The 47,561-nt window shown below is 37.6% G+C and carries 47 protein-coding genes (1 of these 47 only partly in view); 30 read left to right on the top strand and 17 right to left on the bottom strand.

From position 1 onward, the window contains the following. Nucleotides 1–183 precede the first annotated feature (183 nt). Nucleotides 184–852, bottom strand: coding sequence for a GntR family transcriptional regulator (locus H4J69_RS10820; protein ID WP_070375969.1), 669 nt, complete (start codon nucleotides 850–852; stop codon nucleotides 184–186). Nucleotides 853–1,255: 403 nt separating this feature from the next. Here H4J69_RS10820 and H4J69_RS10815 point away from each other — a divergent pair, with 403 nt between their 5' ends. From H4J69_RS10815 to H4J69_RS10805, 3 genes are all read left to right on the top strand, one after another. Next, complete coding sequence (locus tag H4J69_RS10815) at nucleotides 1,256–1,393, top strand: hypothetical protein (protein ID WP_182216521.1); 138 nt, start codon at nucleotides 1,256–1,258, stop codon at nucleotides 1,391–1,393. A 317-nt stretch (nucleotides 1,394–1,710) separates the two neighbouring features. After that, complete coding sequence (locus H4J69_RS10810) at nucleotides 1,711–2,523, top strand: PEP-CTERM sorting domain-containing protein (RefSeq protein WP_182216520.1); 813 nt, start codon at nucleotides 1,711–1,713, stop codon at nucleotides 2,521–2,523. Next, the gene (locus H4J69_RS10805; RefSeq protein ID WP_182216518.1) at nucleotides 2,523–2,990 is read left to right on the top strand and encodes a hypothetical protein; all 468 of its coding nucleotides are present in this window, start codon (nucleotides 2,523–2,525) and stop codon (nucleotides 2,988–2,990) included. The genes H4J69_RS10810 and H4J69_RS10805 overlap by 1 nt, the downstream gene beginning before the upstream one ends. Before the next feature lie 144 nt (nucleotides 2,991–3,134). On the opposite strand, the gene H4J69_RS10800 is transcribed toward H4J69_RS10805, so the two are convergent. Continuing rightward, entirely contained in the window at nucleotides 3,135–4,067 is a 933-nt protein-coding gene (locus tag H4J69_RS10800; protein WP_259364637.1) for a PA2778 family cysteine peptidase, read from the bottom strand. 52 nt (nucleotides 4,068–4,119) lie between these two features. Next, on the bottom strand, nucleotides 4,120–4,497 hold the full coding sequence (locus tag H4J69_RS10795; protein ID WP_182216513.1) for a PA2779 family protein: 378 nt from the start codon (nucleotides 4,495–4,497) through the stop codon (nucleotides 4,120–4,122). Nucleotides 4,498–4,779: 282 nt separating this feature from the next. On the opposite strand from H4J69_RS10795, the gene H4J69_RS10790 reads away from it, so the two are divergent. From H4J69_RS10790 to H4J69_RS10775, 4 genes are read left to right on the top strand one after another with little or no spacing between them, the layout of a single operon-like run. Continuing rightward, nucleotides 4,780–5,517, top strand: a complete 738-nt coding sequence (locus H4J69_RS10790; protein ID WP_182216512.1) for a DUF1538 domain-containing protein — start codon at nucleotides 4,780–4,782, stop codon at nucleotides 5,515–5,517. Beyond that, the gene (locus tag H4J69_RS10785) at nucleotides 5,517–6,383 is read left to right on the top strand and encodes a DUF1538 domain-containing protein (RefSeq protein ID WP_182216510.1); all 867 of its coding nucleotides are present in this window, start codon (nucleotides 5,517–5,519) and stop codon (nucleotides 6,381–6,383) included. The genes H4J69_RS10790 and H4J69_RS10785 overlap by 1 nt, the downstream gene beginning before the upstream one ends. Nucleotides 6,384–6,387: 4 nt before the next feature. Further along, nucleotides 6,388–6,738, top strand: coding sequence for a P-II family nitrogen regulator (locus H4J69_RS10780; protein ID WP_070375962.1), 351 nt, complete (start codon nucleotides 6,388–6,390; stop codon nucleotides 6,736–6,738). Beyond that, complete coding sequence (locus H4J69_RS10775) at nucleotides 6,735–7,130, top strand: CBS domain-containing protein (protein ID WP_182216508.1); 396 nt, start codon at nucleotides 6,735–6,737, stop codon at nucleotides 7,128–7,130. Before H4J69_RS10780 ends, H4J69_RS10775 begins: the two co-directional genes overlap by 4 nt. 30 nt (nucleotides 7,131–7,160) lie before the next feature. Here H4J69_RS10775 and H4J69_RS10770 read toward each other — a convergent pair whose 3' ends face one another. Together H4J69_RS10770 and H4J69_RS10765 are read right to left on the bottom strand one after the other, a co-directional pair. Then, complete coding sequence (locus H4J69_RS10770) at nucleotides 7,161–7,529, bottom strand: hypothetical protein (RefSeq protein ID WP_182216507.1); 369 nt, start codon at nucleotides 7,527–7,529, stop codon at nucleotides 7,161–7,163. Between the two features lie 174 nt (nucleotides 7,530–7,703). Beyond that, nucleotides 7,704–8,597 carry a hydrogen peroxide-inducible genes activator gene (locus tag H4J69_RS10765; RefSeq protein WP_182216505.1) on the bottom strand — a complete coding sequence of 298 codons (894 nt, stop codon included), beginning with the start codon at nucleotides 8,595–8,597 and terminating at the stop codon, nucleotides 7,704–7,706. A 247-nt stretch (nucleotides 8,598–8,844) separates the two neighbouring features. Between H4J69_RS10765 and H4J69_RS10760 the strand changes: the two genes are divergently transcribed. The 4 genes from H4J69_RS10760 to H4J69_RS10745 all read left to right on the top strand — a co-directional run bounded on the left by H4J69_RS10760 (nucleotide 8,845) and on the right by H4J69_RS10745 (nucleotide 12,100). Continuing rightward, nucleotides 8,845–9,123: a peptidylprolyl isomerase gene (locus H4J69_RS10760; protein ID WP_070375959.1), complete on the top strand. Its 279-nt coding sequence runs from the start codon at nucleotides 8,845–8,847 to the stop codon at nucleotides 9,121–9,123. Nucleotides 9,124–9,163: 40 nt separating this feature from the next. Then, nucleotides 9,164–9,523, top strand: a complete 360-nt coding sequence (locus H4J69_RS10755) for a hypothetical protein (RefSeq protein WP_182216504.1) — start codon at nucleotides 9,164–9,166, stop codon at nucleotides 9,521–9,523. Nucleotides 9,524–9,866: 343 nt separating this feature from the next. Further along, nucleotides 9,867–10,226: a hypothetical protein gene (locus H4J69_RS10750; protein ID WP_182244219.1), complete on the top strand. Its 360-nt coding sequence runs from the start codon at nucleotides 9,867–9,869 to the stop codon at nucleotides 10,224–10,226. Then, a complete protein-coding gene (locus tag H4J69_RS10745) occupies nucleotides 10,223–12,100 on the top strand; it encodes a M4 family metallopeptidase (RefSeq protein WP_182251966.1) in 1,878 nt (625 codons plus the stop codon). The genes H4J69_RS10750 and H4J69_RS10745 overlap by 4 nt, the downstream gene beginning before the upstream one ends. Before the next feature lie 57 nt (nucleotides 12,101–12,157). On the opposite strand, the gene msrQ is transcribed toward H4J69_RS10745, so the two are convergent. The 4 genes from msrQ to H4J69_RS10725 all read right to left on the bottom strand — a co-directional run bounded on the left by msrQ (nucleotide 12,158) and on the right by H4J69_RS10725 (nucleotide 14,990). Continuing rightward, complete coding sequence (gene msrQ / locus H4J69_RS10740) at nucleotides 12,158–12,751, bottom strand: protein-methionine-sulfoxide reductase heme-binding subunit MsrQ (RefSeq protein ID WP_070377183.1); 594 nt, start codon at nucleotides 12,749–12,751, stop codon at nucleotides 12,158–12,160. An 81-nt stretch (nucleotides 12,752–12,832) separates the two neighbouring features. Then, nucleotides 12,833–13,852: a protein-methionine-sulfoxide reductase catalytic subunit MsrP gene (gene msrP / locus H4J69_RS10735; RefSeq protein ID WP_182216501.1), complete on the bottom strand. Its 1,020-nt coding sequence runs from the start codon at nucleotides 13,850–13,852 to the stop codon at nucleotides 12,833–12,835. A gap of 102 nt (nucleotides 13,853–13,954) precedes the next feature. Next, a complete protein-coding gene (locus tag H4J69_RS10730; protein WP_182216499.1) occupies nucleotides 13,955–14,317 on the bottom strand; it encodes a glutaredoxin in 363 nt (120 codons plus the stop codon). 121 nt (nucleotides 14,318–14,438) lie between these two features. Then, nucleotides 14,439–14,990 carry a DUF2058 domain-containing protein gene (locus H4J69_RS10725; protein WP_182216498.1) on the bottom strand — a complete coding sequence of 184 codons (552 nt, stop codon included), beginning with the start codon at nucleotides 14,988–14,990 and terminating at the stop codon, nucleotides 14,439–14,441. A 182-nt stretch (nucleotides 14,991–15,172) separates the two neighbouring features. Between H4J69_RS10725 and H4J69_RS10720 the strand changes: the two genes are divergently transcribed. From H4J69_RS10720 to H4J69_RS10710, 3 genes are all read left to right on the top strand, one after another. Next, on the top strand, nucleotides 15,173–17,584 hold the full coding sequence (locus H4J69_RS10720) for a penicillin acylase family protein (protein WP_182230252.1): 2,412 nt from the start codon (nucleotides 15,173–15,175) through the stop codon (nucleotides 17,582–17,584). 52 nt (nucleotides 17,585–17,636) lie between these two features. Further along, nucleotides 17,637–18,029, top strand: coding sequence for an MAPEG family protein (locus tag H4J69_RS10715; RefSeq protein WP_070375942.1), 393 nt, complete (start codon nucleotides 17,637–17,639; stop codon nucleotides 18,027–18,029). A 200-nt stretch (nucleotides 18,030–18,229) separates the two neighbouring features. Next, a complete protein-coding gene (locus tag H4J69_RS10710; protein ID WP_146796287.1) occupies nucleotides 18,230–19,411 on the top strand; it encodes a chorismate mutase in 1,182 nt (393 codons plus the stop codon). A 128-nt stretch (nucleotides 19,412–19,539) separates the two neighbouring features. On the opposite strand, the gene H4J69_RS10705 is transcribed toward H4J69_RS10710, so the two are convergent. Together H4J69_RS10705 and H4J69_RS10700 are read right to left on the bottom strand one after the other, a co-directional pair. Further along, on the bottom strand, nucleotides 19,540–21,141 hold the full coding sequence (locus tag H4J69_RS10705) for a YdiU family protein (RefSeq protein WP_182230253.1): 1,602 nt from the start codon (nucleotides 21,139–21,141) through the stop codon (nucleotides 19,540–19,542). A gap of 154 nt (nucleotides 21,142–21,295) precedes the next feature. Continuing rightward, on the bottom strand, nucleotides 21,296–21,751 hold the full coding sequence (locus H4J69_RS10700) for a hypothetical protein (protein WP_182230254.1): 456 nt from the start codon (nucleotides 21,749–21,751) through the stop codon (nucleotides 21,296–21,298). A 483-nt stretch (nucleotides 21,752–22,234) separates the two neighbouring features. On the opposite strand from H4J69_RS10700, the gene H4J69_RS10695 reads away from it, so the two are divergent. The 4 genes from H4J69_RS10695 (at nucleotide 22,235) to H4J69_RS10680 (ending at nucleotide 26,512) form a co-directional block, all read left to right on the top strand. Continuing rightward, nucleotides 22,235–23,551 (top strand): leucine-rich repeat-containing protein kinase family protein, encoded by a 1,317-nt coding sequence (locus H4J69_RS10695; protein ID WP_182244217.1) that lies wholly within the window; start codon nucleotides 22,235–22,237, stop codon nucleotides 23,549–23,551. A 209-nt stretch (nucleotides 23,552–23,760) separates the two neighbouring features. Then, complete coding sequence (gene ettA / locus H4J69_RS10690; protein ID WP_070375937.1) at nucleotides 23,761–25,440, top strand: energy-dependent translational throttle protein EttA; 1,680 nt, start codon at nucleotides 23,761–23,763, stop codon at nucleotides 25,438–25,440. A gap of 157 nt (nucleotides 25,441–25,597) precedes the next feature. Beyond that, nucleotides 25,598–25,978, top strand: coding sequence for a PilZ domain-containing protein (locus H4J69_RS10685; protein WP_070375936.1), 381 nt, complete (start codon nucleotides 25,598–25,600; stop codon nucleotides 25,976–25,978). A gap of 36 nt (nucleotides 25,979–26,014) precedes the next feature. Beyond that, nucleotides 26,015–26,512: a glycine cleavage system protein R gene (locus H4J69_RS10680; RefSeq protein WP_182221844.1), complete on the top strand. Its 498-nt coding sequence runs from the start codon at nucleotides 26,015–26,017 to the stop codon at nucleotides 26,510–26,512. Nucleotides 26,513–26,861: 349 nt separating this feature from the next. Here the strand turns inward: H4J69_RS10680 and H4J69_RS10675 are convergent, their stop codons facing one another. The 4 genes from H4J69_RS10675 to H4J69_RS10660 form a co-directional block, all read right to left on the bottom strand. After that, the gene (locus H4J69_RS10675; protein ID WP_182216486.1) at nucleotides 26,862–27,827 is read right to left on the bottom strand and encodes a PstS family phosphate ABC transporter substrate-binding protein; all 966 of its coding nucleotides are present in this window, start codon (nucleotides 27,825–27,827) and stop codon (nucleotides 26,862–26,864) included. 464 nt (nucleotides 27,828–28,291) lie between these two features. Next, nucleotides 28,292–29,587, bottom strand: coding sequence for a phosphate regulon sensor histidine kinase PhoR (gene phoR / locus H4J69_RS10670; RefSeq protein ID WP_182216484.1), 1,296 nt, complete (start codon nucleotides 29,585–29,587; stop codon nucleotides 28,292–28,294). Nucleotides 29,588–29,635: 48 nt separating this feature from the next. After that, nucleotides 29,636–30,337, bottom strand: a complete 702-nt coding sequence (phoB, locus tag H4J69_RS10665) for a phosphate regulon transcriptional regulator PhoB (RefSeq protein WP_146796261.1) — start codon at nucleotides 30,335–30,337, stop codon at nucleotides 29,636–29,638. 197 nt (nucleotides 30,338–30,534) lie between these two features. Further along, complete coding sequence (locus H4J69_RS10660) at nucleotides 30,535–31,461, bottom strand: porin (RefSeq protein ID WP_182216483.1); 927 nt, start codon at nucleotides 31,459–31,461, stop codon at nucleotides 30,535–30,537. 318 nt (nucleotides 31,462–31,779) lie between these two features. On the opposite strand from H4J69_RS10660, the gene H4J69_RS10655 reads away from it, so the two are divergent. Together H4J69_RS10655 and rdgC are read left to right on the top strand one after the other, a co-directional pair. Continuing rightward, the gene (locus tag H4J69_RS10655) at nucleotides 31,780–33,525 is read left to right on the top strand and encodes a HAMP domain-containing sensor histidine kinase (protein WP_182216481.1); all 1,746 of its coding nucleotides are present in this window, start codon (nucleotides 31,780–31,782) and stop codon (nucleotides 33,523–33,525) included. 135 nt (nucleotides 33,526–33,660) lie between these two features. After that, entirely contained in the window at nucleotides 33,661–34,581 is a 921-nt protein-coding gene (gene rdgC / locus H4J69_RS10650) for a recombination-associated protein RdgC (protein ID WP_070375929.1), read from the top strand. Nucleotides 34,582–34,699: 118 nt separating this feature from the next. Here rdgC and hldE read toward each other — a convergent pair whose 3' ends face one another. Beyond that, the gene (gene hldE, locus H4J69_RS10645; RefSeq protein WP_182244216.1) at nucleotides 34,700–36,124 is read right to left on the bottom strand and encodes a bifunctional D-glycero-beta-D-manno-heptose-7-phosphate kinase/D-glycero-beta-D-manno-heptose 1-phosphate adenylyltransferase HldE; all 1,425 of its coding nucleotides are present in this window, start codon (nucleotides 36,122–36,124) and stop codon (nucleotides 34,700–34,702) included. Between the two features lie 84 nt (nucleotides 36,125–36,208). Between hldE and lpxL the strand changes: the two genes are divergently transcribed. Beyond that, entirely contained in the window at nucleotides 36,209–37,147 is a 939-nt protein-coding gene (lpxL, locus tag H4J69_RS10640) for an LpxL/LpxP family Kdo(2)-lipid IV(A) lauroyl/palmitoleoyl acyltransferase (RefSeq protein WP_182244215.1), read from the top strand. A gap of 116 nt (nucleotides 37,148–37,263) precedes the next feature. Continuing rightward, complete coding sequence (locus tag H4J69_RS10635; protein ID WP_182216477.1) at nucleotides 37,264–37,944, top strand: TcpQ domain-containing protein; 681 nt, start codon at nucleotides 37,264–37,266, stop codon at nucleotides 37,942–37,944. Nucleotides 37,945–37,975: 31 nt separating this feature from the next. Here the strand turns inward: H4J69_RS10635 and glnE are convergent, their stop codons facing one another. Beyond that, entirely contained in the window at nucleotides 37,976–40,849 is a 2,874-nt protein-coding gene (glnE, locus tag H4J69_RS10630; protein ID WP_182216475.1) for a bifunctional [glutamate--ammonia ligase]-adenylyl-L-tyrosine phosphorylase/[glutamate--ammonia-ligase] adenylyltransferase, read from the bottom strand. 185 nt (nucleotides 40,850–41,034) lie between these two features. On the opposite strand from glnE, the gene H4J69_RS10625 reads away from it, so the two are divergent. The 8 genes from H4J69_RS10625 to H4J69_RS10590 all read left to right on the top strand — a co-directional run. Beyond that, nucleotides 41,035–42,000, top strand: a complete 966-nt coding sequence (locus H4J69_RS10625) for a hypothetical protein (RefSeq protein ID WP_070375925.1) — start codon at nucleotides 41,035–41,037, stop codon at nucleotides 41,998–42,000. 22 nt (nucleotides 42,001–42,022) lie between these two features. Next, complete coding sequence (locus tag H4J69_RS10620) at nucleotides 42,023–42,925, top strand: DUF350 domain-containing protein (RefSeq protein WP_182216473.1); 903 nt, start codon at nucleotides 42,023–42,025, stop codon at nucleotides 42,923–42,925. 117 nt (nucleotides 42,926–43,042) lie between these two features. Then, on the top strand, nucleotides 43,043–44,749 hold the full coding sequence (locus tag H4J69_RS10615; protein ID WP_182216471.1) for a polyamine aminopropyltransferase: 1,707 nt from the start codon (nucleotides 43,043–43,045) through the stop codon (nucleotides 44,747–44,749). A gap of 135 nt (nucleotides 44,750–44,884) precedes the next feature. After that, nucleotides 44,885–45,298, top strand: coding sequence for a YjfI family protein (locus tag H4J69_RS10610; protein ID WP_070375922.1), 414 nt, complete (start codon nucleotides 44,885–44,887; stop codon nucleotides 45,296–45,298). Between the two features lie 23 nt (nucleotides 45,299–45,321). Beyond that, nucleotides 45,322–46,011: a PspA/IM30 family protein gene (locus tag H4J69_RS10605; protein WP_182216470.1), complete on the top strand. Its 690-nt coding sequence runs from the start codon at nucleotides 45,322–45,324 to the stop codon at nucleotides 46,009–46,011. 96 nt (nucleotides 46,012–46,107) lie between these two features. Further along, on the top strand, nucleotides 46,108–46,746 hold the full coding sequence (locus H4J69_RS10600) for a hypothetical protein (RefSeq protein WP_182216468.1): 639 nt from the start codon (nucleotides 46,108–46,110) through the stop codon (nucleotides 46,744–46,746). Between the two features lie 3 nt (nucleotides 46,747–46,749). Then, nucleotides 46,750–47,079, top strand: coding sequence for a hypothetical protein (locus tag H4J69_RS10595; RefSeq protein WP_182216467.1), 330 nt, complete (start codon nucleotides 46,750–46,752; stop codon nucleotides 47,077–47,079). Between the two features lie 31 nt (nucleotides 47,080–47,110). Beyond that, on the top strand, nucleotides 47,111–47,561 hold the 5' portion of the coding sequence (locus tag H4J69_RS10590) for a potassium channel family protein (RefSeq protein ID WP_182216465.1). It continues 20 nt past the right edge of the window; only the first 451 of its 471 coding nucleotides appear in the window; the start codon lies at nucleotides 47,111–47,113; the stop codon falls past the right edge of the window.

The following is a 47,561-nucleotide window of genomic DNA, read 5'->3' as shown; positions in this document are numbered from 1 at the left end:
AATGCTCAATGCTCAATGCTCAATGCTCAATGCTCAATATTATCAGGCTAAATTCTACGCAAAAATATTATAAGTGATTTAATACATCCCAAATAAACATAGTAGCCGTTATGTTTTACTATCCAACAATATAAAGTACAGACAAGACTTTGCCGCTACTTTATTGGTTAGGCTGAATTAACATTATCCTTCTGCGAGCTCTCTTGCACAAAGGAACGCTTTTATTTCATCACGAGAACCCAAAATATGCTGTTTTAACAAAGCAACAGACTTTTCAATATTACCTGCTTTACATAGAGCGAGTAATTCATTGTGTTCAGATTCTGCTTTTGAAATACCCCCTGCCCATAATAAATGCATGCGAATATAACGGTCTGCATTTTTATTCAAAGTGTTAACTAAGTCTTGTGTTTGCGGACGATTTGCCCCTGAGTATAAACAGTTATGGTAATCAGAGTTCAATTCGCTCCAGGTATTAGCCGCATTTTCTTTACCAAGCGCTTTGTCTAATTTCCCAAGAAGTTCTGTCGCTTCGTCAAGTTTTTCAACCGTAAGACGAGGGATTGATGACGCCAACAAGTCAGCTTCCAACATAGCACGCAGTTCAAATAATTCATCAACTTGACTAGCATTTAGCTCGGTAGCTGTAGCGCCTTTATGCGGTTCAAAAGCAACTAAACCTTCAGCTTCTAATTGTAGTAACGCTTCACGTACCGGAATTCGACTAACATTTAACTCTTCGGCTAATGCCGCTTGCCGTAAAGGTTGTCCTGCTTGAATTTCGCCACTGAGGATCTTCTCTCTAAGGGTTTCAACAACTAACTGAGTTCGGGTTTTATAAACAATGGTCATAAAGTACTTCTCTTGCAAGTGTGCTGACATTATAAGGGTTTATTAGCTAAAAAAAAGCGACTAACAAATATTAGCCGCTTATTGTTGTTATCAATGAAAGTTATAACTTCAAACCTACCGACTTAATAATCTAGTTAGTGACTCATAGGGCTGATTTTAATAACCAATGATTGGGGGAGGAGTTGATTTGCACTCCCAACAGTGATTACGATCATTTAATTAGCGCTAAACGTATGGCTTACCTTGTTTTTTTTATGAATACACTTCAACTTCTGTTGGTACCTTATTGTCAATTAAATGATGATTTCATAGACAATCGCTAAATCATTTTTACGCGATATTAAAGTATTTCACTTGCAACAAGATTGGCCTTTAAGTTGGCCTCTAATTAGGGATAAATTCTATGAATTATTATTATCAGCTCTTTAAAGTAGCACTTGCTGAAATCACCCATTTTAAAAGCCATTTACTTGTCTTTGAAAAGAGCTCAGCTAGCACTATTATGTGTCAATTTACCCATCCCCCTTTTAATGACAAATAAAATAAAGACTAGCCAGCTAGTTAAAAATTCTTTAAGTAACACAACTATTACAGGGCATTAATCGACGTATAAAGTTATTAACATCAACACCCTTTTATGACGAAAAAAACGATGGAGATTACAATACAACACTGGGACTTGGCATTTTTATGCGTTAAAATAACGCAATATTATATTAAATAATAACATCACCAATAAGATAGCGATAACCACAACTTGGTCGTATTATACAACGAACTACAATCCTTTTTTAATTGATTTTAAGCTCCATAGAGTAATTTTTTTCATATATAACTTGGCAAACACAAAGGCTTACCATGCAAAACCACCAAATAATAAAAAAAAGAATATTCACTTTACTGTTATTGGTTACTGCAATGGCAGTATTTATGCCAAAATCTGCAGCAACCACGATCATTTTAGACTTCACGACTATCGACTCTACTGATATGTATGGCGCTAAGACTAATGCTTTTGATGAATCTATCTATGGCTTTAGTAACATGGGATTAAATGACGTTATTAACAATATATCGTCGGCGATCAGCAATGACTTCTTTGGCTATAGCTATGCTGGTTTATCGGCTGGTAAAGAGCTAAATATTAATTTCGAAGTTGGCACAATAGGTTCAGGCCCAAGTAATGGCGATAATGAGTTCTCGTATTTTCAATTCGGTAACGTAACCAGTGGAGAGTCACATTTAGGCCATGCCTGCTCAGGATGTGCTTTAACATCGTATTGGCAAGGGAAGGTTATTGGTTCAATTTTCACCAATAATATAGCAACAGACTTAGCCCGCTATGCCACTAATAATAAAGAACTGATTAACCTGATAGCTGGTACAGCATCACATGAAATTGGCCATTCTCTTTTCTTATCACATCCAGGGGGAAAAGAACTTAACCCCGGTGAGTCGGATTATGGTTTGATGGCAACAGGTGCTTCACAACCGTCTATGCCAAACGAGCAACGAGTACTAGACCGTGCCTTCTCTAATAGAAATTTCGATACTTTAATAACGAGAGTAGGTCTTCGAGATGTTCAAATCGCCGCTATTCCAGAGCCAAGTACTATTTTGTTATTGTTAAGTGCCTTACTTATGCTTATTGTAAAAAGAAAAAAATATTAGTGGTGACTTTTATTTTATTAAAAAATAGTTCTATAGTACAAAAAAAAATAGTCTTTTATACTAAGCTACTTACGTGTTTACTTTTTTTATTTATGCTACTAAATTCGTTTGTCGCTCATGGCGATCAAATATTTTTAAGCTCGCAAGCGCTTGTTAAAGTTTCTGATGTTGCCGTAACAGGAAAGCTAATACATAAACAAAATATAACACTTACAAACAAACAAGTTATTCGTGTGGGTGCTATTTATATCGAACAGGTATTTAAAGGGCTATCACCGAGTCAACAGAGTCTTTTAATAGAACTCCCACCTTTCACAGCTAATGGAATGTTAAAGAGTACTGATGTTGTTTTAGAAATAGGTAATGAGGGTCTCTGGTTATTAAAAAAGCACACTAATGGTCTTTATCGAGTAGAACGGACAGACGCCTTATTACCAAAAGAAAAAGCAACCATACTATTTAAGTGACCCCCATTAGTACCCCCTACTTAGATTGGCACTAGCGTGAACTAATACTGAGCGGTACTAACACTAAGGGGGGAACTTGTTATTAATAGGTCTCCTTGACCGCATAGTATTAATTTTAAAAGGTTCATGAAAAAGCTAAACTCATTAATGCAGTGAAACAGATGACATCGAACATTGTGCAGTTTCTTTACTTTGATAAATAGCTTGTTGGCTATCAATAATGTTAGCGTCTTTCGGTGCGAGTCTTAAGGCTTGTTCAATCGTTTGTTTTGCCAATTGGTTACAGCCTATCGCATTTAATGCATAAGCATAATTATTGAGGTAAGCAGACTCTTGTGTTGCTAATTTATAGCCTTGTTGATACCAAAAATTTGCTTGTTTTACATCGTGGCTTAAAAAGTAATTACCCAATAAAAAATAAGGTAGCCAATAATCTGGCCATTGCTTGGTTGCTTGGGTAAGCGCTGTTATGCCCGCTGAGCTTTTCCCTACTGAAATTAAATCTTGGGCTGCGCGCGTATAAATGAATGGCTTCAAATACTGACTGGCTTTAGTCGGGGGGAGCGCAGCTAAAAGCCAATATTTACCTCTAGCCCATGTTCTTTCAAAAACACTAAACTCAGCAACTCTATTAGCAAGGTCACCCGAATGCAGGGTAATAAGTTGTTTTTTTAAGTCATAACCGGTAACCACAGCATAATGCCACATCGGATACCAAGGCGTTGAGACATTTTGCAAAACAACAACAGGTATATCTTCGCTAACTAACGACAATAACTGAGCTAAATTACCTTCTTGTGCGTAAGCAACAAAACCAGCTTGACGAGCAGAAGCAACCATCTCAATTTGAAAGCTACCTTTTAACTTTGGAACAAATAACTCAGCCGCTAAGCTTTGTTGATCTTTTTCCACCCCATAATAATTAAAAACTTCAGACAGCGTTGCAGGACCACAAAAAAAATCTTGCTGGGGGAAGAAAGGTACGTTGTTAATTTGATGTTTAGCCGTAATGTCAGGCGGTGAAGCCAAGAGTGCCTTGCTTTGCGGTGGCGTTGCACAGCCATTAGCTAAAAACAAAAAGCTGACCAAAAGGCCAGCTTTACAAAAGGTATAATTTAACACCTATAATTTAATTTATGGGTCTAATGAATGAATAAACATCAGTTATACCCATTACATCCAAAACAGCTAAAACCACTAGCACAGTGACTATAGTACCAACGACTCCGCTAGCAGCAGGCATATCGTTTAGGGTTGAATTAAAAGTATTGAGTTCTTGTTGTGTCATATTAGCCACTCGAGTTCGAGCATCGGCAACATTAACCCCCAAAGAAACTAACTTTTCTTGAACTTCTGCACCATCAAGTAAGCTTAAAACTTGTTGGGTGTTATACAAACTTTGCTGCTGTTGAATAACATTGCTTGAAGGGATAACTGCGCCAAAAGCATTTGAGATGCTAAACAACACAGTAAATATTGCACAGGATACTATTGATATTTTTTTCATGTTATTGCTCGCTTAATGATTAATAGTGATACTTGTAAAATAAAATAAGGCTAACGACTAAGCGTTAATTACTTTAGCCAGTCACAAACCGTTATATATCAAAGTATGACTCTAGCACAGATAATTGAAAACCCTAACAATGTTAGGCGACGTCTTGATTTTATATAAGGTTAATCCGTTGTGCTTAGCTTAAATTTAAATAAAACAATTAGTTTGATTCAGCACAAAGTAATACTTTTCACATTTTATATAATACCCTAAACCCACTAAAACACTATTCTTATGAATCAACAGCTTATCGTTTTTTTAAAAGCATTACTCGGTAGTTGCAAAGACTTACTGCCAATAATTTTAGTGATCGCTTTTTTTCAATTTGCTGTTCTTCAACAACCCATGCCAAATATTGGTGATATTTTAGTAGGTTTAGCATTAGTTGTGCTCGGCCTGACTTTTTTTATTTATGGCCTAGAAATGGGACTATTTCCCATTGGCGAATCTATGGCACAAGCCTTTGCAAAAAAAGGCAGCATTAGTTGGTTACTTACCTTCGCTTTTTGCCTGGGCTTTGGCACCACCGTTGCCGAGCCTTCATTAATTGCTGTAGCCAAAGAAGCAGCAAGTGTGGCCGCCTCTGGTGGCATTATAAAAGATACTTTAGCCGCACAAATTTCCTATGCAAATGGACTGCGTTTTACTGTTGCATTTGCCGTAGGGCTTGCCATTGTGATTGGTGTATTACGTATTATACGTGGCTGGCCAATTCAATACCTCATCTTGGGAGGCTATGTACTTGTAGTGATGATGACTATGATTGCTCCAAGCTGGATAATCGGTATTGCTTACGATTCAGGTGGCGTGACTACATCAACCATTACCGTTCCCTTAGTCACTGCACTGGGCGTTGGTTTAGCTTCTGCAATCAAAGGTAGAAACCCGATGACCGATGGTTTTGGCTTAATCGCTTTAGCTTCATTAACCCCGATGGTTTTTGTGATGATTTACGGCATGGTGATCAATTAATGGCTTTACTTTTTGAGTTTTTAATTACCTTAAAAAACACCATTATTGACGTACTGCCAATACTGTCAATTATTTTAGGTTTCCAACTATTAGTGATCCGCAAACCCATTCCACATATTAAACAAGTCGGCTTTGGTTTTATTTATGTATTAATTGGTTTAGCTTTATTTTTACTGGGTCTAGAAAAAGCCTTATTTCCATTAGGTAAAATGATGGCAACACAATTAACAGCGCCAGAATTTATCCATACTGGCGAACAGGTATTAACTCGCATTCATTGGTCAGATTACTTCTGGGTATATATTTTTGCAGCTGCAATAGGTTTTAGCACTACAATTGCTGAGCCGTCATTGATTGCTGTAGCAATAAAGGCAGAAGAAGTTTCTGGTGGAGCCATAAAGGCCAATAGTTTACGAATATCTGTGGCGATTGGTGTTGCTATCGGTATCGCCCTTGGTAGTTATCGTATCGTGGTTGGTCATCCTATTCATTACTATATTATCTCTGGTTATATCGTTGTCGTTATTCAAACATTTTTTTGTCCTAAGCTAATTGTGCCTCTGGCTTACGACTCTGGCGGTGTAACCACATCAACAGTCACAGTCCCTTTAGTTGCCGCTTTAGGCTTAGGTTTAGCCAGTACCATTCCGGGACGTAGTCCACTGATTGATGGTTTTGGCTTAATCGCTTTTGCCAGTTTATTTCCTATTATTGCTGTAATGGCTTATGCACAATTAACCCAAGCAAAAGCCCAACAAATCGAACGAAAAAGTGAAAACAGAAAACGAATTAATATTAATAAACGCAGCTTAAGAAAAAAACAAGAGCCCTCAAAAAGCTCAAGACAAGATAAATTAAACAGGTGATCACATGCAATTCAAACTAATTGTCGCATTTGTTGACGACGGTGTAACAGACGAAGTTATGAAAGGCGCCAGAATGGCTGGAGCCACTGGCGCAACGATAATAAATAATGCTAGAGGTGAAGGTATTAAACGCCAAAGAACCTTTTTTGGTATGCAACTTGAGACACAAAGAGACGTATTACTTTTTGTCGTTGAAGAACATTTATCAAGAAAAATTCTAGAACGGATCAGTAAAATCGCAGGGTTTGACCAAGATCCGGGTAAAGGTATTGCGATTCAACTAAATGTCGAAGATGCTGTTGGCGTAGCTCATCAAGTAGAACGCTTAAAAGGCAAAGTTGAGGAAGAACTATGATCCATAAATTAGTACAAGTTAAAGATGCAATGACCACTGATAACTATCAATTTGCTGATGGCATGATGACTGTTGCTGAAGGTATTAAATTAGCAAAAAAGCATAATGTTAATGCCTTAATTATCAATAAGCGTAATCCTCAAGATGAATACGGTTTAGTGATGCTTGCTGATATTGCGAAAGAGGTCTTAGCAAAAGACCGTTCGCCCGACCGGGTAAACTTATATGAAATAATGGCAAAACCTATCTTAAGTGTTAACCCAAATATGGATGTAAGATATTGCGCTCGGTTATTTGAACGCTTTAGCATTCACTTAGCCCCCGTTGTTGCAGACAATGAAATTGTTGGCATGGTTGATTACATTAATATGGTTTTTAGCCAGGTAGAATAGCAACCCTGTTATAAAGTCTAAGGTGATGCTTTAGGCTTTATTATGAGTAAAACATCTTGGCGTTTTAAAAGAAAAATAAGCGGTGATAAAAAACACGCCCATAACGATTAATGTGCCGGTGTCTCCCTGATAAGGTGTAATAACATTAAAGTAAAATAAAGCATTCTCTAATAAGCCAACACCCACACCGATAATAAATAAAATATAGCCACTAGACTGCCCTTTTGCTCCGATAAGTTTGGCCAACAAATAGCCTAACACAGGTATAAAAGACCAAATAAAGAAGACCACTATTGAAAATATAATGGCTGACAAAGCAAGACTTTGCTGTGATAGAACATTAATAACCGAGTAAAGTTTAACCAAACAATAGCCAATATATAAATACAAAAATAACATCTACAACTTCCTAAAATAACGATAACCCAACTATAATAACAAGCAGTATAAAAATTAACTTATGCTAGAACAAACAAAGACCACTTAACTATAATTAACTAGCAAATAATGCTTTAGCTATTGTTCAATAAATCGTTACCGTGAGCTGAGTTATCGATTAGTTAGTTTGATTAATTAAATTAATAAGTCAGTTATCACAGCTGACAATTGATTATATAAAACATTTCTCATTGACGTTTTTCGCCATAACACACCAATTTCTCGATAATAATCTTGATCTAATGGTGCAATGGTTAACCCCTCATTTTCCCCAATATTTTTCTTTACCGCCATCTCAGGCAAAAAAGTAAAACCTTGATGAAAAGCGGTCATCTGTACCAATGTTGACAAGCTTGACGCAGAAAAAGAATGAATACGCGATTTATCAGCAAGTTTACATGCCGACAAGGCATGCTCAGTAAGGCAATGTTCTGATGATAATAAGAAAATACTCTGTTCTGGTAAATGTTTATAACTGTCTGTTTGTTGAAAGGTCTCTACTAGCCTTTTATTACCTGCCATAAAAAACCTGTCTTTACCTACTAATCGACAATGAAAGTTATTTACTGCTATTGGCAACGCTAGAATCAACACATCTATTTCACCATTATTAAGCATATTCATTAAGTTTTCAGTAGTATCTTCACGTAAAAATAAGGCTAAATCAGGAAGTTTACTTTGGCAGGCGCGCACAAAATCGGTTAATAGGAATGGCGCAATCGTTGGAATACAACCAATACGTACGGTGCCGGTATACTCACTACCTTGTTGTTTTGCAAAGTTGACTAATTCGTTGGCCGAGACTAATAACTGTCGGGATTTTTCAACAACTTCAATGCCCTGAGTAGTAAATAAAAAAGATTTGTTGTCACGTTCAATTAATTGACAATTTAGCTGTTCTTCTAATTTTAGAATAGCGCTGCTTAAGGTTGACTGACTAACAAAGCATGCACTAGCTGCTCGATGAAAATTTTGTTCTTGGTAAAGCGCAATTAAATAGCGTAAATGTTTAAGATTCGGTAAAAACATAAGGCAAAGTCCAAAGGGTAATGACGATTAATTTATCACATCACAATTAAATAAAACGATTATGATTTAACAAACACCGAATAAGGACCCTAGGACAAAAGTATAAATTTATTGTTAACTTGTCATTTTAATCAATAAACCGAGTATAAAGTTGATGAATATTAATTCAATCCATCGATTTCTTTAATTTTTTCTAAAGATACGGTAAAGTTAGAGGATTAATTTACACCATCATATAGGAAGCAACATGTCACAAGCATCAGCACGTCATTTATTAGTAGATACAGAAGAGCAATGTTTAACGCTTAAAGCACAAATCGAAGATGGAGCAGATTTTGCGGTTGTAGCGCAGGAGCACTCAAACTGTCCTTCAAAAATGCAAGGTGGAGATTTAGGATCATTTGGCCGTGGTCAAATGGTACCAGAATTTGATGAAGTGGTTTTCACTGCTGATTTAAACACAGTTCAAGGACCAGTAAAAACGCAATTTGGTTATCATTTATTAGAAGTAACGGCTCGCTCTTAATAGTCAGTTTGCTTAAAAATCGATAAAGGAAAGGTTATCAATGGCAAAAATTATAATATTGATGCTTCTTTTATCGATTGCAAATCACTGCCAAGCTAATTCTATTGCAATTGACGCGGTAAAAGCAGATGAAAAAATAATTCATTACCTTGCTGATAAATCTATCACTAACTTTCAAATAACTTACCAGCAACTCGAGCTTGGTGATATTTGTGGATTTGTTGGTTGCCAGTGGCGAAAACTCGTTTCTGTCGTCGTAACGTCTAGAAGTGCTAATGCACCATCAACAACCATTGTCGCGCTTGTTGAAGGCATAGTACCTAATAACCAAGAACAACCTAAGGTTACCTTTGTAACGTTAAACAATAGCCTACCCAACACGCTAACCTTTATTAATTAACGAACGCGTTAATACCTTATTAATTTGTTAGATACTTTCATTATTTTCTCGAATCTTTATTTATTTTTCCTTATATAAATCATTGCCTATTTCACAAATATCACTTCGCATAAATTTTTTTAAACAATAGTTTATTGATATAGTTGTTAATTAAATATTAATAATAGATCAATTTGTTGCTAAAGATGTTAAATCAATGTTACGTTTGATTTGTCAGCAAAGACTGGCTAAAAAATCCTCAAGGCCATTGGAGGACAAATTAATCAAAGGAATGAGGGAGGAAAATAAAAATATCGCTTGGCTTTTAATGCAAGTATAAATTAAGTAAAATTAGGAACACTTAATGCAAAATAATAATAAGATTTCTCAACTTTCATTCCTTATTGGCGCAGCACTTACCGCTGCAACAATGAACGCAACAGCTGTTGAAATGAGCGCCAGTTCACTGCAACAAGAAACAAACACCGGAACACCGGTTATGGCACCAGCAAGCCCAAGTCCAGTGCTTGGAAATTACCCGCTGGTAATCAAAAACCCTGCAGAACAAGCCTTTCAAAACATCATTTCAAATCAAAGCTCATACGGCTCAGTTGGTAATGAAAAATTTAAAGTTCGACGCCAATGGACTGATGAATTAGGTAAAAGCCATACTCACTTTGATCAAACGATTAACGGTATTAAAGTGAGTATGGTACAAGTATGATTATGCATACTAATTCGCCAATAAATACTTTTAACGCAAGTAACAGTGCAAGTAGCGTTTATAAAGTTACGGGTAAATTAGCCACTAATTCATTACCTTCGTTTTCAGTAATGAACAACGCTAGTGCATTAAGCAATGACTCTGCACAAGCACTGGTTGCTGCTGAAAGTGTTGGAGACGTGTTAAATATTCCTGAGCTTGCTTACGTGTACCTACCACTTTCAGAAGAAACTAAACTCGCTTATAGACTAGAAGTATCATGGGATAATGGCGGTGAAGACTTTGGTCGTGATTTTATATACTTTGATGTGAATACTTCTGAAATCTTAGCGAGAGAGCCACAAGTACATTCTGCTAAAAATTGGCGGACATACACGCTTAATGGCGGTTCGGCAAACTCGGCTCCAGGTACTTTGTTATGTACTAACACACAAAGTTGTGGCAGTAACGCCGCAGCACAACGTGCACATGATGGCGCGTCAAAAGTGTATGACTATTATCAAAGTAAATTTGGTCGCGACAGCCTTGATAACAATGGAATGACACTCGTATCTAGTGTTGATTTAGGCGTAGTTAACGCTTATTGGACGGGCTCACAAATGATGTATGGTCAAGCATCTGGTGGCATGAACGACTTTACCAGTGACTTTGATATCATAGGTCATGAATTAACACACGGTGTCACAGATAAAACGGCAAACCTAATTTATGCCAATGCATCAGGCGCCTTAAACGAAGCTTGGTCAGATATTCTTGGTATCTCAGCCGAAGCTTACCGTAATGGCACAACAAGTTCTTCATGGTTATTGGGAGATGGTTTATATAACACTCAAGGTCAGGCCTTACGTTACATGGATAATCCAACTCAAGATAATTACTCAAAAGATTGGTACCCAGAGCGCATTCCTTTTGTAAGTAACCCAAGTAATAGTAATGACCAAGGTGGTGTTCACGGTAACTCAGGTATTGCTAATTTAGCTTATGTTTTGTTGGTAGACGGTGGTACTCATCCGCGCAACAAATCAACGGCACAAGTACCCAGTATAGGTATGGCAAAGGCCGAAAAGATTTTCTATCGTGCACTTGTTACCTACATGAATCAAAATACTAATTTTGCGGGTGCAAGAGCGGCAACAGCTCAAGCCGCACAAGATTTATATGGTGCTACCGAAAAAACAGCAGTAGAAACGGCTTGGTGTGCTGTAGGTGTTGGTGCTTGTCCGACAACAGGAACACCTCCAACGGGTAATGTATTAACCAATGGTGTTGCTGCCACGAACCTAAGTGCGTCAACAAATGCAGACGTTGTTTACACGATGGAAGTTCCATCGGGCGCAACAGATATCAGCTTTTTAACAACGGGTGGTTCTGGTGATGCTGATATGTATGTTAAGTTTGGTTCAGCACCTACCGATTCAAGCTATGACTGTCGTCCTTATAAAGGCGGAAATGTAGAGTCTTGTGCAGGTACATCAACGGGTGGAACATATTATGTTCGAGTCAAAGCCTATTCAGCATTTTCGGGAGTTAGCTTAACAGGTAGTTTTACAGAAGCTGCTACAGGAAATCCTGCGCTTAATGGTTCAGAGTCGAATGTTGCTGTATCAAAAGGACAGTGGAAGCGCTTTACTCAAGTTTTACCTGCAGGTTATGCCGATCTGACTATTAGCCTTTCAGGAGGGTCAGGTGATGCTGACTTATATATTCGCCGAGGAGCACAATCAACAGCTTCTGCCTATGATTGTCGACCTTATAAAAATGGTAACAATGAAAGCTGTAGCTTTACAACCCCTGCTGCAGGTACATGGTATATAGATATATTTGGCTATAGTACAGCTTCAGGTATGACGTTAACATTGCAAGCAAATCCATAAACTTACTTATAGTCATTACTTTATAAATAATAAGTTAAGACTAGCCAGTGCTTTTGGCTAGTCTTTTTTTATCCACTTATTTAGTTTTTTAAAACGAAGTGCTAAAAGAAGAAAAGTAATAAAAAGATAAATACTCGGTTCTATGATTTCAGACTTTACCGACCAATAAAAATGAATCCCAACAAGAACAACAGCTAAGTAAACCCAATTATGGAGCTTTTGCCAATTTTTACCCATTTTTTTTCTTAATAACGAAATTGATGTTATCGCAAGCGTTAACAAAATCAATAACCCCGCCATACCAATAGTAATATAAGGTCGTTCAAGTATTTCACTCACAAATAGTGACCAATCAAACTGCACTTCAAACACTAGAAAATTGGTTAAATGTAGGAAAGCATAAGTAAAGCTATATAAGCCTACTAATCGGCGAACTTTTAATAATATTGATATTTTAAAGCGCTTACTTAAAGGCGTTATCATTAAACTTAATAGCAATAAATTAAACGCACCAATACCGGTAAAATGAATAATGGCTTCAACTGGGTCAGCGCCTAGTTGATCAGTAAAAGCCAGATAATAAGCATTGGCTAATGGTAAAAAAGCCGCGAGGTGGACAAAAATTTTAAACAAAATAACTTTATACTTCATAGAGATGATACGACTCAAGTTATTACTACAGATTAGTGGGGCAATAAAGCCCCTACTCACGATTTTACCCTGTCGCTATTTTTAAAAGTTTTTCCGTAAATCAAGGTTTCTATATAGATCGGCAACTTCCTCACCGTAGCCATTAAAAGGCAAAGTATCGATACGGTTACGCGCAAACAATCCGCCAGAAGTTAATCTTCGTTCACTGGCTTGACTCCACCTTGGATGGTCAACGTCAGGATTAACATTGGCATAAAAGCCGTATTCGTTAGGGGCTAAAATATTCCATGTTGACGCAGGAGGATGTTCAACAAATTTTATTGCAACAATCGATTTAATACTTTTAAAACCATATTTCCATGGCACCACTAAACGGATTGGCGCACCATTTTGTGCTGGTAATGTTTTGCCATAGAGACCGACACTCATTAGGGTAAGTGGGTTCATCGCCTCATCAATACGTAACCCTTCCACATAAGGGTAATCAATACCGCCGCCCATTCGCCTACTTGCTTGTCCTGGCATTTGCTCTGGGTCGTGTAAGGTTTCAAAAGCAACATACTTAGCTCGAGAGTTCGGCTGTGCCTTTTTTAATAGTTTTGATAATTCAAAGCCAACCCATGGGATAACCATTGACCAAGCTTCTACACATCGCAGCCGATAAATACGCTCTTCAAGGGCAAAACTTTTCGTTAAATCATCTAAATCTAAAGTATAAGGCTTATCACACTCACCACTTATCGTGAGCTGCCAAGGTTTAATATTGAAGTTTTGCGCATTATTAACGGGATCGTTTTTACCTATACCAAATTCATAAAAATTATTATGGCTGGTTACCTTAGCTTCAGGTGTCAACACTTCAGTATTATTAGTAGCGTCAGTCGTGAACTTTAAGGGATAACGTTGAAAGGTATTTTCTGGTTCTGATGAAAAAAAATCTAAACCTTGGGCGTTTACAGTGCTAGATATAGTTGAAGATAATAAAGTACCGGCACCGAAGAAACCCATTTGCTTAATAAGCTGCCTACGCTTTAAGTAAACACTTTCGCTGGTAACTTGATGTTCTTTTAGTGCTGATTTTCCTGGAGATTTAATTAACATATGGCTACTTCTCAGGTTATTAATTAACTAACGATAAACCAATAGACCCGAGAAATAGAGAAATACTTCATTATTTATAAAATAATATTACTGTTCTATCAATTAGCGGGCAAATTGATGTAAATAATCAACCACAGCAGAAGATTCATATAACCAAGTAACCTTTTGGTTTTCATCCGTGATTTTCAAACAAGGTACCGTACGTTTTCCACCTTCTTTGATTAACTCTTCACGATAATTCTCATTTTGATTAATATTACGTAATTCGATATTTAAACCATCGCGTTTTATAGAACGACGAACTTTCACACAAAAAGGACAAGCGGGTAATTGATATAAGCTCAAGTGTTGTGTGCTTGTATCTATTTCAGCTTGCAATTGAGTTGTTCTTTTTGGGCCGCTCGGTGAAAAAACAAAATTTAACAATAAGATAATACGACCAATAATCCAGCGAACAATAAACATAAATCAACTTCTCTTTATTTAAAAAAAAACACTAGACTGTCTAAAAACAGCCACCCTAATTTTGCGCGAGTTTAACATAACTACTTGGTTAACACTGCTTTCATTTCGCGCAAATGGCTATCTACCACATCATATCGTCAGGAATTTGATAATCGGCATAAGGATCGTCAGCTTCAACTAAATCACTTTCCACTTTATCATTTTGTACTAAAATAACACTAGCATCTAAAGTCGCTACTTTTGCTGCGGTTTCAGCTGTCACTAAATAACTCTGTTCGGTTAACCCACAAACCGCTAATCGTCCATTAACTAAAGCTCTATGGGTAACCGCGTTAACAAATAACTTTTTAATTTTACTGTTAAAGGTGTAATTATATTCTGTTTCACCACTAACATTTTTTATTTGATGGTGTTCGAGTATTTGTTGGATGCGTAGCATTTTTTCTTTGTTGGCGAGTTGTTGCTTTTTTTCTTCATTGAGCGCGGTGTCTTTCGCCAATTTTTCTTTTTGAGCTTTAGCTAAGTCTTGCTTTACTTGTTCTTGTAAACTTTCGTCTTTTGCTACGCCACTGCGTTTTTGTTTATTTGATTTACGCTGGCTTGTATTTGCTTGTCGCGCTTTTTGCTTAGTCGTTAAGCCTGCTTTTAATAGCTGATCTTGTAAAGATGCCATACAAACTCCTTAATTAGGTTTATCAATAGTAATTGTTGCTATTCTATCGGGAAAAATAGCAATAAAAAAGTAGCTCAGCTTTTCTTTGTACATAAACCGATAATAATCTTCTATCATTAAATGTTAACTTTATAAATAATAAGGTAATCTAGCACGTCTAAATATCCTAAATACACCACATTATGAATAGATTTAAACATATATTAATTGGTTTCTTGCTGATCTTATTTTTAGTTGTTACAAGTTTAGGTACTTGGATTTACAGCCAAATTGATAGCGCGTTACCGGTACTTGAAGGAAAGCGAACATTACTTGGCTTGAGTGATACGGCCATTGTTGAGCGCGATAGTCAGGGTATTGTCACCATAAAAGCGAAGAAACGTAACGATGTTGCAGTCGCCACAGGGTTTATACATGCCCAAGAACGTTTTTTTCAGATGGACCTACTGCGCCGTAATTCAGCAGGCGAACTCGCCAGCTTATTTGGCGAAAAAGCCTTGCCACATGATAAAGAGATCCGCCGTCATCGTTTTCGTGAGCGTGCTAGAGCGATAGTTGCACAACTTCCTGAAAAAGATTTAGCCTTATTAAAAGCCTATACCCGTGGTGTGAATCAGGGCATAAATAATTTAAGTTCACCTCCTTTTGAATATTTATTACTTCAACAAGCTCCCGTTTCTTGGCAAGAAGAAGACACCATATTAACCGTATTAAGTATGTACATGGACTTGCAATATGCGGCAGGTGACCGTGAAAGAACCTTAGGAAATATAAAAAACACCTTAGGTGAAGATGTCTTTAAATTTTTGAATCCTAAAGGCAGTATCTGGGATGCAGCCATTGATGGTAGTCAATATCCATCAAGTAAAATGCCAACACGTGCATGGCCTTCAGCCTCATCTGAACAAGATGCTTTAGCTGCTAATACGGTGCAAAATTTAGTAACAGATGTACCTGAGCAAAGGTATCAAGGTGAGGAGTTCCCAGGTTCAAACAACTGGGCGGTATCGGGGGAAATAAGTAAAACAGGAAGTGCTATTGTTGCTAACGATATGCATTTAGGAATACGCGTACCAAACACTTGGTTTCGGGCAACCTTTGAATATCAAAGCGATAACAATAAAGCCATCAAAGTAACAGGACTGACCCTCCCGGGAACACCTAATATCATTGCTGGCAGTAACGGTAATATTGCATGGGGGTTTACTAATAGTTACGGCGATTGGAGCGATATAATTATTTTAGATACCAATGCAGATAAGAGCCAATACTTAACACCTGCAGGCTATCAAGACTTTACTGAGCATAAACATGTTATTGCGGTAAAAGGTCAAGACGCGCAGGAAATCATAGTCAAAGAAACAATTTGGGGGCCAGTTATAGGAACGAACAACAGCCAACAATTATTAGCTTATCGCTGGGTTGCTCATGATGTACAAGCCGTAAATCTGCACCAAACTCAACTCGAATTAGCCACTAGCGTTGATGAGGCATTTAACATTGCTAACCATGCAGGTATTCCGGCACAAAATCTAGTTGTCGGAGATAAAGCGGGAAATATTGGCTGGACAATCATGGGGCCTATTCCAAAAAAGTCTTCCTCGTTTGGCGAAACGCCTACACATTGGGGTGACGGTATCAATCATTGGCAGGGATATTTAAAAGCGGATCTGTATCCTAAAATTAAAAATCCGCAAAATAATCGTTTATGGACCGCAAATGCTCGTGTGGTTGGCGGGGAAATGTTAGAAAAATTAGGCAACGGCGGTTATGCACTTGGTGCAAGGGCACAACAAATCAGAGAGGGATTGCTTGCAAAAGAGATATTTTCAGAACAAAACTTACTTGATATTGCGCTGGATGACCGCGCCATTTTTTTAAAACGCTGGCAGAAATTTTTAATTGATAAAGTACTAACACCAGACGCAATTATCAATCATCCGCGTTGGCAAGCAGTGAAAGAAACCCTTAATACTGATAATTTATGTGCATGCACAGACTCGGTTGCTTATCGCCTTGTTAATAATTTTCGCTTGAATGTGCGTAATGATGTTTTTAGCCTACTCAACGAAAACTTAACTCACTTAGATAATGGCTACTCTTTTCACACCATTCGCCACCAAGTAGAAACACCGCTTTGGCAAATGATTAATGAACAACCAAGCAACTTTTTATGGTTGCCCGAAGATAACTGGCAAAAAGTTTTTGAGCGAGCACTCTCTACCACCTTAACGGATATGACCCAAGACCAACCATTGGCTAAAGCGACTTGGGGGCAACAAAACACCAGTAAAATACAACACCCACTTAGTAACGCTATACCCTTTATTGGTCGTTGGTTAGATATGCTGCCAATACCTCTTGCTGGCGATAGCTATATGCCTCGTGTCCAAGGAAAGTCTTTTGGTGCCTCTCAGCGTATGGTGGTTTCACCGGGTCATGAGGCCTCAGGAATATTACATATGCCAACCAGCCAGTCTGGCCACCCGTGGAGCCCTTATTATGGTTTAGGTCATGATGATTGGGTACAAGGAAAGCCCTCACCTTTCTTACCGGGTGAGACAAAATATACACTGACATTACTGAGCTATTAAGCTAAATTTTCAACATTAAAATTAATATCTACAATATAAAAAGAGGAAAAGTATGACGATTCTTATCTGGTGTTTATTTGCAGCCACTCTATTGCCTTATTTAGCTAAAGCCCCTGTCGCAATAGCTATGAGTAAACTCGATGGTTATGACAATAACCACCCGCGTGCGCAACAAGCAAAACTAACTGGCTTTGGAGCCCGTGCACTCGCCGCTCACCAAAATGCTTTTGAATCACTGATTATTTTTGTCCCTGCGGTTTTACTCGCAATAACCACAAATACAATAACCGACAGTGTAACCTTCTTAGCAATTACCCACGTTGTCGCTCGAGTGGCTTACAACTTATTATATTTATTCAATATTGGACTACTGCGCTCAATTGTCTGGGGAGTAGCAACCGTGTCTTCTTTTGCCATTATTTGGCAATGTTTTCCGCAAAGCTAAAAATCTATTTCTATTATAGATTTTTTTAATACAAGCCTTTAGCAATAAAGGCTTGAACAATTTCTTCGCCCTCGCTAAAGTAATGCTATATATCCTAGCTAATAGCTTGTTTTAGTCGCCTTCATGACTTTCCTTTACTAAAACATCAGGATTCTTTCTTTTTAACCATTTTCGAAAATAATATATAGGGTGGAAGTACTGTGAGTGAAGATTTAGATCTGAATAAAATTCGTGAAAAAATAACCAAACTTGACCAGCAATTATTAGAGTTATTTGCTCAACGCCGTTCTCTCACTCTCAGTGTTGCAAAAAGTAAAGCGCATCAGATACGCCCCGTTCGCGATCAACAACGCGAGCAAGAATTATTAATACGTTTAATTAACCAAGGTAAAGTGCTTGGTTTAGACGCTCACTATGTTACCAGCGTTTATCAAACAATTATTGAAGATTCAGTATTAAATCAACAAGCCTACTTACAAACATTGGCCAACCCCAATATCCAAGTGCCTACGGTTAGCGTCGCTTTTCTAGGTAATAAGGGCTCTTATAGCTATTTAGCCAGTCATAGATATTTTTCACGCCGTGCAGCAAAAATCAATGAATACGGTTGCCAAAGTTTCAAAGAAATTATGCAACAAGTCGAATCTGGCCATGTAGATTACGGTATGCTGCCCATTGAAAATACCAGTTCAGGTAGTATTAACGAAGTTTATGACGCCCTGCAACACACTAACTTGTCAATTGTTGGTGAGATAACTCAGCCTATTGAGCACTGCTTATTAACCGCAGTAAATACCCAACTCAGCAAAATAAAAACGATTTACGCGCACGGACAACCCTTTACTCAGTGCAGTAATTTTCTCGACAAACAAAAAAACATTCGCATCGAATATTGTGACAGTACCGCTGATGCAATGGCCCAAGCGTATGAGTTGCAAGACCCTACAGTCGCCGTTATTGGCAGTGAAGAAGGTGGTCATCTCTACAAGCTTCATGCTTTAGAAAAGTCGATTGCTAACCAAGCAGAAAATCACAGTCGCTTTATTTTAGTCGCTCGTAAACCTATTGATGTCGCTGAACAAATCCCGGCTAAAACGGCATTGATTTTGGCAACAGGACAAAAAGCAGGTGCCTTAGTTGATTGTCTTATTATTTTAAAAGCAAAAGGTATCAACATGTGTAAACTTGAATCTAGACCTATTCAAGGGAGACCATGGGAAGAAATGTTTTATATTGATGTTGAAGCCAATTTGAAGAGTGCTGTACTGCAAGAGGCAATTAATGAAATAACCTCAATTACCAATTTCATTAAAATATTAGGCTGTTATCCTATTGAACATATTAGCCCAACCAGTGTACCAAGTAGCGCGATAAACGCTTAGCCGTTGTCGCTTAACTTTTAAGTTAATGGCTTTGATAAAGTCTCTACGCCAGCAATATTGACCTTACTCGACCTCGTGAAAAACACAGGTCGGTAAGGTTTTAGTTTTAAGCGTTATTCAACAACGCTTTAAGAGCTGCACGATAACATCGAACAACCCGCCTTATTTCTCGCCCATTCAGGACGTTTCTCACTGTAATGATGAAACTCAACTTGTTCATCATAAGGTTTTTCCAGAACCTTTTGTAATTCATGTAATTTACTAAAATCACCTTGCTCTGCAAGCTCAATGGCTTGTTGTGCTAAATAATTACGCAATACATATTTAGGGTTCACCTTATTCATCGCCGCTTTTCTTTGTGCTGCTGTTTTTTCGTCGTGCTGAATTCGATTAGCGTAGCTTTCTAGCCAAGAAGAAAAACGTGCTTGATGCTGTGGCGTTAACTGCTCGTCTAGATAGAAACAATCGGCAAAATGATTGACGTTATTTGCTTTAACTTTTTTGTCGTAACTAAAATCAGCCAGTAAACGATAAAAAATAGTCATGTCTGTTTCTATATCACCCAACAAGGTTTCAAGTGCTAAAAACAATGCTGTGTCCGCTTTATGGTTTATATCTTCAGCCGTAATACCCAGTTTATTCGACATCATTTCATGCCACTGTTGTTGATACGTTTTACTGTAATTATTTAATATCACCTCTAGTGGCTTAGATTCTTCTATCAATGGATAGATAGCGTTCGCTAATTGAAATAAATTCCATTGTGAAATTTCACCCTGTTTGCCGAAGCTGTAACGCTTACCTTGGGCATCTGTGGTATTTGGTGTCCAAGACAAATCAAAATTATCAATCCAACCATAAGGACCATAATCAATCGTTTCACCGATTAATGACATATTGTCGGTATTCATTACGCCATGAACAAAACCAACCCGCATCCAATGCACCATCAATCGACAAGTGCGTTGGGCAATTTCATCAAACCAAGCTAAGTAACCTTGTACCGAGTCATTTTCGTGGTCATTTAATAAATGCGGAAAATCTCGTTTTATCGAATAATCAACGAGCTGCTTTAACAAAGCCTTATCTTTACGGTAAGCCGGTAGCTCAATACTTCCAAAACGCATAAATGACGATGACACTCGACAGACAACAGCGCCTAATTCAGCTTTCGCATTACCGTTATAAAACATATCCCGAACGACACTGTCACCGGTTAACGATAAACTCAGTGCTCGGGTGGTAGGAATACCTAAATGAAACATCGCTTCTGAACATAAGAACTCTCGTACCGATGAACGTAATACCGCTAAGCCGTCAGCCGTTCGTGAAAACGGTGTTGGTCCTGCACCTTTTAGCTGGAGAACTTTATGGCCATCTAAGGGGGTGTTTACTTCAGCTAAGTTAATGGCGCGGCCATCACCTAATTGTCCAGCCCAATGGCCAAACTGGTGTCCGCCATAACACATCGCATAAGGGGCAAATTCTTCAGGCACGACATTCCCCGTGAACAACTGTAAAAATTCATCACTTTTAAGCTGCTCTTCGCTTAACCCTAATATTGAGGCAACATCACGACTAGTCGTAACCAACTGTGGATTTGACGTTCTTTTAGGCGATACCCAAGAAAAAGCAGCGGCATGAACTTGGTGCGGAAAAATAGACTCTTCTAAATCTTCAGGTAACTGTGAAGAAAAGCTATTATCAATATTGAAATCTAAGTAAGACAAAATAAGCGACTAATTGAAAAATAGAATTGAAAGGGAATTATTGACTGTCAGTTTCTATATTGCAATATTCATTTCAAACAAAAAGCTGATTTAGGTTATTCACTTATAAATATCATTAAAAAGTAATATCTACTCAGGTAAAAGCTAGCACTCACTATTGCAAAGCTATCGTCAGTGAAGCTTTAAAAGTGCTATGGCAAGATTGACAACCCAGTATTAATTTTTGATATTCAGCGACAATAACAACCATATTTTTTTCTTTGGCCGCTTGCTTAATTTTGATAGCGCCACCATGAACAACTTTGTCAAAACCTTTAAATGTAGCGACTTTTGATCCTAAGGCTCTCATCAATTTTTTCCGTTGCGACATTGCCGGTTTTGGGTGATTAATAATCCCCTGTGCTGCACTTTCAACAAGGCTAAAGTCTTCTAAAATAATTCCTTGTGTGATCATCTTGGTGTCAGATAACAATGCCTGCATAACCTGTTTAAACGTTACAATACTATTTTTATCGATATCTTGTTGGTAATGCTGTGCGTTCGCTGAAACACCAACGAAAAAAGCTATCACGACACTGGTAATAATCATTGTTTTTTGTATTTTATACATGGCGACTCTTATTTTATCGAAAGGTAAATGAGTAAACTAAGGTTAATAAAGGAGTTAAGTCATTATGACAATAATCGCTTTAACGTTAACCAAACAGGAAACAATCATTCATACTCGCATAAGGACAGCCAATTTACGCCAAAAATATTAAAGCGCTTTAGCTTATTTCAGTTTAACGGCAAATTTTAGCGCCAAAATATTAAAGCACTTTAGCTTAGTTCAGTTTAACGGCGAATTTTAGCGCCAAAAATATTAAAGCACTTTAGCTTAGTTCAGTTTAACGGCAAATTTTAGCGCCAAAAATATTAAAGCACTTTAGCTTATTTTAGTTTCGCGGCAAATTTTAGCGCCAAAAATATTAAAGCGCTTTAGCTTATTTCAGTTTAACGGCAAATTTTAGCGCCAAAAATATTAAAGCACTTTAGCTTAGTTCAGTTTAACGGTAAAATAGCGGCAAATTTTAGCGCCCTATTAGGCTTTATCTTGCAAACATTAGCCCAGCTCAATTCAGGTAAATATTCAGATATAACGCATTTAACCCTCAGTGAGAATTTAACTGAATTTCCGCAAAAAATCTTTTCATTAGCAAACTCTCTTGAAGTATTAGACTTAGCAAATAACAAATTAACGGCTTTACCCTGTGAGTTTTCTTCAATGAAGAAGTTAAAGATATTATTTTTAACTAATAATAACTTTAAAAGTATTCCTGAAGTCTTAGCGGCTTGCCCACAACTAGAAATGATCAGTTTCAAGGGTAATCAATTAAGCCGAGTAGATGAAGACGTGCTGCCAACAGGAACACGTTGGTTGATATTAACTGATAATAAAATATCAGCACTACCCCATTCAGTCGGCAAGCTAAGCCGTTTACAAAAATTAGCATTGGCTGGCAATCAATTACAGCAACTGCCCGATAGTATGCAGAACTGTAAAAATTTAGAATTAATACGTCTTTCGGCTAATCAATTAGTCACACTTCCCGATTGGCTCTTTCAACTACCTAAATTGGCGTGGCTAGCTTTTTCGGGTAATAAGTTAACGCGCAGTGTTCAACCAGTGATTGATCAGATGACAAGTGTTTCACAGCAAGACTTTCAACTAAAACAAAAATTAGGTGAAGGCGCATCAGGGATAATTCATCAAGCAACATGGTTAACTAAACCTATCACCATTGATTCAGATGACGATATAGCAGTAAAGATTTTTAAAGGTGAAATAACCAGTGATGGTTACCCTATTGATGAACTAAATAATTGCTTGCAAGCCGGTGAACATAAAAACTTAATCAAAGTCATTGCTAAAATCATGTCGAAAGAGCAACTTGCTTTAATTATGGAGTTAATTCCTCAGCGTTTTTATAACTTAGGTTTACCCCCTTCGTTAACAAGCTGTACTCGTGATACTTTTCCTAAGTCTGCCACATTAACAACAAGTCAGATAATAAAAATAGTCCTTAGCATGGCTGATACTTTACGTCATTTACATGAAAATAAAGTCAGCCATGGTGATATCTATGCTCATAATACTATGGTCGATGAAAACGCAAATATGCTGTTTGGTGATTTTGGCGCCGCTTCTAACTTAAAGGTTTTGCCTGCAACACAACAAAAAGCAATGCAAGCGATAGAAGTGAGAGCTTTAGGCTGTTTATTAGATGATTTATTGCCTTTGTCTCTTCATTTAGAAAACACTGCGCAATACCAAGCGCTGTTGATAATAAAAGAGCGTTGTATGCAAGCCGATACGTTTAAAAGCCCCACCTTTATCGCTATCGTTGAGCAATTAAAAGTACATGTTTAACCTGATTTTTTAATTCATATTATTAAGTGTATAACCGGTGAGATCGAATAACTGGTTTTAGAAGCTCTCTTTTAAAACCAGTTTATCATCTACAAACCGCTTTTTTTTTAAACACCAGCGCTAAAACGATTCAAACACATTTGCTTGCCCAGCCCCTTTAACCTAAAATATCGACAAGTTAATTTTTCCTTCAAATAATAAGGTTTTTCATGGCACAACCATTACCAGATAAATTTATCATGTCGATGAACCGCGTATCAAAAGTGGTTCCACCTAAAAGAACAATACTTAAAGATATTAGTCTTTCATTTTTCCCTGGCGTTAAAATTGGTGTTTTAGGTTTAAACGGTTCAGGTAAATCAACGCTGCTTCGAATTATGGCAGGTGTTGATAAAGATTTTGAAGGTGAAGCAACGTCTTTAGCCGGTACAAAAATTGGTTACTTACCGCAAGAGCCTCAACTTGATGAAAGCCAAACAGTGCGTGAAGCTGTTGAAGAAGGGGTTGCTGAAGTTAAAAATGCTATGGCTCGTTTAGACCAAGTCTATAACGAATATGCAGAAGAAGGCGCTGATTTTGATGCCTTAGCCAAAGAACAAGGCGATTTAGAAGATATTATTAATGCGCAAGATGGTCATAATCTTGATAACGTTTTAGAACGTGCGGCTGATGCTTTACGCTTACCTGAATGGGATCAAAAAATCGCGGTACTAAGTGGTGGTGAACGCCGTCGTGTCGCGCTTTGTCGTTTATTGCTCGAAAAACCAGACATGTTATTACTTGATGAACCAACTAACCATTTAGATGCTGAGTCTGTTGCTTGGTTAGAGCGATTCTTACACGATTACCCAGGCACTGTGGTAGCAATTACCCATGATAGATACTTCCTTGATAATGTAGCGGGTTGGATTCTAGAGCTTGATAGAGGGCACGGTATTCCTTATGAAGGTAACTATTCTTCATGGCTAGAACAAAAAGACGCACGTCTTGCACAAGAAAGTAAAGGTGAAAGTGCACTACAAAAAACCATTAAGCAAGAACTTGAATGGGTGCGTTCAAATCCAAAAGCTCGTCAATCAAAAAGTAAAGCCCGTATGGCGCGCTTTGAAGAGCTTAATAGTCAAGATCATCAAAAACGTAATGAAACCAACGAACTTTACATTCCACCTGGACCTCGTCTAGGGGATAAGGTTTTAGATGTTAATAACTTAACAAAATCTTTTGGTGACAGAGTGCTCATTGATGACTTAAGTTTTAGTGTGCCAAAAGGTGCTATTGTTGGCATTATCGGACCAAACGGCGCAGGTAAGTCAACATTGTTTAAAATAATGTCAGGCGCAGAAAAACCAGACTCGGGTAATGTAGAGCTAGGTGATACGGTTAAACTTGCCAGTGTAGATCAGTTCCGTGATGACATGGACAATAGTAAAACCGTCTACCAAGAAATATCTCAAGGCCATGAGATATTACAAATTGGTAATTTTGAAATTCCAAGCCGTGCTTATGTCAGCCGTTTTAACTTTAAAGGTAACGATCAACAAAAGATCATCGGTGAGTTGTCGGGTGGTGAACGTAACCGAGTTCATTTAGCTAAACTAGTGCAAACCGGCGGTAACGTATTACTTCTTGATGAACCAACCAACGATCTTGATGTTGAAACCTTACGTGCGCTTGAAGAAGCGTTGTTAGAGTTCCCCGGTTGTGCCATGGTTATCTCGCATGACCGTTGGTTCCTTGATCGCATTGCAACTCACATTTTAGATTACCGTGATGAAGGTAAAATTAACTTCTATGAAGGTAATTTTACTGACTATGAAGCTTGGTTAAAGAAAACATTGGGCCCTGCAGCTACTGAGCCTCACAGAATTAGATACAAAAAAATTGGCTAAGCTAAAGTTAATAGATAATTTTTAAATTACCTATTAGTTATTAAATAGTTATCGGCACTTTATTTTTGTGGTTTTATAAAAATCCACACGAATAAAGTGCCTTTTTGCTAAAAGGGAGCTATGCTAAAGATACCCATTTATAATTTGAACTTAAGCAATGGAAAATAGACGTCAATTCACGCGAGTTTTGTTTTCAATCAATGCGATATTAGAGGTTGAACAGCAGAATTATCCTGTTACTATCCACGACATTTCACTTAATGGCGCTTTGGTCACTATGCCTAAAGCTGAAAAGTCATTAAAAGGTAAGTTAGGCTTATTACATTTTGACTTAGTTAATGGCGAATCGATCGTTGAAATGCATATTGCTGTCGTTCATGAAGAAAATGACAAGCTAGGCTTACAGTGTGAAGTAGGCTTGCAATGTAATGCTATCGATATTGACAGTGTGACCCATTTAAGACGGTTAGTTGAATTAAATTTAGGTGATGAAAGCCAGTTACATAAAGAACTTTCACAATTATCACGCCTTGCTTAATATGATGGCAATCGCCTTGCTTTATAGAGGAACATTATGAATCACTTAGTTATTTCATTTATTACCAAAGACCGTCCTGGTTTAGTCGAAACCTTATCCAAAGTCATTAAACAACACCAAGGTAACTGGCAAACCAGTAGTTTGCATCATTTGTCCGGCTGTTTTGCTGGTGTACTTGAAATAGCGGTAGCGCAAGCTCAATGTGAAGCCCTAACTCGTGCAATTACGACACTGGACGGTTTTAAAGTCATTATCGAAAAGACTACCCCTAGCCAAATTAACGATGAGTCACCGGTAGTTTTAGAGCTAACAGCAAACGATCGAGAAGGTATTGTAGAAGAAATATCTGCGGTTATTCACCATCAAGGCGGTAACATGATAAAGCTTGTCAGCGAGCAAGATAATGCGCCACATACTGGCCAGCCACTATTTAAAGCAAAAATAACCTTAGCGGTTAATAAAGAACAAACACCAAGCTTAATAAATGCATTAGAAGATCTTGCTGACGATTTAATGATTGATATTTCTCGTTAATCTGTTGAATAGTAACTTAATCTACACGGTATTATTAGCCCACTTATCAATACTTCTTTGGGCTTGATAATCCCGTGATATTTTATTCATAGACTGGCTTAACCCTAATGTTAAAAAGGATCGAGTAAACAAGATTCCCCCTCTTTCCCCTTCAATAATGCTCCCGTAAAATTACTGTTAACTCCTAGCTACTAAACTAAAAAACTAAAAAACTAAAAATAAGTATTAACTGAAAATGGCCTTACCTCACCTAATGATTTTGATGAACCTTTAGGGATTTACCAGTGCAATAGAAACAAAAAGGCCCGACATAAGCCAGGCCTTTTCAAAGTGGTACTGGTGCTTTTTCTTAAAGCTTAATACCTAATTTTTTCAATTCTTTTTGAACAACTGAGTTCGGTAATGGAATATAACCATCTTTCTCAACAATCTTTTGACCCGACTTAGAAAGTACCATAGTTAAAAATTCAGCATCCATTGGCGCTAATGGCTTGTTTGGATGCTTATTTACATAAACGTATAGGAAACGAGATAGTGGGTATTTTTTCGATATAGCATTCGCCATATTAGCTTCAACATAGTTGTCACCTTTTTTAGACAAAGCTAAAGCACGAACACCTGAAGTTGTATAACCGATACCAGAATATCCAATACCGTTTAGTGAAGAAGATACTGATTGAACAACTGAAGCTGAGCCTGGTTGTTCATTAACTGTGTTTTTAAAATCACCTTTACAAAGGGCTTTCTTTTTAAAGTAACCGTAAGTACCAGAAACTGAGTTACGACCATAAAGTTGAATGTCTTTTGCTTCCCAGTCACCTGTTAAACCTAAGTCGCCCCAACGGTCTGCATCTTTATCAGCACCACATTTTCGGTTATTTGAGAAAATAGCATCAACTTGATCAATACGTAATCCTTTAATAGGGTTATCTTTATGAACAAATACCGCTAATGCGTCAATAGCAACACGAACAGCCATTGGCTTATAGCCGTAACGCTTTTCGAATGCTTCTATTTCACGCGACTTCATCTTACGGCTCATAGGGCCTAAGTTTGAAGTGGCCTCTGTTAATGCTGGTGGCGCAGTAGATGAACCAGCGGCTTGAATTTGTATATTCACATTTGGGTAAGTGCGCTTAAACTCTTCAGCCCAGAATGTCATCATGTTTGCTAAGGTATCTGAACCCACTGAAGATAAGTTACCTGAAATACCACTGACTTTTTTATATTCAGGTAAATCTTTATCCATTGCTAATGATGAGAAACTCACCAAGCTTGCTAAACCTATAACGCCTAAAGCACGTTTAAAACCCATGTTATTCTCCACTGAGAGTGATGTCCCATTAAATTATTATTAATTTGTTTGGGGCTAATTAATTTATGAACACTATATAAAGTTTATGTGACAATTATATTTAAGGTTTATGACACTTATATTACAGTGATCAATATATGGGTATATAAACAACATTTAATCAATTTCTCTCCTTCGTTCAAAGATAAAGGGGAATAGTTAGACCCTAGCTACGACTTTATAACGAGCAGTATTACTGGAACTTACGGCGAAATAAGAATTAACACATCAAATAATAGCGTTCATCATTAAAGCCGTGAATGTTCAGATAAAAGATTAGGATAAAAATACCGCGGCAATAATTATTATAATGATAAAAATTTAGCGTGTGTTGAAGTTAGTTAACCTTGGTAAATAAGCCACGTTTAGCAAATAAAGCGCTAACGGCACCTTATTCACTAGTGAATAAGGTGCCGTTCATAAGATTATTTTTTATTTAATGCTTCAAAGTAAATAATAAACTCACTACCCTTACCCCACTCGCTTTCAATGGCTAATTCGGCATTATGGTGATGTAAAACATGTTTAACAATTGATAGACCTAACCCTGAACCACCGGTGTCACGAGAACGTGACTTGTCTACTCTAAAGAATCGTTCTGTGATCCGGTTAACGTGTTCAGGACGAATACCAGGACCATTATCTTTAACGGAAAACTTAGCCTTGTTACCACTTCGTTGCCATAAAATGTGAACAGAACCATGGGCAGGCGTGTAAGCAATAGCATTAGATATTAAGTTAACACACGCACTTTTCAATTCAGTATCTATGCCTTCAATCCATAAGTCATCATTAAGATCAGCAGTAATTTTGTGTTGTTTATCTTGGTTAAGCCAAGTGGCATCGTCGACCAATGTTTTAATTAGTTTAGGCATATCAACAAATTGTTTATTTTCTTCATCGGCATGATTTTCTACACGCGATAAAACTAATAACTGCTCTACTAAGCGGTCCATACGTGATACTTGAGTTTCAATAGTGCTAAAAGCTTTTTGCCAATGAGGCTCGAGCGCATGTTCAGTGGTCAGTATCATTTCCACATAACCACGCACCACGGTAAGCGGTGTTTTGAGCTCATGAGAAACATTGGCAACAAAGTCACGCCGCATTTCTTCTAATCTTTTAATTTTACTGACGTCTCGGGCAAGAAAGAGTACTTGGTCACTTCCATAAGCCATTAAGCGCAGCTCTAACTGTAATTCGCTGTTAATGGGTGAAATAATATGACAGGGTTGTTCAAAATTACCGAGTTCTAGGTATTTAGAGAATTCAGGAAAACGGATGAGGTTGTCAATACGTTGACCAACATCACTAGGCCAACGAATGCCTAAAATGCGCTGAGCTTTTTTATTACCCCACAAAATAGTCAGTTCATCAGATAAGACTAAGGCAGCATCAGGTAATGCTTCAGCACCATCCCTGAATTTTCTAATTCTTTCGTTTAACTGTCTTTGTTTGTGGCGGTGCTGTCTAATTTGTCGGTACAGGCCATCATATATTTTCCCCCAGATACCTTCAGATTGTGGAGGAGAGAGTGACTTACTTAGCCACAGCCACTTAATAAGTTTAAATAAATGATGATAATGCCAACATAAAATAACCAAGGTACTAATACAAAGTACGAGGAGAGTTTGGCCAATTAAAAAACCAAAGAACGCGCTTACCGACAATATAGTCAGTAAACGCGTGATAATACTTTTTACGGATAAACGAAAATACATAGTGAGTCGTTTTTACCTATATATAATAATAAAATGCATACTTATGTATTACACACTCGTTTTAAGCTTTCCGGAGAATCGGTAGCCAGAGCCTCGAACGGTTTGAATAAAATCTTCATGCCCTTCGCCAGTAATCGCTTTACGTAATCGTCTAATATGAACATCTACCGTTCGGTCTTCCACATAAACATTCGTCCCCCAAACATTATCAAGTAATTGTTCACGGCTATAGACTCGCTCGGTATGAGTCATAAAAAAGTGTAATAAACGAAACTCCGTTGGTCCAAGCTCAAGTGACCGATCATTAATTGAAACCCGGTGGGCGATGGGGTCAAGTTTCATTCCATGAAATTCAATGGCTTCTTCGAGCGCGGTAGGAGAAACTCGGCGAATAACAGCTTTGATACGTGCTATAAGCTCTTTTGGCGAAAATGGCTTAGTAACATAGTCATCAACACCTGCATCAAAACCTTTAACCTTGTCGTCTTCATCGGCACGGGCAGTTAACATTATAATAGGAATAGACCGCGTATATTCATTTTGTTTTAATGATTTAGCAAGCTTAACACCTGTGCCTCCTGGCAACATCCAATCCAATAAAATCAAATCAGGATAAGGCTCAACAATCTTTGCTTTTGCCTGTTCGTAATCTTCAGCTTCAATAGCATTAAAACCATTTTGCTCTAATACAAAAGTAATCATTTCCCTGATCGGCGCTTCATCTTCAACAACCAATATTTGTCTATTCATGTAAACTTCCCGTTGTCTAACTACACTTTACTTATTGACCATTGTGATAACTTTTTATGACATTTATATTACACACAACAAGTTTAATTCATTTATCTTTATGCCAAAAGCTTAATTTATTGATCTTCATCTACATCGCTAGTTATAAAAAAAGCGACCAAAAGTCGCTTTTTTTATTTTTACAATACGGTAATTAATTAAAACTTGTATTCTATGCCTGCCGCTAAGTAATCTTGATCAGCTTCATTGTCGAGATCAAAACTCGTGTAAAAAGCAAAAAGTTTAGTACTTTTCGCTAAGGCGTAATCCGCGCCAACGGTCATACCTGAACGGTGATCGCCGCCATCATAATTAGCCGTTTGTACTTGTCCTTTAACTGTAATTTTATCAAAGCCATATTTTGCTGAAAACAAGAAACCTTCGACATCACTGCCATCAGAAACTTTTTCTTGTCTGTGAACAATAGCACCTAAGGTAAAGCCAGCGAGTTTACCCTGCACGGTTAAACGGGCCGCATCATAACCTTTAACTTCTGAGTCTACCGCGATAGCAGCATAAATCTTAGATTTTTTAAGCGCTTTATCACCATAAAAAAGGGCCATTGAGGTGCCATCTTGTCCATCAACCTCATCTTCTGCAATATAAGTAACACCCAGTTGAAAACCGTTAACCTTAGGTGATTTATAAGTAACCGTGTCGCTCATGCGGTTCTCACCTTTCCAGAGCTGTTTAATATCTGCGTTTAAATCACTGAATAAGTCAACCTTGCCTTGTGACTGCTTTAATACGGTATCGTTAATACCTAACAATACTTCACCAAAATTACCTTTCAAGCCAATGTATTGATTACGGTCAGTAATGCTATCACCCTTGTCACTATCACCATCAAGGTCGACTTGAAACTCTGCTTTAAAAATAACTTCAAGGCCATTACCCAAATCTTGACCACCTTTAAAACCTATACGTGAAGCGTTACTTTTAACTTCAGAGTAAGTACCAGTACCGTCATCTGATGACTGAACTGTAACATTGGCTTTACCATAGATATCAACATCACCAGCAAACGCTGATACAGAAAGAGTTGATAATAATGCCGCTGCAAGAGTGCTGTAAGAAATTTTCATATATATACCTTATTGGGTGACAGAGTCTTTTATATTAAGAACGATTTAAATTAACTAATTATTTGCCGCATATTCTGCCTAATTTATATGACATTTTTGTGACATTATGAATTATTTTTTAAAAGTTTATGACAATTTGATAAATTTAGCTAAGAAAGACTTCGTATAAGCCACAGCAATTTTAAATAAAAAATTATTTCCTTTAAAAAGAGATAAAACACCTTATATTGAATAAAAATCATTCTTATAGCAGAAAATACTTTTAACCTACCGTAAAATGTCTAGAATTAAGCTAGGTATCATAATAAAGAAGATAAAATGAAGGTAACAAGCATTTCTCGAAAACTATTGACCCGAGTGCTCTCGGTTTATTTTGTTTTAACCTTTATTGTCACCTGCGTGCAAATTGGTGCTGAGTACATTAACACTAAGAGCCACATAAACAGTGAGTTACTGACCTTAGAAAAAACATTTAGCAGCAGTTTAACACGTGCTGTTTGGGAGTTAAATACACAGCAAGCTGTTGATATTGCTGTGGGATTAGTCGCCATTCCTATGATAAAAGGCATTGTTGTTACCGATGAAAATGACCAAATCATTGCACAATTAGGTGAGTTTTCTGAGGGTGAACTTTTTAATCAACCCGATAAAGTAACCTTAAATAGTGAATCTACTGCCATTAGCTCTTTTTCTGAAGGATTATTTGGCCATTCGTTTCAACTCATCTTTGAGTTTTCTGGTCGAACAACAAAAGTGGGGACCGTCGTTCTCTTATCAAGTAATGAAGTGATTTTCGATCGTATTGAAGTTGGTATATATTTTTTAATCGGTAATGCGATGGTAAAAACAGCCGCGTTAGTTATTTTATTTTCTCTCGCCTTTTCCAGCTTATTAACAAATCCGCTTAATGAACTTACTGAACAAATCAACCATTTTGATATAGATGATCCCGAAGCATCAAAGCTTCATACCATGAATTATGAAAATAACGAGCTGAACATTTTACAAAGAGCTTACAACAATCTGCTCGATGAGCTGGTGCAATATCAAAATCGACTGAGTACCGCCAAGCAAGAGATATTAATGGCAAATCATAAACTTGACGATCAAAATTTAATATTAGAACAAGAAGTCGCTAAAAAAACGTCATCGCTAAGTACCACCATGCTTGAAATGAATAAACAACAGCGTGAACTTATCGAGCAACAAAAACAGTTAAAAGCTGAAAATATTCGCCGCAGCCAAACAGAACAAACCTTAACAAAGACCAATCAAGAATTAAAAAACTCGATTCTAGAACTCAAAAAAGCGCAAGAACGTTTACTTGATGCAGAAAAAATGGCTATTTTAGGAAAATTATCCGCTGAAATATCCCATGAAATTAATACCCCTATTGGTGTCAGTATTACCTCAACCAGTTATTTATCAGATTTATTAAATTCATTAAAAAATGATGTCGACAACCAAAAATTAACCAAACGTTCATTAGATGACTTCACTAAAAATGCTGACCAAAGTTTACATTTACTCTTTAACAATCTTAATCGCGCATCTGATTTGATCACCAGTTATAAACAAGTTGCTGTTGATCAAACAAGTAATAAAACACGCAAGATTAACGTTGCACAATACCTAAATGAAATTATTCAATCTTTACAGCCAAAATTAAAGAAAACCAAACATACGGTTAACGTAAACTGTGTTGATAATATTGATATTTATTGCCATGCGGGGGCAATATCACAAATATTTACTAACCTAATAATTAATTCTATTATCCATGGCTTTGATGGTATAGAGAATGGCATGATTACCATAAGTGCAAAACTAAAAGGTGAACGGCTACATCTGCATTACCAAGATAATGGTGTTGGTGTTCCTCAAAATAAATTGCCACAAATATTTGACCCTTTTTATACCACCAAAAGTGGTACTGGAGGCACAGGCTTAGGCACTCATATCATTAACGAATTAGTTACTGATACATTGAATGGCACAATAGTCGCACATTCTGAGGTTGGACAAGGTCTTAGCTATGATATTGAATTTAATGATATGCGTTAAAAAATTCTTCATTGCGATATCTTAACGGTAAGACTCTGCAAGTAAGTGCTAATAGCTGATATTTAAGTTACTATATTGCTCTTTTAAAATTTATCAGCCGGTGCACTTAGTGTTCCAGCGGCGCAGGAAACTTCTATGTGGTTCAAAAACCTATACTTTTTCACATTTACTCGCCCTTTTGCATTATCAGAAGATCAATTAGAAAAACACTTAGCTGAACATTTATTCACCCCTTGTGGGTCAACAGAGCAATCGCATTTTGGTTGGGTAAATGCTTTGGGTAAACATGGCCATTCAACGGTTCATGCCGCTAACGGTAACCTTTTAGTTTGCGCAAGAAAAGAAGAGAAAATTCTTCCTGCTCCCGTTGTAAAAGATATGATTGAAGCAAAAGTTGCGCAACTTGAAGTTGAACAAGCGCGCAGCGCAACTAAAAAAGAAAGAGAACAGTTTAAAGAAGATATCATTTTTGAACTACTACCTCGGGCGTTTTCTCGTGTTACCGATACCCATGCTTACATTAATGCTGAGCATAACCTTATTGTTGTAAATTCAGGTAGCCGCGGTAAAGCTGAAGATTTATTAGCCTTGTTGCGCAAAGTTATTGGTACTTTACCCGTAACAAGTGTTTCACCAGAAAAAGCGCCTGATGAATTGATGACTGACTGGTTAAACGAGAAAAGTATTGGCGACAACTTTACTTTAGGTATGGAAGCAGAGTTTCATGCCTTAGGCGATGATGGTGCGGTAGTTCGTGTTAAAAATCAAGATCTTGATAGCGATGAAATTAAAACACATTTAGACGCTGATAAATACGTAGTGAAATTAGCGCTTGAATGGGATGAAGCAATGTCGTTTATTCTTTGTGACGATCTAGCGATTAAGCGTTTAAAGTTTTTTGATGTCTTACAAGAACAAAATGACGATATCGATAGTGACGACGTTATAGCAAAACTTGATGCAGACTTTGCCTTAATGGCTGGAGAAATTAATCGTTTGATTAATGACTTACTGGCTGAATTCAATGTTAAAGCGACAGACTACTTAGAGAGCTAATAAGCTTTAGGTTACTGATGTCTCTAAAGAAAAAAGCAGCTAATATAGCTGCTTTTTCATTGCTTCACTTTATTACTTCAGTATCAATCGAGTTAATAATACCGCTAAAATAGGTAGACTACTTCAAACGAATAGAGTTGATGATATCGGTCGTGGAAATACCTTCTTCAAAGTTAAGTACTCTAACTGTGCCGCCATTGGCCATCACTTCTTTACCGCCAGCAATATCTTCAACTTTATAATCCCCCCCTTTAACTAATATATCGGGGAGAATGTTGCTTATAATACGTTGAGGGGTGTCTTCTGAAAAACTCACTACCCAGTCAACAGCGCCTAAACCAGCTAAAACTGCCATTCGTCTGTCGGTAGGGTTAACCGGTCGTCCACTGCCTTTTAATCTTTTTACAGAAGCATCGTCATTAACAGCAACAATCAAACGAGTGCCTAAAGTACCTGCATGGGCTAAATACGAAACATGGCCTGCATGTAAAATATCAAAACAGCCATTGGTCATGACAATATTTTCACCACGAGCTTTTGCTAATTTAACCGCAATTTTTAATTGCTCTTCGCTGACAACACCAAAACCACTTTCTTGCCCTGTCGATATTTCAGCTAATAATTCGGTCTCGCTCACGGTTGATGTCCCCAATTTACCAACAACAATACCGGCAGCAATATTGGCTAAAGCACTCGCTTGGGTATATTCAGCTTTTGCTGCAATAGCCAAAGCAAGTGTCGCAATAACCGTATCACCGGCACCGGTTACATCATAGACCTCACGCGCTCGAGTCGGTAGATGGAATTCGTCATGATCTCGACGGAGCAAGGTCATTCCTTGTTCACTGCGCGTCACTAACATTGCTTCTAAATCAAGGTGCACTAACAGTGCCTGACCTTTAGTGACAATATCATTTTCTGTTTTACATGCGCCAACCACAGCTTCAAATTCGGATAGATTGGGCGTTAGTAATGTTGCACCACGATAGCGTTCAAAGTCGGTACCTTTGGGATCAACTAAAACAGCTTTCCCTTGCTTTTTAGCTATAGCAATTAAATTTTGAACCTCAGATAACGTACCTTTGCTATAATCAGACAACAAGAGTAAGTCATGATTAACCAATTGAGCAGCTACTTTTTCTTCAAGTACTTTTTTATTTACTTCGCTAAGAGACTCTTCAAAATCTAAGCGGATCAACTGCTGATTTCGGCTCATCACACGTAATTTAGTGATCGTGGGAATATTAGCTTGTTGATCAAATTCACAATTAATATTTAATGCTGATAGCTTTTTTTTCAAATGCTGAGCGGCTTCATCATCGCCAGTAATGCCAACAAGAGTCGCTCTTCCACCAATAGAAGCTATGTTTAATGCAACATTTGCCGCACCGCCGGGGCGATGTTCATCTTGATTAATTTTAACAACAGGAACGGGGGCTTCTGGAGATATACGATGTGTTGGACCGTACCAATATCGATCTAACATAATATCACCAACAACCAACACACTTGCTTGCTCAAAAGCGGGAATGTCTACTTTCATCCTATGCCTCTTAACTCTTTATGGATATACAGATATAATGGTTAATATTGTATCACATGAATTTCAATGAGTTGACATCATCCCGTGAGTAAAAATAAAGTTTTACAACCTGATTTTAAAATATCCTTCCTATTACCTAAGTATTGGTTAACTTGGTTTGGGGTAATTGTTCTCTATACCATTTCATGGTTGCCTTATAAATTACAATTAATGCTCGGCAGGATGCTCGGGCGCTTACTGTATAAAATAGGCTCAAGTCGCAAAACGGTTGCGATGAAAAACTTGCAACTATGTTTTCCAGAAATGTCGGCACAAGAACGTACCCGTATTTTAAAGAAAAACTTTGAAAATACCGGCATCGCCTTATTTGAAACCGGCATGGGCTGGTGGTGGCCAGATTGGCGAGTTAGACGAAAAACAAAGATTGTTGGCCTTGAGCATCTAGAAAAAGCCCATCGAGAAGGTAAAGGTGTTTTACTCTTAACCATGCACTACTTAAGTGTAGAAATTAACTGTCGTGGCATGGGTACTGGACACCCTACGGTGGTTTTTTATCGCCCACACAATAATCAACTAATGGAATTTTTTCAGTTTAGAGGTCGTGGCCGCTCCAATAAATACATGTTGGGTAAGCGCGACGTTAAGGGCTTAATGAAGGCACTACGTGATAAGGAAGTTTGTATTTATTTGCCCGATCAAGATTATGGTCGAAATCGCAGTTTATTTGTGCCTTTTTTTGCTGTACCTGACGCTGCAACAACCACGGGTACATTAATTTTTGCTCGCCAGAAAAACGTACAAAGTCACATACTCATACCGACCAGAAATGATGATGGCAGCGGATACACTTTAGAAATAAAGCCAATGATGGAGAATTTCCCTACCGATAATGACGAGGCTGACGTTATTCGCATCAACCAAGAGCTAGAGAAAGCCATTATGTTTAAGCCCGAACAATATATGTGGTTACATCGACGTTTTAAAACAAGACCTAATGAAGATGACCCTTCACTTTACAAATAAGTCATGGTTGAAATCATCAGCATTGTATAAATAACAACTTTTCAGTATGGTAGTATTTATTATAGGTACACCATACTGGAATTTTCCATATGGCCTCATAACTAAGACAGCCTTATATGAACTTTTGGTTACGCAACATTATTTTTGGTTCAATTCTAATTGCTTTAGCTTTTTTATTATTTGATAACCAAGAAGAGCTATTTTCTTCTTTGTCGGATGATACCCAGGCAACAGCAGAAGTTGCGCCAATTAAACCAGCAGATAAAGCCGTTCTGGCATCAGAGTCATCGACTTCAAAAATAAAAAGTAACAATGCGGCGGCAGATGGTTTATCTCGCTTTTACGCCAACTTACATGGTGACGATGGCAGTTCAGGTCCAAAAATTCGTAATAATATAGTTTACTTGCAAGAGCCAACGGGTGACATTGTCAAACTGCTAGAAGCTCGGCGCATGGTCACACGTCCCTTACGAAAAAACTGGCGTGGCACCAATGAAAACCACCCATTTCGCTTAGGTGAAACACTCTTTCAAAAACTTTCAGAATATGCAAATAGTGAGGGTTTAGAAGTTATTTGGTGGTTAAATAGAGATTTTTTGGTCAAAGACCCTTTTCGTATTAATAAAGAAATCATCAAAACAGCTTACCAAGTTGGTAAAGCGGTTGAAGGACACTTTCGCGAAGGTATTAAGGTCTATTTTTGTCATCAACAACGAGCCATTGTACTGATTGATTTGGATATACCCTACCTAGATGAAGAGTGTATTTTATTACCGCAAAAGTCTCAAAGACGCTAAATAATAACGTCTTTGTAGTTATCAGACATTTCTATAAAGATTTTTCATACAGTGACAGGCAAATAGCAGCAACGTTTTCAGCTATTACTTCAAAGTCCACCTTAGTCAATAATTGCTGCTCATTTTTTAAGGTCGCGTGGTGACCAAAATCACGTAACGTGCAATAACTAGTCGTTAGCTGCTTTTGTTGCTCTGAGCTTATTACTCCGCAGTGTTGTAGCCCTTTAAGTAAATGCAAGTTATCGGAATATTTGCAAAGCTCTGGGTGCTTTGCACTTTCGCTAAGCACAAGGAATTGGACTAAAAATTCGATATCAACTAACCCACCCTCGCCTTGCTTGATGTCAGTGTCAGCCGATGTTGATTTATCTAAATGCGCACGCATTTTTGCACGCATTTTTAAAACATCGGCACTGACATTTGCTCGTTCACGGACGCAAGTTAGTATTTCTTGTCTTATGGCTGAAAACTTATTAGCTAATTCAAGGTTACCAAATACAGTACGAGCTCTGACTAACGCTTGATGTTCCCATGTCCATGCTTCTTCTCGCTGATATTGTGCGAAAGTATCAACATGAACGACCAACAAACCAGAGTTACCAGAAGGACGTAACCGCATATCTAATTCATATAAAATACCACTGGCCATACGTGTATTAAAAATGTGCATAATACGCTGTGCTAGTTTCATGTAAAATTGCGAAGCGGGGATCTGCTTTAAACCGTTAGTAACCTCATTACTTTGACTATTATGAACAAAAACCAAATCTAAATCGGAACTATAACTTAATTCTATACCGCCCATTTTTCCATAGCCAATCGCAGAAAAGCCTTTATGGTTTTCGCCAACTGTCGACTCGGGCACGCCAAAACGCTGAGCCATTTGTTGCCAAGCTAAATGAATAACTTCTTCAATAATGGCTTCGGCAAGAGCGGTTAAATGATCGCTAACTTTAGTTACTGGTAAGATCCCACAAATATCACCGGTCGCAATTCGCAAGTGTTGTGCTTGCTTAAATTGTCTTAACATGTCCATTTGTGCCTCCTGATCATCTTCAGGTATCCGCAACATTGCTTGTCTTAAGTCAGCAGAATAACTACTCAGCTCTGGCGGATTGTGTAACAATTTAGGATCGATTAATTCATCTAATAATATCGGATACTTGGCAATATGTTCTGCGATCCAACTACTTTGATGGCACAGTTTAATGAGGTGCTTCAATGCGCCTTCATTTTCAAATAATAATTCAATATAGGCGGTACGCGTTGATATCTTATTAAAAATAATTAAGACCCGCTCTAGCGTAAAGTGACCACTATGCTCTTGCTGTATGTGCCACATTAAAACGGGTACTAATTTATCAAGTACGCCACGCCCTCGATTACCGATACTGCGCTTTTCCATCTCAGCTCTAAATTCAGCGAGCAAACTCCATATTTTTTTAGCATCAACGAAGAAGCTGACCTGTTCGATCCAAGCAACACTCTCCTCATCTGACCATTTACTGTCCCACAATGCTGTCCAATGCTGATCTTTCGCTTGATGATTTGGACTCTCTTCGCCAATAAGTGCACAAAACTCCTGATGAACGCTGTTCATTTTCAACGCTAAAAACTCAAGAAAGTCTGGCCATGTTTGACATTGTTTATGATTAAGTGCCCATAATAAACGCATTTGATCCAAGGTATTATCTGGCAAGGTCTGAGTCTGTTGATCATTTAACGCTTGAATAATATTTTCTACTCGCCGTAAAAAACAATAAGCATCGGTCAGCACGGCTTCATTCTCAGCGGTAATAACTTCTTTCTCGACCAAAATAGGTAACACCGTTAATAAGCGGCGGTGTTGCAATTCTTTTATCCGCCCGCCACGAATAAGCTGAAACACTTGCACTATAAATTCAACTTCTCTAATACCGCCTGCACCCAGTTTTATGTTGTTATTTAATTGTTTACGACGCACTTCTTGGGCGATCATCATTTTCATACGGCGTAAGCTATCGATAACACTAAAATCAATATAGCGACGATAAACAAAAGGTCTGAGTATGGTTGAAAGTTGGTCATGATATTTGCCCTGACCAATAAGACGCGCTTTGAGCATCGCATAGCGCTCCCAGTCACGCCCTTGCTCTTGATAATAATCTTCCATGGCATTAAAGGTTAAAACAAGCGGACCACTTTCACCAAAAGGACGTAAACGCATATCAACGCGATAAACAAAACCATCGGCCGTTTTTTGATGTAAGGCAGTAATTAATTTTTGTGCCAAACGAATAAAAAATTGCTGATTATCAAGACTACGCCTAGCACCTTGTGTTTCTCCCATTTCTGGGTAGGTAAAAATAAGATCGATATCAGAAGAAAAATTTAATTCACGTCCACCTAGCTTGCCCATCCCATAAACTAACAGTTGTTGAACCTCACCATTTTTGCTGTTGGGTATGCCCCATTTTTCTTGGCAGAGTAATGTTAACCAGTTTAATGCGGCTAAAATAAGCTGGTCAGCGAGTTCGGATAAACGCTCTAACGACAAGGTTAATTCAAGATCAAACAACAAGTCAGCAACGGCAATATTAACCATCTCTTGTAAACGAAACTGCCGTAAGATTTTATGTAATTGCTCTTCACTTTCACAAGGGGCAATCAGCTCAGTAAGCATTTGCTGATAATTGGGACAGTCAGTTTGGTAAACACGTTCACTTGAAAATAAAGACACCACAATGTCAGGGCACTGCAATGCACTGTTTAATATAAAGTCACTTGCCATTAATGCTTGATGAAAATCAGCGAGTTGTTGCTTGGACAAATTAGCGGTTGCTTCGGGGTATTGATGATTAAACAATTGCGTGCTTTTTTGCTGTTGCAGGGAGAGTATATTTGGTAGCTGAGTTGATTTATTCATTTAATGACCCATTTGTTAACTATGCAAAAGACAAGGAAGAAGAATTTCAAATGAAATCACGAATTAATAGACATATTATGTCTATGATGCTATTAATAACGTGTTATATATATTACACATATAGATAGCAAATTCGTACTCAAATAACCTGAGTATATGTTAATAATAGCATTTTTGAGGACACTATGGCAGGAATGCAACACATCAAATACGCTTTTTTAAGCTTGATTATTTTCTTAGTCGGTTGCTCTGATCCCTTCGAAGAAAAAATTAAACAACAAACGCCAATCACTGAGCTTCGTATTCAACAATTAGCTGACGCCTTAACGGATGGTCAGGTACGTAATGCCAGTTTAATTCATCAATATGCTGAAAAACTTCAACAGCAAAAACCTCATCTTACGCAATTAATTAACGAATTTAACAAAGATGCGACGACAAAAGGTCCAATGTATTTGTCGCTACTTGACCGTTTAGCAACCATTAAAAATCAACCAAGTATGTTTGCCAGTAAAGAAGATATCTTCAATGAACTGGTTAACATTTATCTTGCCGCTGACCCAGTACTTTACTCTGACGCATTAAGCGATCCACTCAATGTGCTTGCTGACATGTCTGATGGGGTTTTGCCGCGCGTTAACTCGTTATCAAAAGCACAAAGTAAACAAGCCAATAATGCTCAGGACTTTGGTACCGGAGAACAGTTAATTGGCAATCCAAGTTATGGTAGTTGGACGCAAGGAAGCAATGGTATGTCTTTTTGGGCATGGTATGGCATGTATTCAATGATGGGTGATGTATTTGGTTCTCGCCGCACTTCATATAATGATTGGGGTCGTTCAAGAAACTACAGTTATTATAATGATTACGGCCGAACTCGCTATAGTTCACCAAGCCAATTAAAAAAACAAAATGATTTAGATACCCGTACAAAAAAATCATTTCAAAGCCGCGGTCAAAAATATAACAGTACTTACAGTAAAAGTCGGACGGGGTCATCTAGCCTTTCTAAACAAAGTAGTACGGCACAAACCAGTGCAAAGCGATTTAGTACCAATAGTTCATACGCAAAGAAGTCTAGCTACTCAAAAAGCTCCAGCTTTAGAAACAGCAAAAGCACCACATCTCGCAGCTTTAGACGCGGCAAATAACGAGTAGGATATAGGAATTAACATGAATACATTTTTTGAAATTACTGCCCTAAATCAAGATTTATTAATTTACTTAGTTATTGATATTTCTATTGCGATTGTTTTATTAGGTGCAATGCGTTTTATTTCAGGTTTATCGGCTAAAGTTAACTCTACGCAAGAGTTAGCACAAAAAGATAACTTTGCTTTTGGCATCAGTGTCGCAGGGAGTGTTGCCGCCTTAGGTATTGTTCTTACAGGTGCAATCAGTGGTGAAAATGCGCCAAGCTACTGGATGGAATTTGTTGGCATGTTCGCTTATGGCACATTAGGCTTGATACTGATAAAAATTGGACGTGTTATCCATGATAAATTATCACTGCAACACATCAATAAAACACAAGAAATTCTCAATGAAAATTTAACCATAGGTATTGTTGATGCTGCAGGTGCCATTGCGACGGCTATCATCATTCGCGCGGTTTTACTTTGGGTGCATGGTTTAGACGTTGATACCTTTATTGCCATCATTGCCGGCTTTATTATCTCTCAAGCTATTTTATTATTAGTTACCCGCTTAAAAGAGCGCCAATACGCAAAAAATAATCAAGGTGATTGCTTACAAGAAGCATTTACACGTGGACAAACCGCAATTGCTATACGTTATGCTGGCCAATTAATTAGTACCGCTTTAGCCGTTACCGCAGCGAGTCACTTTCTTACGTACTCACCTGAAACTTTATTTTACAATTTAATCTCTTGGTTTGTATTTGCGGTCGTGATGACTCTATTAGTCGCAATATTAACAGCCATTGCCAAACGTATTGTACTGTGGGGAATTAATTTAGTTGAAGAAGTTGATCAACAACAAAATATAGGCGTTGCTTGTGTTGAAATGGCAACGAGTATTTCAATTGCCCTCATTTTAACCGCATTGATGTCATAACCTTCCCCTCTTTTACCAAAAAAGCTTTAAGGGCATAAGCACTTAAAGCTTTTTTATCTTCAGGAAGAACAGTATTACCCATTGACCTTATTTGATGGTGCTAGGTACTTTATAACTATGAATAAAAAACAATTATTTTGGAACGATACACTGCTTATTTTAACCATGGCCGTTTTAGCTGGTTGTGGTTTAATCTATGAATACCTTTTATCCCATTATGCTGGTCGTGTCTTAGGCGCGATGGAAAGTACTATTTATGCCATGATAGGCTTGATGATTGTCGCTATGGGTTTAGGTGCTTTTGCCGCACGCAAGATCACTTGTGCATTCAAAGGTTTTGTTTGGTTAGAGCTTACCATCGCGTTTTTAGGTTGCAGCTCAATTTTAATTATTGGTGGCTTAATAGCACTCACTCAAACGTTTCCACAGGTATTAGCAGACACCTTTAATTTGCCACCCGACTCTATGCCCCAGGGTGGATTTTTAAAACAACTATCGCAGCTCGCTTTTAATAGTCCCTATTTTTTTGGTTTCATCTTAGGTTTTTTCATTGGTATGGAAATTCCCCTTATCGCACGTATTAGAGAATCAATTCACCAAAAACATTTAAAAAATAACCTAGGCACTATTTATGGCGCCGATTATGTTGGCGCGGGTATTGGTGCTGCAATTTGGGTTATTTTTTTATTATCTATTGATATCAGTAAAGCCAGTGCGTTAACTGCTGCCTTAAACTTAATTGTCGGTGGTATTTTTATCTTTCATTTTTGGGATAAACTCACCTGGCGAAAAACCTTAGTTTCACTTCATATTTTATTATTGATCGCCATTGGCGTTATTTATCAGTCTGGTAATAGCTGGTTAAATCAAATGAGTAACTTGCTCTATTTAGATAAAGTTGTTTATACCGATAAGACCCGCTATCAACAACTCAACTTTACCCAACGACATATGGGAGCAGAGCAGCCAAGTGTGATTAATTTTTATCTTAATGGCCGTTTACAATTTTCGTCTGCTGATGAGTTTATTTATCACAGTTATTTAGTCAGTCCTGTTATGGCTGGTTCTGCTAGACATGACAATATATTAATCATTGGCGGTGGTGATGGATTAGCATTACGTGATGTCTTGCAGTGGTCGCCCAAAAAAGTCACCTTAATTGATTTAGACGCCGAATTAATGCAAATATTTTTGGATCCTACCGAAAAGTTATCACCATCGTTGGCGGCTCAGCTTAATCAGTTAACGCAGAAAAGTTTACAAGACCCTAGGGTAAAAATTATTAATGAAGATGCCTTTTTAGCGATTGATAACTTGTTAAAACAACAACAAACCTTTGATAGCATCATTGTTGACCTACCTGATCCTAGCCACCCTGATTTAAATAAACTTTATTCTGTTAATTTTTATGCGCGCTTACATCAGTTGCTCGCGGGTGACGGCTTAATTGGCATACAATCGGCAAGTCCATATCATGCCAAAGATGCTTTTATTGCGATTGGAAAAACAGTAAAAGCGGCTAAATTCGCTCACGTTCAGCAATATCACGATAATGTGCCAAGCTTTGGCGAATGGGGTTGGACGATAGCGTCAAAACGTGGTGCTAGCCCCCTTAACCGTTTACAGTCTTTAGAAAAATTACCAATTGAACATCATTGGCTAACACTACCTATGGTGATTAATTCATTCGAGTTTTCGAAAAGCTTTTATAAGAACCAAGCAGATGTTCCTATTAACTATTTAGGTAGCCATAATATTTATCAATTACATCAAAAAGCATGGCGCGATCAACAAGGTTTGAACAATGCTTATTTACAAGAATGACAAATAAATAACAAATAATGCAAATCGGCTCTTGACATATTATGTCAAAGTGCTAAATTTACCTCAACGACATAATATGTCTGAGAGATATTTACTTTTAGATTTATTAACGAAAAATACAGACTAAGGAATCACATGAACATTCATAAAATTGCTGATCACTTAAATAGCTTAGCGGACAATTCTGAAACCGGGATGGTTTTTGATTGTCAGCCTATTTCAGGCGAAGTGGACGTTTTACAAATTACTGTTATCGACCGTGAAGAATTACCAATTTTTGTTTCTGTAACCGATGATCAAATACTATGTATCACCTACTTATGGGGCGTAGAAGAAGTAAAACCTGAATACCTTCAAGACATGCACGTAAGCATGTTAGAAATGAATATTCCGATGCCTTTATCATCATTTTCAAAAATTGGTGATAAATACGTAATTTTTGGTGCCCTATCTATTAATTCGTCTTTTCATGATATTGAACACGAATTAGGCGTTTTAAGTAATAACGCGATGGAAATTATAGATGATATGGGCGAGTACCTAATTTAATTAACCACCCTAAGGAAAAAACTATGAGTATTTTTAAAAAGATAATGACCGCAATTCGAGGTGGCGCTTCAGAAGTTGGAGAATCAATTGTTGATTCAAACGCTACCCGTATTTTTGAACAAGAGATTCGTGATTCAGAAAATCACTTAACTAAAGCTAAACGTGACCTTACTGGTGTTATGGCTCAACAAATGTCATCAAGCCGTGAAGTTGACCGTTTAAAGCGCGAAGTCACTGAGCACGAAGGCTATGCAGTACAAGCCCTTGAAAAAGGTGATGAAACGTTAGCATTAGCTGTTGCTGAAAAAATTTCTAACTTGGAAAATGATCTAGCATCTCAACAACAAGCACTTGATAGTTTTTCAGGTAGTGCTAATCGTTTAAAAGAACTAGTGAAGAAAAGTGAGCGCCAAGTAGGTGAATATAAGCGTCAACTTTCTATGGTTAAAACAACAGAAAGTGTTCAAAAAGCAACATCGGCAATCACAGATAACTTTTCATCAAGTAATTCTAAGCTGTTAAATGCTAAAGATTCTTTAGAACGCATTAAAGCTAAACAGCAGAAATTTGATGATCAAATGAAAGCGGCAGAAGTGTTAGAATCTGAAAACTCAGATAATTCATTAGCTGCTCAACTTAAGCAAGCCGGTATTGGTGGCACAGATAATAGTGCGAATTCAGTATTAGACCGTTTAAAAGCTAAACAAAAGTAACACACATGCTCGTTAGCCATTATTGACTAACGAATACCGTTTTAACCGCCTAGCTGTTTTCCTCCCAACAACTAGGCGGATTTTTGGGATCTGAATATGAGTTTTCTAAAGCGACTATTTAAAAAGAAAGAAGACGAACGCCAAGTTAACTCAGCTGAAGAGTTAAAGATTAAAGATATTATTGTGCTGACCGACAGTTTCGCCTTACCTGAGTCCTTACGTAAACAACAGTTTCAAGTATCAGCCATTAACTGCTACGAATTTGAAAGTAACACACAAACTGAATGGGTTTTACAAGGTGCGAACAACCTTGAGCTTTACTTAACCATCGAAAGTGATGATAAAACTTACCTTAAATTTGCTCTTAAAATTCAGCACCAAGATATCGAATCACTGTTCGATTTAGATGAGTTTGCCACAGTATTTGATGAACCTGGTGAAGCCTTTCTAGAGAGAAAGTCAGATTCTTTATTAACATCAGGCTGGAGTAGTCCACAATACCAGCAACAAGTTTTTGCAAAAGTAGGTTATTTTCACCGCAGAGATAATCGTAGTGAAAGTTTAAGCGCCTATGAAGGAAATGAAGCAGGCGAGCAATTTGAACTTTATAGCTTACTTGATGAAGAGCAATCGCGCGGTATTGATATTGAAGTATGGCAAGATGGTGATACCGACTTATTTATTACGTTATACCGTCCAACTTCTGATATTATCGATATTTTCCCGGGGAGCTAATTTGTGAGCAGAAAATTACCTGAAAAATGGCAATCTTCAATTCAAGCAGTCAAGGCGGTGCAAGTTGCTTTTGATATGGATGAAAAAATTCAATTAGCAATTCGTACTCAAGCATTACATGCCGGTCTGAGTCCATCAGACCAAATTCGTGATATTCTTGGCCTACCAACGAATAAAAGACCTAAACGACCTCGTTTAACCGTAAGTTTAGGACAAGATGATTACCAAATATTAGCCTTAAAATACGGCCTTTCTCCTGAACAACAACTTGAAATAAAGCGTAAATTAATGGATGATTTAATTCTACATGTTACGCAAAACAATAATAGTTAACTGCAAAAATGAAATTATAAACATTATGATGATGCGCCATAGACTTAAACATTACACTATCGATGAATTTGGTATTAAGAATTATAAATCTCGATATATATTAATCTTAACAATATTGACACTCTATTTGATTATGGCTGGAGCAGCGAAACTGTTACTGCATTTCGAATTACCCGCACCTACGGCCAATATAAAAACATATAATGATGCTTTCTGGGCGCTACAAGTGAGCTCTAGTACCATAGGTTATGGTGATTACTATCCTGTAACTACAGGTGGCAGGGTCGTTGTTATGTGTATGTTCTATATTGGTGTTGGATTAATGAGTTTTATTGGCGCGCAGTTTATTAATCGTTTTTTTGGATTTTCTAACACAGACGTTAAAAATAGAGAATTGCGCCGACAAAATAAAGAAATACTTGATCATAATAAGCAACTCGAAGTGAAAATTGATTTATTAGCCAATAAAATTGAAGAAGTTA

This window comes from Colwellia sp. BRX10-9 (assembly GCF_014077405.1).
Lineage (GTDB): Bacteria > Pseudomonadota > Gammaproteobacteria > Enterobacterales > Alteromonadaceae > Colwellia_A.
This window is presented reverse-complemented; position numbering and strand designations above follow the sequence as displayed.

Coding starts and splice junctions, on each gene's coding strand:
- H4J69_RS10820 (WP_070375969.1), bottom strand. CDS start 852: ATGACCATTGTTTATAAAACCCGAACTCAGTTAGTTGTTGAAACCCTT.
- H4J69_RS10815 (WP_182216521.1), top strand. CDS start 1,256: ATGAATTATTATTATCAGCTCTTTAAAGTAGCACTTGCTGAAATCACC.
- H4J69_RS10810 (WP_182216520.1), top strand. CDS start 1,711: ATGCAAAACCACCAAATAATAAAAAAAAGAATATTCACTTTACTGTTA.
- H4J69_RS10795 (WP_182216513.1), bottom strand. CDS start 4,497: ATGAAAAAAATATCAATAGTATCCTGTGCAATATTTACTGTGTTGTTT.
- H4J69_RS10790 (WP_182216512.1), top strand. CDS start 4,780: ATGAATCAACAGCTTATCGTTTTTTTAAAAGCATTACTCGGTAGTTGC.
- H4J69_RS10785 (WP_182216510.1), top strand. CDS start 5,517: ATGGCTTTACTTTTTGAGTTTTTAATTACCTTAAAAAACACCATTATT.
- H4J69_RS10780 (WP_070375962.1), top strand. CDS start 6,388: ATGCAATTCAAACTAATTGTCGCATTTGTTGACGACGGTGTAACAGAC.
- H4J69_RS10775 (WP_182216508.1), top strand. CDS start 6,735: ATGATCCATAAATTAGTACAAGTTAAAGATGCAATGACCACTGATAAC.
- H4J69_RS10770 (WP_182216507.1), bottom strand. CDS start 7,529: ATGTTATTTTTGTATTTATATATTGGCTATTGTTTGGTTAAACTTTAC.
- H4J69_RS10765 (WP_182216505.1), bottom strand. CDS start 8,597: ATGTTTTTACCGAATCTTAAACATTTACGCTATTTAATTGCGCTTTAC.
- H4J69_RS10760 (WP_070375959.1), top strand. CDS start 8,845: ATGTCACAAGCATCAGCACGTCATTTATTAGTAGATACAGAAGAGCAA.
- H4J69_RS10755 (WP_182216504.1), top strand. CDS start 9,164: ATGGCAAAAATTATAATATTGATGCTTCTTTTATCGATTGCAAATCAC.
- H4J69_RS10750 (WP_182244219.1), top strand. CDS start 9,867: ATGCAAAATAATAATAAGATTTCTCAACTTTCATTCCTTATTGGCGCA.
- H4J69_RS10745 (WP_182251966.1), top strand. CDS start 10,223: ATGATTATGCATACTAATTCGCCAATAAATACTTTTAACGCAAGTAAC.
- msrQ (WP_070377183.1), bottom strand. CDS start 12,751: ATGAAGTATAAAGTTATTTTGTTTAAAATTTTTGTCCACCTCGCGGCT.
- msrP (WP_182216501.1), bottom strand. CDS start 13,852: ATGTTAATTAAATCTCCAGGAAAATCAGCACTAAAAGAACATCAAGTT.
- H4J69_RS10730 (WP_182216499.1), bottom strand. CDS start 14,317: ATGTTTATTGTTCGCTGGATTATTGGTCGTATTATCTTATTGTTAAAT.
- H4J69_RS10725 (WP_182216498.1), bottom strand. CDS start 14,990: ATGGCATCTTTACAAGATCAGCTATTAAAAGCAGGCTTAACGACTAAG.
- H4J69_RS10720 (WP_182230252.1), top strand. CDS start 15,173: ATGAATAGATTTAAACATATATTAATTGGTTTCTTGCTGATCTTATTT.
- H4J69_RS10715 (WP_070375942.1), top strand. CDS start 17,637: ATGACGATTCTTATCTGGTGTTTATTTGCAGCCACTCTATTGCCTTAT.
- H4J69_RS10700 (WP_182230254.1), bottom strand. CDS start 21,751: ATGTATAAAATACAAAAAACAATGATTATTACCAGTGTCGTGATAGCT.
- ettA (WP_070375937.1), top strand. CDS start 23,761: ATGGCACAACCATTACCAGATAAATTTATCATGTCGATGAACCGCGTA.
- H4J69_RS10685 (WP_070375936.1), top strand. CDS start 25,598: ATGGAAAATAGACGTCAATTCACGCGAGTTTTGTTTTCAATCAATGCG.
- H4J69_RS10680 (WP_182221844.1), top strand. CDS start 26,015: ATGAATCACTTAGTTATTTCATTTATTACCAAAGACCGTCCTGGTTTA.
- H4J69_RS10675 (WP_182216486.1), bottom strand. CDS start 27,827: ATGGGTTTTAAACGTGCTTTAGGCGTTATAGGTTTAGCAAGCTTGGTG.
- phoR (WP_182216484.1), bottom strand. CDS start 29,587: ATGTATTTTCGTTTATCCGTAAAAAGTATTATCACGCGTTTACTGACT.
- phoB (WP_146796261.1), bottom strand. CDS start 30,337: ATGAATAGACAAATATTGGTTGTTGAAGATGAAGCGCCGATCAGGGAA.
- H4J69_RS10660 (WP_182216483.1), bottom strand. CDS start 31,461: ATGAAAATTTCTTACAGCACTCTTGCAGCGGCATTATTATCAACTCTT.
- H4J69_RS10655 (WP_182216481.1), top strand. CDS start 31,780: ATGAAGGTAACAAGCATTTCTCGAAAACTATTGACCCGAGTGCTCTCG.
- rdgC (WP_070375929.1), top strand. CDS start 33,661: ATGTGGTTCAAAAACCTATACTTTTTCACATTTACTCGCCCTTTTGCA.
- hldE (WP_182244216.1), bottom strand. CDS start 36,124: ATGAAAGTAGACATTCCCGCTTTTGAGCAAGCAAGTGTGTTGGTTGTT.
- H4J69_RS10635 (WP_182216477.1), top strand. CDS start 37,264: ATGAACTTTTGGTTACGCAACATTATTTTTGGTTCAATTCTAATTGCT.
- glnE (WP_182216475.1), bottom strand. CDS start 40,849: ATGAATAAATCAACTCAGCTACCAAATATACTCTCCCTGCAACAGCAA.
- H4J69_RS10625 (WP_070375925.1), top strand. CDS start 41,035: ATGGCAGGAATGCAACACATCAAATACGCTTTTTTAAGCTTGATTATT.
- H4J69_RS10620 (WP_182216473.1), top strand. CDS start 42,023: ATGAATACATTTTTTGAAATTACTGCCCTAAATCAAGATTTATTAATT.
- H4J69_RS10615 (WP_182216471.1), top strand. CDS start 43,043: ATGAATAAAAAACAATTATTTTGGAACGATACACTGCTTATTTTAACC.
- H4J69_RS10610 (WP_070375922.1), top strand. CDS start 44,885: ATGAACATTCATAAAATTGCTGATCACTTAAATAGCTTAGCGGACAAT.
- H4J69_RS10605 (WP_182216470.1), top strand. CDS start 45,322: ATGAGTATTTTTAAAAAGATAATGACCGCAATTCGAGGTGGCGCTTCA.
- H4J69_RS10600 (WP_182216468.1), top strand. CDS start 46,108: ATGAGTTTTCTAAAGCGACTATTTAAAAAGAAAGAAGACGAACGCCAA.